Genomic DNA, 57671 nt, shown 5'->3' with positions numbered 1-57671 from the left:
TCTCTGCGCTGCATGGCGATGTCCCTATATCACGTTTCTCAAGCCCAAATCTCCGGGATACGGCTGCAAATAAGCCTGTTTTTCAATATACGGATTGGGATGATTATTGAAATGATGCTTCAACAATGTCACTGGCACAATCAGTGGTAAAAGAGCGCGACGGTATTGATCGATGATATCGGCCAACTCATGTTTTTCGGCGGGGCTCAGGTTTTTTTTCAGATATCCCTGCAAGTGCATCAGCACATTAGCATGGGTTTTTCTTGAGGCCAGTTTCGACAGGCTGGCCATCAAACTTGAAAAATAGCGTGCACCAATCAAATTGATTTCATGCTTGCCTGCTTGCGCCACCATACGGCCAAGTGCCGCATAATCAGCAGGAGAATGTGCCATCAGACAGTATTTATAGCTGGCATGAAACTCCACCAGTTTGTGATGCGTCATGCCGCCTTTCTGAAGCTGTTGCCAATTATGATATGCAAATACACGAGTAATAAAGTTCTCTCTCAGCAAAGGATCGCTGAGCCTGCCCGATTCCTCTACCGGTAACAGTGGATGCGCCTTGATGAAGGCTTCGGCATAAATACCTCGACCACCTGCCGGGTCAGGGTAGCCACTTTCCTGATAGACCTTGACCCTGTACACACCGCAGCTGGGGGAGTTTTTCATGAAAATGTAACCACACAAATCCTGATGCTGTGCGGCCTTTTGCCTGCCATAATCTCGTAAGGCATCAGTGTATTCAATAGAAGCATCATGAACTGCCACGGCACGCGGACTGTCGACATCGCCTACCAGTCGGATCGGTTTACGCGGAATACCCATGCCAATACCAACTTCCGGACACTCGGCAACAAAGTCGAAATAACGAGCCAGACTGTCTGTGCACAAACGTAAATGTTTATGCCCACCATCAAACCTTACTTGTTGTCCCAGCAAGCAACTACTGATTCCCACCTTTATTTTGGCCACGCACGTCATCCTCAGTGATTAACAGTGACACAGTAGACTGATTTTATTGTCGCAATGTTCTGTTGCATACAAACTTTATTGAAATCATGCTTTCTATTACCTAATAACTTTGTGGGAGACCCGTATGCATTACCTCATGACCGGTGGCACCGGTCTAATCGGCCGCGAAATTTGTCGACAATTGCTTAGCGAAGGTCATCACATCACGCTATGGACCCGTGATGTGAAAAAAGCACATCAGCACTGCGGAGAGCAAATCAAAGCGGTGACTGCACTGGAAATGATTCCGGCCAACGAAACATTTGATGCGGTGATCAACCTGGCAGGCGAACCCATCGCCGATGGTCGCTGGACATCCTCAAAAAAACAGAAAATCGAACAGAGTCGAATTGGGCTGACCCAGCAATTGGTCGCCTGGCTGGCTCAGCATCCACAAAAACCACAATGTCTGATTAGCGGTTCTGCAGTTGGCTGGTATGGCAATCAGGGTGATCGTCTTGTGACCGAACAATCTGACTTCCATGATGAATACAGTCATCAACTGTGCGCGCAATGGGAGGCAGCCGCAGAATCAGCCAAAACTCAGGTATCCGCGTGGTCATTGTGCGCACGGGACTGGTCGTGGCTGCTGAGGGTGGGTTTCTGGGCAAGATGTTGTTGCCATTCAAATTAGGCCTGGGTGGCCGTATCAGTCATGGTCAACAATACATGCCATGGATTCATCTGCACGATATCGCAAGACTGTTCATCTTTTTGTCGCAGCATGAATCAGCTCAGGGTGTGTTTAACGGCACCGCACCGAATCCAGTGACCAATCAGCAATTTACCAAAGCTCTGGGCACTGCACTGAACCGTCCGGCAATTTTTCCTGTACCAGCAGTGGTTTTGAAAGCCGCTTTCGGCGAAATGTCTGAATTGCTGCTAGGCGGGCAGAAGGCTGTGCCAGAAAAAGCACAGGCACTCGGCTTTGAGTTTTTTTATACTGACCTCCAGACAACTCTTAATTCGGTAGTTTGATTTATGACACAACGCGCAGTACTACTCGCAAATCTCGGCTCACCTGATAAACCTGAAACCGCAGAGGTTCGTCGCTATCTCAATCAGTTCTTGATGGATCCGTATGTGATTCAGCTGCCATGGCCGCTAAGGCGAATGATCGTCAGTCTGTTTGTGCTACCAACACGCCCGAAAGCCTCTGCCGAGGCTTATCAGAGTATCTGGTGGCCTGAAGGCTCGCCATTAGTGGTGTTATCTCAACAACTGCGTGATGCTGTTCAAGCCAAGACCGATGTGCCCGTCGCCATGGCGATGCGCTATGGTCAACCAAGTATCGAACAACAACTACTCAAACTCTGTGAGAATCCGGCGATTACTGAAGTTTTGTTTATGCCGATGTATCCGCACTTTGCCGACAGCACCGTCGAAACATCTATTCAGGAAGCCAGGCGCGTCATCAAGGCGCATGATTTGAACATCACTTTGCAGGTAGTTCAGCCCTTTTACGATGATCCAGACTACATCAATGCCCTGGTCGAGAGCGCTAGTCCGCATCTGAACGAACCCTATGATCATCTGATCTTCAGCTATCACGGTCTGCCAGAGTCGCACATTCTCAAACGTGATGAATCAGGGAGTCATTGCCTGAAACAGGCTGAATGTTGCGCCACACCTCACCCAGCACATGCAACCTGTTATCGACATCAAGTCATGCGGACTACCGCTGCTTTTGCTGCAAAAGCAGGGCTTGAGGCTTCACGATATTCCGTTGCTTTTCAATCTCGACTCGGCAGACAAAAATGGCTGGGGCCAAATACCGAAGACCGAATCCGTGAACTGGCCGCTTCTGGAGCACGCAAACTGTTGGTGATCTGTCCGGCATTTGTCACGGATTGTCTGGAAACACTGGAAGAGATCCAGATTCGCGGGCAGGAAGTGTTCGAAGAAGCAGGTGGCGAACAATTGACGCTCATCCCCTGCCTCAACACCCACCCAGCCTGGGTAGATGTATTAAGCCAATGGTGTGCGTCAGACCCGACCGATTAGTGGCTGACGCACCACTTGGCTGGTGTACTCGCCGCCGGGACCGTAAGCGTCACTGTCAGGCTCTCTGCCTCTTAAAATACTCATGGCACGCTGAAGGTATTGACGATTGACGTTGACGATACCGCCATTGATTTGATTGTGCTCATGGCAACTTCTGGCGAGCTGCTTGAGTTCGCCGGTTAATTGAGTGAGCTGACGGGCGACTGACGCGTCCTGATTGTCGATAAAGGCTTCAAGACCCGATTTACCGGGAGGGAAACCGACGTTTTTGAGTAATTGGTTACGCTGTCTGCCCGACTGTTCCAGCTGTACCAACAGAGGTTGTTTTTTTCGTGAAACTTCATCAATGACCGCAGTATTTGAGTTGGTCAGCGCTTCGCGCTCTTCCAGTAGCATGGCATTGAGTTGTTTGGCAGCCTGAAGTTCAGACTTGAGGAGAGACAGTAATTGTTGGGCAGCTTGAATTGTCATGACGAGCAACTCCGAAGTTATAATTGACCCTCCAGATCAATCATATTTCGTGCCAGTTTTTCAGAGTCCACCTGATAACTGCCGTCGGCAATCGCCGCGCGAAGTGCTTCGACACGCTGCACATCTACTTGAGGCAGGTCAGCCACTGATCTTTGCAAGCTTTGCAATTGACTGGCCGTGTCGGTCAGGCTGACCTTGTCAGCATTTGAATTGCTCTGCTCAGTTGTGCTGGTAGCCATGCCGCGATTGTTATCCGCATTAGGATTACGCGTTGCAATCAGGCTGGGCTGACCACTGCTTTTAATGTTATTGATTTCAGACATACGTCTGCTTCCCTTTATACCGTCTGACTATTCTATCGGACATGGGTCAGAAAACTTTAACAAAATAATCATTGGCCGCTACATCGACACTCGGACGCGTCCAGGCCCGTCAACAATACCTTCAACAATACGCTCCGAAGAACTGTTTCTGACGCGTAGCCGCTCTCCTTCCATCGCATCGGCCATCGCTGTGCCCTGCATGCGTACTTCCATTTTACCGACCGTGGCAATCAACTGAATGAACTCGCCGCGTTTGATAGTCGCCTGTTGTCTGAAGTTATTGTTGCTTAATACGGTGCCTGCAGCTATCGGATGACGCAGCGTCTGCCCCAGCACCAAATCACTATGACCAATAACTCCCTGACGCAAATTGCCAATATCGACCATCTCTGTTCGAATATCTTCACTGGTCAGCACATGATTGGCAGATAAAGGCCTTGCTGCTACCACCGCAGCCTGCATCACTCTGATTCTGGTGGGTACATAAATTGTCCAGCTCACTGGCCCTCGGCAACGAACGCCAATAGTTTGACTGCCTGCTGATGACACATCCCGATTGGCAAAGGCTTCCATACCTCGCTCGCAAGGATGCAGTCTGAGCCTGGGATCCAGACTGTCAACGATGACCTGGGGATTGTCATAACGCATCCGCGCCTGCTGCATCGCAAACACATACGCCGTCTGTTCAATTTCAGAAATTGATTGCAAGCTGTTTGCCTGAAGCGGCGGTGGGGTCAAAAACATGACACTGAAAACCGCAAAAACAAGACTTGATAGTGTTTTCATTGCTATGCTCTCCGATGAGTCATCTGGCTATTGCTATTCATATCTTGAGTTGAGCAAAAATCATGCCTCATAAATCTGAGCAAGCTGCTGGCGCTGATTCAAGGCTGTCCAAGAACTGCCGATAAATAAAGAAGAACTACGAGGAGCACAGACTGTGGCGGGAATAATGGATGGTGTTGATCAACGAACACAACTGGCTGGGCATAACCGCCTGGAACTGCTTTTGTTTCGTCTGGAAGGTCAACAGCTCTACGGAATCAATGTATTCAAGGTACGTGAAGCGGTCCCTTGTCCAGCCTTGACCAAATTGCCTAACGCTCATCCGGTTATTTGCGGTATATCCAACGTTCGGGGTAAGACAGTCAGTATTTACGATCTGTCAAAAGGCATCGGCGGGCGCGCCGTCAAAGAACCACAACAATGCTTTGTGATCATTACCGAATACAACCGCTCGGTTCAGGGTTTCTTGATTCGAAGTGTTGATCGCATCGTAAATACCAGTTGGTCAGAGATCATGCCCCCACCAGCTGCATCCGGCAAAAAACACTACGTCACCGCCATTACTGAAATTGATAATCAACTGATTGAAATCATTGATGTTGAAAAAGTACTGGCCGAGGTAGTTGGCATCAACGATACCGTTTCACAATCCATCGTCGAACAGTTCACTTCGCTTAATCACAACAAACAATTTCACATTCTAGTGGCGGATGATTCCAGTGTTGCTCGTAACCAGATCCGTCGAACCATGGAACAGCTGGGGATCAAGGTCACCATTGTCAATGATGGTTTGAAGGCACTCCGGCAATTGCAAGCCTGGGCGGCAGAGGGTCTTGATGTCACCCAGCATATTGATTTGCTGATTTCTGATATAGAAATGCCTGAAATGGATGGCTACACCCTGACCACTGAAATCAGAAAAGATCCTGCTATCAAGGATGTTCGCATCTTGCTGCACACCTCCATGAGTGGTGCTTTCAATAATGCCCTGGTGGAAAAGGTAGGCGCAGACAAGTTCATTCCAAAATTCTCTCCTGATGACCTGGCGCTGACGGTACAGGAGTTACTCACCAGCTGGCACGGTAGAAGTTAACTGCCTTAAAAAACAAACAAGGCTCCCGCAGGAGCCTTGTTTTATGATGCAGATCGCCTTTAACGCATCATCATCGGATCAACCGGCATCGGAATAGTACGTGATGCCTCAGTGACAATATCACTGCGGGCACGCATCAGATTCGTGCCGGTGAAGCCACCCAGCCGATATACCCAAGCAGAGAGGTTTTCATTAATCCAGTCTGCCTCTTCCTGGACTTGCTCTGGTGTTTTCAGCACTTCCATTTCGACAATATCACTGGGTGCAGCTGTAATGCTTGCCGGATCATATTGGGCTGAAAAAGTACTGAAATAAAAACCATCGTTGAAAGACGTTTCAGATGTCACTACCAGACCATCAAAAGTTGTAAATTCTGCCGTTACCACTTCGGCATCGCCGCGAGAAAACTGCTCTGCCGGTTGTACATCCTGCATGCGCAACTGATGCAAGGAGCCAGCAATGTCATAGCCTAATTGTTCATAGACAAATACCGTTGCCTCTCTATCCTCGGGGGTTCCGAAGCGGTTACGTTGGCCAAGGTTGACCAAAGTAGCAGATGAACCGTCAGGTTGTGTGATGGTCACCTTTGCGATCCGCTCACGTTCAATATCAACGATCTGGGTACGCACCCAGTTCATCATGACTGGACTCAGATTCAGATAGCCTTCAACCAGCCAGCTTCTGTCTTCACCACCTCGGCGCGCATAGTGCTGTGTCGGGCCATCCCAACGAGCGGTATCACGGGTACGTCCCAAGACCAACTGCGCTACGGTCTCATCTTGATCAAGCATAGTGATCTGCACTGATTCTCCACCGTCTTCGATACCTTCAACGCCAAGTAACAGATAGTGTTCCGGGTTATCAGTTTTGCGTTCGAGGATTCGTGATTCGGCAATATCCACCAGCATTCGGCGGACCTGACGACCATCGGCCATATAATCAAAGTGTTCGCTAATGAACCACTCGCCACCCTGACGATACAGCGTAAAGTCACCCTGACGACTATTGAATCGAACGGTATTGATCGAGTTCAACTCAGACAGCATTTCAGGAAACAAGGGCGCAAAATCCTCGTCATCGCCCACTGCCTTGAAAATCGTCACAGCCATCAGCAATACCATGATGATGGTCAATATTAGTAAAACGTTAAATGCATTTAATTTTTTTGTCATTTTCTCAACCTGTCCTAAATAAGGGGCCACACAGCAATTAGTGCTGGAACCGGCCTTGTCTGCGTTTACGCAGACGCAACCAGCCGGAAAGAATTGCCAATAAAATGACAATCATGGGCACCAGACCGATGTTGAAAAACTTGAGTTGCGTATCCAAACGCTCAATATCCTGACGCAGGTTAACTCGCACGCGGCGCAGTTCCTGCTCGGCTTGATTGGCCATCTGACGCAGCTCGGCGATTTCCTGCTCCTGTTCAGGTGTCAGCAATTGTTCACCTGCACCGGCTGATTGCATTCGAGCAATCGCCTGTTGAGTTTCCTGAACAGTTCTTTGCAACTCACGTTCCTGAGTTCTGAAACGGCGCTCAGCCTCACGTTGAATCGCTTGAACACGAGTGAAGGGACGTGAAAAACCAGTACGCGAACGCACACTGATTAAGCCTTCTGTACCCGTGATATCTTCAATTGCGTTAGTCAGAAAATCAACATTGTTCGATGTGGTGAAGTTAATGGTTTCACCAAAGAACTCTTGCTGTTGAACCCAGAAACGAGGGTTGAGCATGTCAACATCTGCAATAGCAATCACATCGATCGGCCCATCAGAACTATCACGATGGTTCGGCATTTTTTGTACCTGACCTGTAGCATCACGTGCGCCTTCCGGGAATGCAGTCTGCACTTCACCACGCACCCTGATTGCCATCGGATAGCTAATTGTTCCCGGTTCATAACGGGTCAGTAATGCCACAGGATCGTTACGGAATTGCACGACACGTCGATCCACCAGCATCGCTTCACTCGAAGAAGACAGTAACGGTGTGATTTCGGTGCTGGCATCCTCCAGCAGAACAAAATGCCCTGGAGTCGCCACGTTGATGCGACGCAGGTTGGCAGTAATGCGCTCTTCCTGATTCATATTGTCAGGTGTGAGTGCCTGCCAGAGTACGTAGTCAATCGGTTGATGATTGGTACGCGCACCAAAGTCAACACGTGTTGCAGTGACTCGGTCGGCCACCACATCCGTTGGCGAGCGCTGAAAGCCCCAAGCCTGGAACAGCTTGTCCATGTTCGAGGCACGCGAGGCCATCATGGCTGACATCGGATTATCAGGATCGCGTGGTGGCTGATCGATTTCCGCATGCGGATCGACAAAAGTCACCAGTCGACCACCACTGAGCACGTATTGCTCAATGGCATACAAGGTTGCATCCGTCAGCTCTTTGGGATGTACCACAACCAGGGCATCGAGACTGGAAGGGATACGGCGAACATCCGCTGGCAGTACTGAAACGTTGAACAGATCCCGTAGCTCGCCCATGATTGGCCATGGCGGACTGCCACCTTCTTCCAGACGGCCACTCAGTGGATCAAAATCTTCACCATCAATTGGCAAAGCGCTCAGTACCGCAATATTTCTGCGTTGAGCTTCAGAGAGCGTCTGCACCAGTCGGGTCAGATCGTATTCCAAGGTGTCTTCATTGACCGTTTGGAAAAAACGAATGACTTCAAGACCATCCAGCTCATTGGTGGCTGCCAGACCGAAAAACAATGGATCATCCTCACCATCGATGGGAATACCCAACAGGCCGTATTGCTCCGCCCGTTGTTCATGGTCTGTAAACGGCCGTGGATCAATGACCAACAATCTGATCATGCCATTTGAGGCTCGCTCATACTCACGCAGCAGCTCCTGAACCCGCTGCGCATGAGCACGGATGCCAGGCAATGCCTGAGCGACTCGTTCTGAGTAGTAAAAGCGCAGAGTAATGGGTTGCTGAACACTCTGGATGATATTCAGCGAACCATTGGACAAGGTGTATAACCTGTCTTCAGTCAAATCGATTCTGGCAGAGGTCAGATTATTGTTCACCACAATAATAAAAGAAACGAACAGGATGATCGCCAGAACCAATCCCGCCGGAGATAATAATTGCTTATTCATAAGTGCTTTGTTCCCCTAATCAGCTTTGCGGGCATTCACGATCAGCGCATTGGCAAACAGCCAGATGGCGATCAGTGAAGCAAAGTAGAGCATGTCACGCATATCAATGACGCCTTTGGAAATAGCATCGTAATGCGTCAGGAAGCTGAACGAACTGATCACGTCCACCAATACCCTTGGTGCCCAACTGCTAAAGAAATCCAGAACAATGCCGTAGCCTGCCAGTACAAAAATCAGACTGACCACCACACTGACAACAAAGGCAATTACCTGATTCTTGGTCGTTGCAGAGATGCAGGCACCAATTGCCAGGAAGCCACCCGCCATCAGCAAGCTGCCAAGGAAGCTGGCAAAGATAACGCCGTTATCTGGTGAGCCCAGGTAATTAACAGTGATCCATAACGGGAAATTAAGGAGTAATGCCAGACCCGTGAACGCCCAGGCGGCAAGAAACTTACCAATAACCGCTTCGAACACCGACACCGGCAATGTCATCAGCAGTTCAATAGAGCCGCTTTTACGTTCCTCTGCCCATAAACGCATCGAGATGGCCGGAATCAGTAAGATGTACAGCCAGGGATGCATGGAAAAGAAAGGATATAAATCGGCTTCGCCGCGATCAAAGAAGTTGCCGACAAAGAATGTGGAAAAACCTGCCAGCAGTAGAAATATAACGATAAAAACGTAAGCTACCGGTGTGGCGAAATAGCCATTGAACTCACGCTTCATAATGAACCAGATATTGTGCATATTCATCAGGCAGCATCTCCAGGACGAGTAGTCAGGGTGCGGAATACTTCATCAAGTCTTCCGTTTTCGACATAGAGAGACTCAATTTGCCAGCCATTGCTGCGAATTCTCTCTGATAATTCCAGGGTGATTTGCTTGCCACCTTTCGGGAAGATGCGAATGCCATTATTGAAGTTAAGCGGTTCAGTGCCAGCCACATCATCAAGCGACTCTACAAAACGTGACAAGGCGTCTGTTTCCACACCACCTACCGAGACACAGACCGCATTGTGATAACGCGACAATGCCTCAAGCTCATGCGGCGTACCATCAAATTCAATCTTGCCGTTGGCAATCAGTACGTTGCGATTACACATCGCGTGCACTTCTTCGAGAATGTGGGTGGAAATGATAATGGCTTTGTCTTCGGCCATTTCGTTGATCAGCGTACGCACTTCGTATTTTTGATTCGGGTCAAGACCATCGGTTGGCTCGTCCATGATCAATACCGGCGGATTATGCAAAATCGCCTGTGCCAGACCTACCCGACGTTTGTAACCTTTTGACAAGGTTTCGATGGGTTGAAACATGACGTGTGTGATTCGCGCCTTTTCAGCGGCAGAGGCAACAGCACGTTTTTTCTCAGCGCCACGCAATCCACGAACATCGGCAATGAATTTAAGAAAACCCTCCGGCGTCATGTCCGCATAGGCGGGTGCGCCTTCAGGCAGATAACCAATGCTGGCCTTGACGGATATCGGGTCAGTCAGTACATCGTAACCACATACCCTGACCGTACCTCGGGTCGGCGTCAAAAACCCGGTAATCATCTTCATGGTAGTGGACTTGCCAGCACCATTGGGCCCCAAAAACCCCAGGACTTCTCCCTTACTGACTGAGAAAGTCACACCATCTACAGCTTTTATCTCACCAAAGTGTTTGGCAAGGTCTTCAATCTCGATTCTGAGCGTCATTGAAAAAACGACCTCCGTTTTTATATTTATAGTAATTACGTAATGTTAAGTCGCAAACCATCCATTATTCTGAGCCTATCAGCAGCAAGTCAAGTCAGATTTCGTCTTGAACTGACGATGGTTGTCATCAGAGGATTGAGAGAATAAGCTGTCATAAGCCTTCTGAATCTCTGATGAGCCAGCCATGCAAATCTCACAAAGCCTGCAAACATTCAAGTTCCGCGCTCAACAACTGTTCAACAAAATTCGCCTGCCTGCCGATCCAAAATCGCTGGCAAAGCCTCTGGCAGCCGCAGGGCTGACGTTTTTATTGCTGATTTTGTTGTTCATGTGGTGGTGGAGTCGTATACCTTCACTGTTCGACCCTGCCATGATTGCCCAGACACAGGCTGACACTTATCAACATGAAATGGTGCCAGGTTATGTCTCAACCGTAACCCTCAAACAACTCGGTGAGACTTTACTGAACAAATCCGGCGGCTATCTGCGTAATGACGTACTGCCACCTTCCGTGTGGATGGACAATATGCCCTCATGGGAGTTCGGTGTACTGACACAAATCAGAGATTTTACATCGGCCATGCAACAAGATTTCAGCCGCTCACTGCCGCAATTTGAAGATGATCCGGATCTCAAACAAGCTGCTGAACGTTTTGCGTTTGACTCAAATTCCTGGATGTTTCCGTCAAGTGAGCGGGAATACCGCCGCGCCATTAGATCACTTGCCTCCTACCAATCCCGACTGGGCACACAGGACGAAGATGTCGCCAGTTTCACGATTACGACTCAAGCGCTGGATAGCTGGCTGAATACTGTCGCAGAAAGACTGCAAGACCGCCTGGAAAAACTCAGCGCCAGCCATCGTCCATTACAAAAAGCTATCAACCAGGAGCACACGCCTCGCTATCAGATAGACAATGTGTTCTTTGAAACCCGAGGGCAGCTGTGGGCGCTCAAACATCTCCTTGAAGCCGTTCAGGTAGACTTTGCCGAAGTATTGTCCAGCAATGCAAACGAGTTGTTATCCCAAATGGTGATGGAACTTGAAGTGAGCCTGCGCTCGCTATGCAGCCCAATTATTCTCAATCGTCACGGTTTTGGGCTGCTCTCCAATCATTCACTGACGCTGGCGTTTTTTGTGCAACGGTTGCAGACGGATCTGGCATTGCTTCGACAGGAGCTTGCACAATGATGGTCAGCAATGAGGCTGTCAAAGCCAGTCTGAAAATCAGGCTACATAGAGACGATCTGGTTGCTATCGGTCCTGGCAAAGCAGATTTACTGCAAGCCATCATTGAGCAGGGTTCGATTTCAGCGGCGGCCCGTTCCATGAACATGTCCTACAAACGCGCCTGGGATCTGGTCAACGTAATGAATGAAAGCTTTCAACAGCCTCTGGTCAGCACGGTCACCGGCGGCAGTCATGGTGGCGGCGCTCAGGTCACTGAGTTTGGCAAACAGATTCTGCAGCAGTATCAGGCGATACAACAAAAAGCCAATGCTGCAGTGGCTGATGATCTGGCCATGCTTGGCGCGCAGCTTCGTTAACACCCTGTTCGATGTTCGCCGGTTTCGTGTTTACAATCATCGTTATACATGATGGAATACATCGATAATTTAGCCGAGACAAAATAGTCATGAAAAAAGCGCTGTTACTGTTCTGCATACTTGCGCCGGTAGCACACGGTCAATCCTTCCTGAAACTGTCAACGACCACCAGTACTGACAATAGCGGCTTGCTGTCAGTCATCAACAACGCTTTTACTGAACAGACCAGCATCAGAGTGGCGGTCATTGCAGTCGGCACCGGTCAGGCTCTGAAGCTGGGCGCCAATGGCGATGTGGATCTGGCGCTGGTACATGCTCCGGAAGCAGAACTCAGCTTTATCGAATCCGGTGATTTTGTAGACCGTCGCTACGTGATGTTTAACGACTTTGTGCTGGTTGGCCCGGCCAATGATCCGGCCAAGTGCGCACCGCCAGTTCAATCATCGAGGCCATGCAGAAAATCGCAGCCAGTGGCGAGCGATTTATCTCGCGAGGTGATGATTCCGGCACCCATAAAAAAGAAATGCAGTTATGGCACAAAGCGGGAGTTGACCCCGCAGGTCGCTGGTATGTGCAGGCCGGCCAGGGCATGGGCGCGGTGCTGAAAATCGGCGATGAAATGCAGGGCTATGTACTGACCGACCGTGGCACCCAGATTGCCTTCAGCAACAATATGTCCTTGCAACTGCTGTTCGAAGGCGGTGCCGAGCTCAGCAATCCCTATCACATCATGGCCGTCAATCCGGTGCGTCACCCACATGTTGATCGAGCAAGTGCCGGTCTCTACATGGATTTCATCACCAGTGACGCCGGCCGCGAGCTGATTGACAACTTTACCATCGATGGTCAGCCACTGTTTTTTGCCAAACCGGTGCCCACCGAATAGTTCAATTTTTCTGGCGCAGCGGTTTTTTTTCGGCACCCGTTATATTTTTACAAATACATTGAACTATTTTTTTGAGGAAATATCCCATGTCTCCATCGATAAAACCGCTATCTATATTGGTAGCTGCTCTGGCATCCACACCAGTGGCACAAGCCACTGGCAGCTTTGAACTGGGTCGAATTGAAGTCACTGCAGCGCAGGAATTGCCCGCACTGGGCACCACTCGCATTGATGCCGACCTGATGCGCGATGAAAACCGTGAAACCCTCACCGAAGCATTGGACCGAGTGCCCGGTGTAGCGGTTGGCAATATCGGCATGCGTAATGAACAGGTTGCTTATATTCGGGGTTTTAACATGCGTCAGGTGCCGGTCTTGGTGGATGGCATGCCGGTCTATATTTCCTACGATGGCACGGTGGATCTCGGGCGTTTTACCACCTTTGATATTGCCGAGGTGAATGTTTCCAAAGGCTTTAGCTCGGTACTCTATGGCCCCAACACCCTGGGGGGAGCCATCAACCTGATTTCGCGTCGGCCCAGTGAAAAATTTGAAGGCGAGGTAGGTGCAGGCTATCAGGTTGGCGATACCCGAGGCAGTGATGGTTCGCGTGTCTGGGGTAATTTTGGCAGTAATCAGGGACAGTGGTATGTGCAAACCGGTGTCAGCTATGTGGATCAAAACGCCTTCTCGCTGTCCAACATGTTCAGTCCCAATGACGAACAGGGCCGAGGCCTTCGCAAAAACGCCGAATACCGTGATAAAAAAATCAGCCTGAAACTGGGCTGGACACCCAATGAAACCGATGAATACGCCATCAGCTACGTCAAACAGGACGGTAAAAAGAATGTGCCCACCTATGCAGGCACCGCAGACGAAACGCCACGCTATCGCCGCTGGCCGTTCTGGGACAGAGAAAGTATTTATTTTCTCAGCAACACGGCACTCGATGACGTCAGTTATCTGAAAACCCGTCTTTACTACGATCAGTTCGATAATCAGTTTGACTGGTACAACGACCGCGAATACACCGATTTATCACGGGAGAGTATTTACGATGATTACAGCTATGGCGGCAGTCTGGAATACGGTCGGCACATCGCCAATCATCTGGTCAAAGTCGCTGCCCATTATAAATTTGATGAGCATGTCGATTATGTGATTGGCGATCCAGACAGAGACAAATATCAGGACAAAACCTATTCGTTTGCCATCGAAGACACTATCACCCTGACGGAGCGGCAGTTTATTGTTGCCGGTGTCAGCTATGACCGCCGTGACAGCGTTAAAAGTGGCGAGTTTGATAACAACAGTACCGATGGCTGGAATCCTCAGATTGGCTATTTATTTGCACCGGATAATGCCAATGAAGGCCGCATCACCCTGTCACGCAAAACCCGGGTGCCGACCATGAGTGACCGCTATTCCACCAGCAATGGTCGTGCGTTGCCTGCCCCGGATCTTAAACCGGAAAAAGCCACCACCGCCGAAATAGGCTGGGTACATCGCATTGGCACTGTGGCAAGGCTTGAAGCGGCCATTTTCCACAGTAATATTCGCGATCTGATTCAACGGGTCGATATCGAACCTGTGGGCCCTGCTCGCTCGCAAAACCAGAATGTCGACAAAGTGCGTTCGCGCGGTGTTGAGCTTGGCGGTGAATTCTGGCTAGGTGAAAACTGGTTGCTGGGTACCCAATACAGTTACCTGGACCGTAAAAATCGCAGTTCGGATCTGCAACTGACCGACGCACCGGAACATACCCTGTTTGCTTATGCCACCTGGCAGGCGACACCGGCATTATCACTCTCGGCCAGCGCCCAGTATGAAAGCAAGCGCTTCAGCTCTACCGATCGTGAGCGTGTCGCCAGTTCCTTTACCGTCGCCAATTTCCGTGGCAGTTATCAGTTTGGTCAGGGCTTTACCGCCCGCTTTGGCGTCGAAAACTTTCTGGATCGCAACTATGCCTACACCGAAGGCTGGCCGGAGCCGGGCCGTACTTACTACGCCAACCTGAGTTACCGGTTCTGATCATGCGCCGCTATTTGTTATCACTGTTATTGTGTTGCCTGCCGCTCACGGCAGGCGCCAGCAGTCTGACGCTGCTGAGCAGCTATCCGCAAACCATGTTAAGTCACTTCATTGAAGCTTTTGAGGCTGAACATCCCGATATTCGTATCGATCTGCTGTGGCGACGGCCGCAAGATGCCCTGCAATGGCTGGATGAAAACAATGGCGCTGGCACAGATGTTGTCTGGCTGCCCTCCTGGCGTGCCTTTCAACAACTCAAACAACAGGACTTTTTACAGCCGTTAAGTCTGCATCATGATGTGTTGCCCGCCTCACTGGGCGACTTCCCGTTACACGACAGCGACAATGCCTTTATCGCATCGGAAATGGCCGGTTATGGTCTGTTTTTCGTGCCAGATGATCTTGAAAGATTGAATCTGAAAGCCCCTGAACGCTGGCAGGAACTCACTGACTTTGCCTGGTATCAACACATCGCCATGCCAGTGCCCTCTCAGGTTGGCTACGCCCCGATGCTGATTGATCAATTACTGCAAGCCGAGGGCTGGCAAGCAGGCTGGTCGCAGTGGCTGGCCATCGCCGCCAATAGCCGATTGATAGGACGTGGTTCAGACTTTGTCACTGACCAGGTTTTACAACAACGCGCCAGTATTGGCCTGACACTGGATTTCTTTGCTGAGTCAACCATCGCATCGGGTGGCAATGGCCAGTTTGTTTATCCCAAGCAAACTGCATTTAACCCAGCACCGATAGGCATCCTGAAACGTGCCGGCAATGTTGAGGCTGCCGAATTGTTTGTGCAGTTTGTCATTTCACACCCCGGGCAGACGCTGTTGTTGCACCCGGATATTCGAAAAAAACCGGTGAACCCGCAGGTCTACGCAGGACGGTCTCTGGCCAATCCTTTTGCTCTGGAGTTACAGACCGCTTACAACATCGATCAAGGTTTACATCGTCGTGAGTTCAACTCAGCGCTGTTTGATGCGGCCATTACCGACAACCACCAGTTGCTGACAACTGTCTGGCAAGCCATCCATGCCTTGCCAGCATCACAACACCCACCACTGCGTCAGCAACTGCTGAATTGGCCGGTCAACGAGCCAGATAACAACGATGCAAACCTCCAAGCCTGTCAGCAACGCCACGACAATAATGAGGCTGAACAGCAATGTCAGGCATTTCAGCAGCATTGGCAGCAGCGTTTTCAGGCTCACTATCAGCAACTGCTGGACCATATTCAATCCCGATGATTCGTCTGTTTATATTGTTGCTGGCGCTGATTCCAGCAGGCGGATTCGCTGATACAGATATCAGTAGCGATGAACGTTCACGCCGCGCATTGGCCCTGCCCATGCCGGCGATGCCCGATGCGTTGATAAGCCAGTTCAACGATGGCCGTAGCCTGTTCAATCAGATGTGGGTGATAGCCCCCTCGACAACACCTGATATTGATGGCTTAGGGCCTTTGTTCAACAGCTTGTCCTGTCTGGAATGTCATCCCGGCAACGGACGCGGTCGTGCACCGGATTCACCCGGCGAGCCCATGCGTTCAATGCTGGTTCGGCTGAGTGTCACTGACGACGAGGGCAATGTCTGGCCACATCCGGTTTATGGCGAACAGTTACAGGAACGGGCCATTCCGGGCGTGCCGGCAGAAGGTCAGGCGCGGGTGCATTATGAGTCTGTCAGTGTGACGCTGGCTGATGGTGTCGAAATCGAGCTGCGTCGCCCGACGATTTCACTAAGCCATCCCGGCTATGGTGAATTTGGTGATGTATTAGTGTCGGGCCGCATCGGACCTCCGCTGATTGGCATGGGATTAATTGACGCTATCAGTGATGACACCATTCTGCAGTGGGTCGATTATCAGTCCAGCCTGCCTGAGGGTATTGTCGGACGTCCGCATTGGCTGCAAGCCGCTGCAGATCAACCACCACGTATTGGCCGGTTTGGTGTCAAAGCCGGTATTGCAACACTGGAGCGACAAATCGCCCAGGCTTTTCATGAAGATCTGGGCATTACCTCCGCTGCGTTTCCCAGAGAAAACTGCACCGCTGGCCAAACTGCGTGTCTGGCAGCACCCAGTGGCGGAGATCCGGAACTGACTGAACAACAATTGGCGGCGGTCAATCTATATCTGAGTTTACTGGCTATACCTGAGCCAGCAGTAGAAACCGAGCAGATTAGGTTCGGCCGACAGCAATTTGCAGCCGCCGCCTGTATCCATTGTCATCGACCCGCCATGACTACGGCAAAGGACGCTGTCCCGGCATTACTGGCAAACCGACAAGTCGATTTGTACAGTGATTTACTGCTGCATGATATGGGGCCGGATCTGGCGGATCATCGACCCGAAGCGGATGCCTCTGGAAGTGAGTGGCGCACCGCCCCCTTATGGGGGCTGGGACTTGCCGAACAGGTCGCAGACCGGGTCGGTTATCTGCATGATGGTCGGGCGCGCACGGTGCTTGAGGCTATTCTCTGGCATGGCGGCGCTGCCCAGGCAAGTCGTGACGCCGTTATCGAGATGAGCACGGCAGAGCGAGAAGCGCTGCTGGCATTTCTGCAATCCCTCTAGGCAATACGCATCATGTTCAAAGGCCGACGATGTTTACTGCAACTGCTGTTGGCTATGATTGCTGTGTCACCAGCTATTTTTGCCGAGGATAACGTGATTAGCTTGTTTGCAGCGGGTAGCCTGACGACTGTGATTGATGAAATTGCCGAGGCTTATCAACAACAGCATCCGATTCAGATCAAACGACACTATGGCCCGAGCGGACTGTTGAGACAGCAACTGGAAGCGGGTGCCGATGCCGATATTTTTCTGTCTGCCAATCTGCAGCATCCCGCAGCGCTCAAGGCTCAGGGTTGGGGTGATAAAGTCCATCCATTTGCCCGTAATTCACTGTGCGCCATCGCACAACCGGGCATTGATGTTGATAGTGATTCCTTACTGACCGTACTGCTGGAGCCGCAGATTCGCCTCGGTATCTCCACGCCGGTCAGTGACCCCAGCGGTGATTATGCACTGCAGATGTTTGCCAGAGCAGAACAGCTGCTAGCCGGCAGTGAGCAACAGCTTAAAGACAAAGCACTGTTGCTGACCGGCGGACCAGACAGCCCCGCTGCACCTGCCGGCCACAATCCCTATGCCTGGCTGATGCAACAGCGGCAAGCCGATATATTTCTCAGCTACTGCACCAACGCACAACTGGCTCGGCAGCAGTATCGTCAACTGCAGATCATCAAATTACCGGCCAGCTTGGAAGTCGCTGCTGAATACGCTGCAATTGTCAGAGATCAGGCCAGCCAGGACACACACAACTTTCTGGAATTTCTGCTCAAGGCCCCGGGACAATCCTTACTGCAAAGCCATGGTTTTGACTAGAAGGCCCACTGACTGCGCACCAGAAATACCCGAGGTTTCTGGCCGTCATTCGGGCCGTCTTTGACTTTTATCACGTCAATGTAGTTGGCCGAAAAGCGCAACATTGGCACCGGAAACCAGTTCACACCCACATTGAACAGATCCATTTCACCACCAATGATGTCGCGATCACTGAGATCCAGACTACTGTAACGCAGGGTCAACTCCCAGGCACCGATACCGCCCTGCCCCACTTGGTGTTTGGGCGTGACAGCGCCAAACTCACCACGCTCGTAGACGCGCGCATCGTTGGTCAGGAAATAGCCGGCTTGAAGGTGCCAGCCATCAAAGCCAAGATTACTGGCGCTGCTGCGACTGACGGCGGTATAGACATACTCGGCCTGCGCCGAGAATGGACCACGAATCACCGCGGTTTCCGCGCCATAACGAGTAAAGCTGCGACTGTTCGAGATATCGCCGGTATCCACAATGGGACGTCCCGCCACTCGAGCTTCAGGTTGTTCGCTAAAACGGACCACTCGCTGCTGGCCACTGGCATCTTTATCGACATTGCGATACATCACCGCTGTGCCAAAATGCAACAGTCGTCCATCACTGTTAATAGGCGCAACCGTCAGGCGACTGCCAAGTCCCCAGCCTTCATCGTTGATCGGGTTTTTCCGGGTCGCGGTATCACCAAACGCACCAGCAGCAAAACTCCAATGCTGTTTCTTGATATCGCCCATCACACCGATGTAACGGTCACCACCAAACGCACCCAGCAAGCTGCGTTCGATCAATTGCGAGTTGCTGGAGCTGGTGCGGTATTGCAGTTGGAACGGGATTTCCATCAAGCCGGTGCGTAACCGGATATCCTCAAAACCTTCATAGGAAACAAACGAGTCACGCAGTTTGCCGCCATCGGCAAAATCATAATCAAGCTGGAAGCTCCAGTCGTGAAAGATCCGCCCGGTCCAGGCCAGCCGCGCACGGCGAATTTCGGTGCCATCGCCCAGATCTGGATTGCCATTATGCGCTGCGGCATCCACCATCAAACGACCACGCAAGCGGGTTTCAAATTCACCATCGGTAGTACGCACTCGGATACCGCCACGGGTGGTCACTTCGACTTCAGGTGGTTTGGTAGCCTCGTCCAGCCTGGCCTCCATCACTTGCCTGGCTTCAAGTTCTTGCTGTTTTTCTGTTTCAGTCGCTTGCTTGTTCTGATTCAATTCAGCAATCAAACGACCGTATTGTTCATCGCTGACCATGCCGTTTTCGTGCAGCATATTGATCAGCAATTCGAGCTCCGAAGCCTGCGTGACAGGAGTTAGTGCCAACAAACTGGTGGCAAGCAGAATAGGAATAAACTTTGATTGGCGCATGGCGGCGTTCCTTGGCAAGGTTTCTGTGGCGGTGATCGCGTTGCGATCGTACGCCGAATATAGGAATTTTTCCTATATTTTATTCGCCGCTTTGTTAATTGAAACTTAACTTTTTTAGCGCTGCCAATGACCCGATTTACCGCCTGCTTTTTCCAATAGCCGAATATTGGTCATGGTCATACCGCGATCAACAGCTTTGCACATATCGTAGATTGTTAACAGCGCCACCTGGACAGCAGTGAGTGCCTCCATTTCAACACCTGTCTGACCACTGGTTGCAACGGTTGCCTGACAATACACATGATTGTCAGCAGGATCAGTTTGAAACGCTATGCTGACTTTAGTCAGTGCCAGTGGGTGACATAGCGGAATCAAGTCAGCGGTCTTTTTGGCCGCCATAATTCCGGCGATGCGAGCGATACCAAGCACATCCCCCTTTTTATGCCCGCCCTGCTCTATTAATCTGAGTGTCTCAGGCAACATATGGATAAAACCTTCGGCCACCGCCAGTCGCTGTGTCACCTGCTTGTCACCAACATCGACCATGTGTGCTTCACCGGCCGGGTTAAAATGGGTTAATTCCGCCATGGCTAATGGTATCCTTGTGTTTCATTTCAAAAACGATGCTGTCGATGTCTATTGAAGTCAAATTTTTTGCCAGTCTGCGTGAAAAAACCGGCATAGCCGAGACCACGCTGGAACATGCCCAAACCGCAGCCGATGCCTGGTATCAGGCCACAGGCGGCATGCCGAAACCTGAAAAGGTATTAGTCGCCATCAACCTTGAATACGCTGATTTTGATGCCAAGATCACGGCTGGCGATGAAGTCGCATTCTTTCCACCGGTGACGGGAGGCTGAAATGAGCAGTCAGATCATTGATTGCCATTTTGAGCCCTATCAACTGTTGAACGAACATCAACAAACGCTGCAGGCAGGCAGCTTTGGCGCTTGCGCCTGTTTTGTCGGCAGCATGCGTGATTTTAACGACAATGCCAGTGTTTCGGGAATGCAACTGGAACATTACCCGCAAATGACCGCTCATTATCTGGACAAACTGGAACAGCAGGCACGCCAGCAGTGGCCGCTGCTTGACTGTCTGATTGTGCATCGGGTTGGCGCTATTGCACCAAATGATCCAATCGTTCTGATCGGCTGCTGGTCAGCACATCGCCGCGCTGCACTGGAAGCTTGCGCCTGGTTGATTGAAGAACTGAAGCAGCGAGCTCCTTTCTGGAAAAAAGAAACGCGACCTGATGGCGAACGCTGGGTAGAGAGCAATACCGATGGTCACTAAATAGTAGGAGTCAATGATGCTCACTGCTTTATATGCAAGTCTGTGCGCATTACTGCTGGTCAAATTGTCTTTGGCAGTGATCGCTTTACGCCGAAAACATCAGGTCAGTTTAGGAGATGGCGGCATTAACGAACTACAAGCCGCCATTCGCACTCAAGCCAACGCCGTCGAATACATTCCCATCAGCCTGCTGCTGATTTTGCTGCTTGAGCTGATGCATGCCTCCCCCTGGCTGATTCACCTGGCCGGCGTTAGCTTACTGACGGGTCGCTTGTTACATGCCAGCGCATTGAAAAATAACGATGTCAGAAAGCGTGTGCTGGGCATGCAAATCACCTTTTTCCTGATCATTGCCCTGGCTGTTTTGAACATCGTCTATCTGGTGCTAGGTTATTTCAGCAGCTAGTCGGATTCAGGAGCCAGTCCCAGCTCAGACCACATAGCATCGATACGCGCTACCACCGCCGGATCTTTTTCAATTGGCCGGCCCCATTCACGATCGGTTTCACCCGGTAGTTTGTTGGTGGCATCCATGCCCATTTTCGAGCCCAGCCCCGACACCGGCGAAGCAAAATCCAGATAATCAATCGGCGTATTTTCCACCAGCACGGTATCCCGGGCCGGATCCATACGCGTGGTAATGGCCCAGATCACATCCTGCCAATCGCGCACATTGACATCATCATCGACGACAATCACGAATTTTGTGTACATAAACTGCCGTAGAAATGACCAGACACCCATCATCACCCGCTTGGCATGGCCGGCATATTGTTTTTTCATGCTGACCACAGCCATCCGGTAGGAACAGCCTTCGGGCGGCAGATAAAAATCGACAATTTCCGGAAATTGCTTTTGCAAAATTGGCACAAACACTTCGTTCAAGGCCACGCCTAAAATCGCAGGTTCATCCGGTGGTCGGCCGGTGTAAGTGCTGTGATAAATCGGATTTTTGCGCTGAGTGATGCGCTCAATGGTAAACACCGGGAAACTGTCGACTTCATTGTAATAGCCGGTGTGATCGCCATACGGCCCTTCCGGTGCCATATCATCCGGGTAAATAAAACCTTCCAACACAATTTCAGCGTGCGCAGGCACCTGCAAATCACTGCCAATACATTTGACCAGCTCGGTTTTGCTGCCACGCAACAAACCGGCAAATGCATATTCAGATAAGGTATCCGGCACCGGAGTCACCGCACCCAGAATCGTTGCCGGGTCGCAACCCAGCACCACCGCAATTGGAAACGGTTCACCAGGATGAGTCTGCTGCCATTCCTTAAAGTCGAGCGCGCCGCCACGATGTGACAACCAACGCATGATCACCCGGTTCTTGCCAATCACCTGTTGACGGTAAATGCCAAGATTCTGCCGGGTTTTATGCGGACCACGGGTGACCACCAGTCCCCAGGTAATCAACGGTGCGGCATCTTCCGGCCAGCAATGCTGAATCGGATACTGACTCAAATCAATGGCATCACCTTCAATCACCTGTTGCTGACACGGCGCATTGCGGACCATTTTGGGTCCCATATTCAAAACCTGGCGGAAGATCGGCAATTTGTCCCAAGCATCTTTCATGCCTTTGGGTGGTTCTGGCTCTTTCAGAAATGCCAGTAATTTGCCGACTTCACGCAGCGCCTCTACAGAATCCTCACCCATGCCCATCGCCACCCGTTTAGGTGTGCCAAACAGGTTGGCCAAGACAGGCACACTGCTGCCTTTGGGATTTTCAAACAGAATCGCCGGCCCCCCCGCCCGTAACACCCTGTCGCAGATCTCGGTCATTTCCAGATGCGGGTCCACCTCGGTGGTGATGCGCTTGAGTTCGCCCTGTTTCTCCAGGTTGGTGATGAAGTCTCTTAGGTCGGTGTATTTCATGGATGTGGGGATTAATTGTTTGATTGGTAGTTAGCTTAGCAGCTTCGACCTGATTTTTTGATGAGAGTGCTTGAGAACAGACAATTTATACTGATTTTGAAACACTACTACATTCGCGGGTAGCGATCAGGTTAGGGATTTGTTGGGCTTCACAAACTCAGCGCCAACCTATGGCAAAGAAGCCCCCCAACGCCCTTATGCGAAGCCGAGCATCGCAGAGCTGGTCGGATCAGCATAACGGTTGTTTGAGTGCAGCGAGTTTCCGTCATGCCCGACCATATCGAGAAGCACAGGGAACCCGCAGGGCAAGCATGGGCTGCCCTTTTCTTTGGTTCGTTTTTTTGATTCGAGGCATCCATGCCTCTCACCCTTCGGGCGCTTCCGGCGTCCAAATTTGTTCCAGACAAATTTGTGGGCACGCAAAAGAAATGAACGCCCGCGGCAGCGTTCCAATCCATGAGGCCAATAAATTTGTTGAGATCTCACACCCAATTACTGGGTTTCGCGGGCTCAACCGCAACCTACCAAAATGAATAGCTCCACCGCCAAAAACTTGAACAACTTATTGTACAAGTCTCCCAATCCACCTATACTTGTACAACTAATTGTACAAAGGTGCCGATATGAAAATCGTCTCATTTTCAGAAGCTAGAAACAGCTTAAAAACCATTCTCGATGGTGTGGTGAACGATGCCGATACCACCATCATCACCCGCCGGGATGCAGAAGATGCGGTGGTGATGTCATTGGACTACTTCAACGGTCTGATGGAAACCGTGCACTTACTGCGCTCACCCGAGAACGTCAAACATCTGAATAAATCAATTGAACAATTCAAGGCTGGTAAAGCCAAACCACGAGAGCTGATGGATGACTAAACGCTTATTGTCATGGACTGACGAGGCTTGGAAAGATTATCTCTATTGGCAAGGTCAGGATAAAAAAACACTTCGCCGCATCAACAAATTGATCATCGATGTTCAACGCAATCCATTTGAAGGGATCGGCAAACCGGAAGCTTTAAAAGAAAACCTGTCCGGCTTCTGGTCCCGGCGAATTGATGACACCAACCGCTTGGTTTATGCCGTTGAGGATTCAGCGATTACGATTATCTCTTGTCGGTATCATTATTAAACGGCAACAAATCATAGTGACTTTATTTGCGGACTGAAGCCTGCTGTTCATTTTTTGTATGACCAAAAAACAAATCCAAAAGGTCAGCTAATGATCACCCTGCGGGTTCGCGCCCCCCCCCTTTTTTTATCGAGGAGCCGCAGGCCAACACAAAACCGTCATTCCTCCGCATGCGATAATCTCGTCAAACGTTGGGCTTCGCAAGCTCAGCGCCAACCTACCGACCATATTTAACCCCCGTCTATTGCCGCCAAAAATTGGCTTTGTTTTATGGGTTAAGTGGTCGAGTGTCTGAGCGCAGCGAGTTTTCGACCACGCCATAAAACAAAGTTAATTTTTGGAAACAAGGCAATGTCGGGTGCCCTTTTCTTTGGTTCGTTTCTTTTGGGCAAACAAAAGAAATGAACGCCCAGCGGCAGCGTTCCAAACCATGAGGCCAATAAATTTGTTGAGATTTCTCAACCAATTGTTGGGGTTCGCAAGCTCAATCAAAGCCAGCCTTGGAGTAAACGGAGTAGCCATCAGCTTGCGTTTTAATGCACTCAACCCAATATGGATCTAATATGTTCTATTAAAGCTGTGAAGTCAGTCAGTTGGAGGTTGTCATGGCTGGAGGATGGTCCCGAGACGGGGCAGTACAAGACCAAATAGATGCCAGTGTCGAAGATGCGATTAATCAAGCACGCGCTCGTTTACCTAAAGGTGAGAGCCTGACGCATTGTGAAGAATGTGATGCAATCATTCCGCAGGCGCGACGTGAGGCGATTCCCGGTGTTCGGCTTTGCGTCAAATGTCAGGAAGTTATCGACAGAGAAAACAAAGCATCACATCTGTTCAATCGACGTGGCAGCAAGGACAGTCAGTTACGATGATGTTGTTCGGCGGCGTCCATCAAAACTTATCAGCGACATCGCTGTCATTTCACTGTAATCAAACTGTCATAATTTATGCATAGTTTGTTTTGATGGCTAAAACACTTGCACATCTGTAAATGCTAAGGAGTTCTGCATGGCACAGTCGGACAAACTTCTAACCCCTGCTCAAGTTACCAAATGCAAAAAAATTGCCGCAACGAATAGCAAATTCAGCAGTCGTGCGGCTGTACTGCTTAGCCTGCATGGAGGAGCAACGCAAGCTGAAGCGGCAAGTGCGGCAGACTTGACCTTGTATCAAGTCAAATACTGGCTGAACAAATTCCGGCAGCTGGGCATGGCAGCTTTCCCGCCAGTGGAAGAGCAGACGGCGGCCACTGAAACTCCTGACGCGAAAAAACCAGCCAAAGACAAGTCGACGGATAAAGCCAAAAAATCCAAAACCAAGACAAAAACCAAAAAAGACAGCGCCAGCAAGGATAAAAAGCAAAAGAAAAAAGACAAGGATGGCAAAAACAAAAAATCTGACAAAAAAGCTAAAAAAGCCAAAGACAAGAAAAAGTCTGGAAAAAAATCTAAAAAATAAGTCACTACTGGAAACAAAAAAAGGGGCACATCACTGTGCCCCTTTTTTTATGCGGCAATGCCTGAGTGTCTTAACAAGGCATCAATCTGTGGCTCACGGCCTCGGAACTCGATAAACAATTCCATCGGCTCACGGCTGCCGCCCTGTTCCAGAATCGCTTCCAGAAATTCAACGCCGGTCTGCCGATCAAAGATGCCGTTTTCCTCAAATTTGGAAAAGGCGTCTGCCGACAGCACTTCTGCCCATTTGTAGCTGTAATAGCCCGCGGCATAGCCACCGGCAAAAATATGAGCAAAGCTGTGGGCAAAGCGGTTGAACTTGGGAGGCTTGACCACTGAAACTTCACTACGCACCTGTTCCAGAATCTGTTCCACCTGATTGCTTTGAGCGGGGTCAAACTCCAGATGCAGACGGAAATCGAATAACGAAAATTCCAGCTGCCGCAACATCATCATTGCCGACTGGAAGTTACGGGCGGCAATCATTTTTTCGTACAGCGCATCCGGCAGTTTTTCACCGGTTTGATAATGACCGGCAATCAGATCCAATGCTTCGCGTTCCCAGCACCAGTTTTCCATAAACTGGCTGGGCAGTTCGACCGCATCCCAAGCCACACCATTGATGCCAGACACACCAGCATAGTCAATTTTGGTGAGCATATGGTGCAGGCCATGACCAAACTCATGAAACAGCGTGGTCACTTCATCGTGGGTAAACAACGCCGGTTTGTCGCCGACCGGCTCGGAGAAGTTGCAGGTGAGAAACGCTACCGGGATCTGAATACCATCACGGGTTTTGCGTCTGACCATGCATTCATCCATCCAGGCTCCACCGCGCTTGTGCTGGCGAGCGTAGAGATCCAGGTAAAACTGGGCGCGGACTTCACCCTGTTCGCCAACAATTTCAAAAAATCGTACATCTTGATGCCAGACATCGACATTTTTATTTTCACGAATTTCCAGACCGTAAAGGCGGTTAACCACCGCAAACAGACCGTTGACCACTTTGTCTTCAGGAAAGTAGGGCTTCAGCTCTTCCTGTGAGATGGCATAGCGCTGCTGGCGCAGTTTTTCGGCCCAGTAGGTCACATCCCAGGCTTCCAGTGTTTCTAATCCTGATTCCGCTTTGGCAAAGGCAGATAACTCCGCATATTCCTGCTCGGCAATCGGTTTGGATCGTGCCGCCAGATCCTGCAGAAAATCCAGCACTTGTTGTGGATCTTTGGCCATTTTAGTCGCCAGCGAGCGTTCGGCATGGTTAGCAAAGCCGAGAATTTGCGCCGATTCGTGCCGCAGTTTCAGAATATCCTGCATGACTTCTGTATTGTCCCACTGACCGGCATTGGGCCCTTGATCCGAGGCTTTGGTCGCAAAGGCGGTGTACATTTCCTCGCGGAGATCACGACTGTCGGCATAAGACATCACCGGCATATACGACGGGAAATCCAGCGTGAACAGCCAGCCTTCCAGATTCTGTCGCTGCGCCATCATGGCCGCCATCTCCCGTGTTGATTCGGGCAGGCCGGACAGCAGATTTTCATCGGTAATATGCTTGCTCCAGGCATGGGTGGCATCAAGCAGGTTTTCCTCAAATTTGGCACTGCGTTCGGTCAGCTGCTGCGACAATTTTTTGAACTGTTCACGTTCAGCCTGTGGCAGTTCCACACCGGACAAACGGAAATCACGTACCGCATTGTCGATGACTTTTTTCTGCGCCGTATCCAGTTTCTGGTATTCCGGGCCATCCTGAATTTTCTTATAGGCCTGATACAAGGCTTCGTTCTGTCCCAGCTCGGTGGCAAATTCACTCAGTTTGGGCAGACAGGCATTGTAGGCCTTGCGCAGATCTTCGGAATTCACCACTGAATTCATATGGCTGACCGGCGACCAGACCCGATCAATGGTCACGTCCAGCTCTTCCATCGGCACCACCAGTGTTTCCCAGGTAGGCTCAGTCAAGCTTTGCAGCAAGGCGTCAATCTTTGAGCGAGCATCGGCAATCACCTTGTCGATGGCAGGCTCCACATGTTCAGGACGAATCTCACTGAACGGGGGCAACACATAGGGCTCTAACAGCGGGTTATTCATAAAAAATTCCTGATAATAAATCGGTTGAAAGCTGTCTCGTCACATTCTCGAAACAAAAGCTTCATCAGCTTGCAATATTAATTGGTTAGTGTGCGCTCAGGATAATAAGACAAGAGCGCACGATGCAAACACAAATAAGTCACAAACATAAGTTGAAAGTTCGTACCGTCTGGATCTCGGATATACACTTGGGCTTCCGCGGATGCAGTGCTGACATGCTGTTGAATTTTCTGCATCAGGTTGAATGTGACTATCTGTATCTGGTCGGCGATATCATTGACGTCTGGGAAATGAAAAAACGCATGTTCTGGCCGCAGGAACACAACAATGTGATTCGCACTATTCTGGGCAAGGCCAAACACAATACCAAAGTGGTTTACGTTCCGGGCAATCATGATGAAGTACTCAGAGATTTTGATGGTGCCGTGTTCGGCAATGTCAGCATCCGTAATGAAATCATTCACACCACCGCAGACCAGCGTAAATTGCTGATCCTGCACGGAGATCAATTTGATAGCGTTGTGAAGTGCTCGCCCTTGCTGGCGAAAATCGGTGGACGATTGTACGACCTGCTGCTTCGAGCCAACCGGACCGTCAATCTGGTTCGGCGCAAGATGGGATTTTCTTACTGGTCACTGGCCGCCTTCCTCAAGCACAAAGTCAAAAACGCTGTGCAATACATCAGTAATTTCGAAGAAGCCGTTGCTCATGAAGCCGCTAGACAAGGTGTTGATGGTGTTGTCTGCGGCCATATTCACCGCGCCGAAATTACTCGTCTGCACGACATCGACTACTACAACTGTGGTGATTGGGTTGAAAGTTGTACCGCCCTGGTAGAACGTCAGGACGGCCGAATGGAAATCATCAACTGGGCAGAATACCTGCAACATACCCCCGCAATCGCCAAGGCTGCCTGATGAATCTTGTGATCGTCACCGATGCCTGGGAGCCCCAGGTCAATGGCGTTGTTCGCACCCTTAAACATACCCGCTCCCAGCTAGAACGCATGGGCTATCAAGTATCGATGTTAACGCCTGAGGGCTTTCGTACCCTGCCATGCCCCGGTTATAAGAGTATCCCGCTGGCAATATTCCCCTATCGCAAAGTGTCTAAAACGCTGTCGTCACTCAATCCCGATGCCATTCATATCGCAACCGAAGGTCCGCTGGGCATCGCGGCAAGACGCTGGTGCCTGAAAAACAAGCGTCTGTTCACCAGTTCCTATCACACGCAATTTCCGGAATATCTGAAATTAAGACTGCCTATCCCGCTCTGGTTAAGTTATGCATGGTTCAGGCATTTCCATCGTCCGGCAGTGCGAACACTGGTACCCACCGCATCGCAACAACAACGGCTGGAGCAACACGGCTTCAAAGATGTTGTCGTCTGGGGTCGCGGTGTGGATATGGCGATATTCAAGCCAGGTAATCCTGTCACCCTGGACTTGCCTCGACCAATTTTTGTCAACATGGGACGAGTGGCGGTTGAGAAAAATATCGAAGCATTTCTGGAGTTGAAATTGCCCGGCAGCAAACTCGTGATTGGTGATGGCCCTGATCTGCACATGCTGCAAAAAAAATATCCCAACGTACAGTTTGTCGGCGCCAAGTTCGGTACTGAACTGGCGCGTTGGTTAAACGCTTGCGACGTTTTTGTATTTCCAAGTCAGACCGATACTTTTGGTCTGGTCCTGCTCGAAGCCATGGCCTGCGGCTTGCCGATTGCCGCCTATCCTGTCACCGGGCCTGCGGATATTGTGCAGCACGGTGTGACCGGTATGCTCAATCACGATCTGCACACCGCAGCATTGCAGGCGCTGGATATCAACCGACAGAATTGTATTGACTATGCCAGTCAGCAAAGCTGGGAAAATTGCAGTGAAGTTTTTGCCGCTTACATGCACGACAACAACAACGCCAGTGAACTCCCGAACGCCCTAGGAACGCCGTAGTTTTTCAACTGAAGTTGTTGCATATATACAACGGATTGAGACCTGTTTGGCATAGTTACCACACAACACTTGATCATCATTGAGTTTGCGTGAGATTATTGCTCTCTAATAATACTAACAGGACACAGTCTCATGTCACGCTTGATCAACCTTGCCAGAGTTGGGCTGGTTGCTTCCGCCATGCTTGTCAGCGGTTGCGCCACCACCAGCGAAAACGGCGTCAATGACCCTTTTGAAGGCTACAACAGGGCCATGTTCAAATTCAATGATGTGGTTGATCGCGCTGTGGTCAGACCAGTAGCCAAAGGCTACGACACCGTAGTTCCTGAGCCTATCAGCTGGGGTATCAGCAACTTTTTCAGCAACCTGAACGATATCACCGTTGCCATTAACAGTCTGCTGCAAGGCAAATTCCGCCAAGCGGGTCAGGATGCGGGCCGTTTTATTCTTAACAGTACCGTCGGTGTCGCCGGTATTTTTGATGTTGCCACACCCGCGGGCTACACCAAAAATAACGAAGACTTCGGTCAAACCCTTGGTGTTTGGGGTTTTGATACCGGCCCATATATCGTTTTGCCATTCCTCGGCCCCAGCACCGGCCGTGATGCGTTAGGCAGAATTCCTGATTGGTACACTGATCCTGTCATGCACATTGACCACACCGAAACACGTTATGCCGTTATTGGTACTCGTGTCATTGACACCCGTGCCAACCTGCTAAAAGCAGAAAGCGTGATGCGCCAAGCGGCCACCGACGAATATACCTATGTTCGCGATGCTTACCTGCAACGTCGTCTGTTCCTGGTTCATGATGGCAACCCGCCACAAGACGACTATGACATTTTTGATGACGACATCGACTGATTATCGTCAGCACAGCACAAAAAAAGAGCCGGGAAACCGGCTCTTTTTTTATCTTTTGTCAGCAGAAACTGTTTGATAACGCCACTAAAGTCTCCGCCGCTTATGTCAAAGCCACCATCCTGCGTTATAGTAGCTCATCGTTTTTACAAGAGATTCATGGAACAGTTGTGATGACTGGACACAGCACTGATCTGAAATCCCTGGGACTGGCAGTCATCGAGACTGAGTTGGCAGCGGTAGCCGCCTTAAAACAACGTATTGATGATCGCTTTGTCAGCGCCTGTGATCATTTACTGCGCTGTCAGGGTCGCATCATTGTCATTGGCATGGGCAAATCTGGACACATTGGTGGCAAGATTGCCGCTACATTTGCCAGCACTGGCAGTCCTGCTTTTTTTGTTCACCCAGGCGAGGCAAGTCATGGTGATATGGGCATGATTACTGACAAAGATGTCGTGGTAGCGTTGTCCAACTCCGGTGAAACCAGTGAGATTATGACGATCCTGCCGTTGATTAAACGACTCAATGTGCCATTAATCGCCATGACCGGTAGACCGACTTCAACCCTGGCTCAATGTGCTACCGTTCATCTGGATGTCAGCGTTGATAAAGAAGCATGTCCTCTCGGTCTGGCACCGACGTCAAGTACCACGGTGACGCTGGTGATGGGCGATGCCCTGGCGGTTGCCTTGCTGGAAAGTCGCGGTTTTACCGCCGAAGATTTTGCCAGATCGCATCCTGGGGGCAATCTTGGTCGACGCCTGCTGTTGCGAGTCAGTGATATCATGCACACCGGCACTGCCATTCCAAAAGTCGGCGTGAATGCCACACTCAGTGAAGCACTGGTTGAAATGAGCCACAAAGGACTCGGCATGACGGCTGTGATTGATGAAAAATCACGACTTGCCGGCATCTTCACTGATGGTGATTTGCGCAGACTGCTGTCACAAAACATTGATATCCGTCAGGGTCAGCTCGATGAATTTATGACGGTTCAATGCAAAACCGGACGCAGTGAAATGCTGGCGGCGGAAGCACTGGAGCTGATGCAGCGGCATAAAATCAATGCCTTGTTAATTACTGATGAACACCAGCAACTGGTCGGCGCCATCAACATGCACGATCTGCTGCGCGCAGGTGTTGTCTGAATCACGGAACAAACATGCAGGATATTCTGGAAAGAGCAAAACAAATCAAACTGGTGATTTTTGATGTCGATGGTGTATTGACCGATGGCAGCATTATCATCGGCGATGACGGTGAGGAGTACAAAGCCTTTAACTCCCGTGATGGTCATGGCATGAAACTGCTGCAATACACAGGTGTCGAAATTGCAATCATCACTGGCAGAACATCAAAAGTGGTCGAGCATCGCATGCAGAGCCTTGGCATCAGTCATGTTTATCAAGGCCAGCGAGTCAAACTCCCCGCCTTTCAGGAGCTGATTAGTCAGCTTCAGCTCAAGCCGGAACAATGTGCCTATGTCGGCGATGACTGGGTGGATTTATCCATCATGACACGTGTCGGTCTGGCAATTGCTGTTCAGGATGCGGCCGAACTGGTCAAAAAACACGCGCACTGGACCACCCCTTCGGGTGGCGGTAAAGGTGCGGCGCGTGAAGTCTGCGAATTGATAATGGAAGGACAGGGTACCCTGCAAGATCAAATTGAACGCCATTTCTAACATTCCGTTTTTCGTCAAACTGACGCTGGTTGTGGTTGCATTGGTGACCGCTTGGTTATTTCTTGACCGACCCGCCCAGGAACCCATCGAACGTCGTGGTCATCGAACAACGGATTACACGATGAGCAATTTCACCATGACGGTCATGAATGAGTACGGTAAACCATCGCGCGTCATTCGTGGTGAGGAAATGGCCCACTACCCAGACGATGACAGCACCGAGATATTGGTCCAAACCACCGACTTTCTTCAGGAAGGCAAAGACACCTGGATAGTCAGCTCAGACCGCGCAGACACCACCGGTGAGGGTGAAATTATCATTCTGACCGGTAATGTGGTGATTACCAACGAGCAACAACCTGAAACACAATTGCTGACAGAAATTCTACATCTGGATACTGTTGAAAACACTGCTTATACTGATCAGCCTGTCAGTATGAAATCTCTGCACGGTTACACCGACTCCGTCGGCCTGCATGCCATACTCAATGAACGAACAATCAATCTGCACTCGCGTGTAAGAGGACAATACGATGCGCCACCTCAAAACTAAGCTGGCAATTTCACTGATGCTGCTGATGCCCGCGATGAGCTGGGCCTTACCCAGTGATCGCGAGCAGCCAATCAACATCGAAGCCGACCATGCGCAAATGGATGACCAGCGAGGTGTTACTCAATACAAAGGACGTGCCATTCTGACCCAAGGCACACTGCGCATTGAAGGTGATGTCATTACGTTCTTCTACGATGCAGAAAGAAACCTTGAAAAAGCCATTGCTGAGGGCGACCTCGCTTACTACGAACAAGTCCACAAAGAGGGCGAAACGCCAGTCAAGGCCAAAGCCCTGCAAATGGAATATCACGCTGGCAAACAGATGATCTACCTCATCGGCAAGGGTCACGTCTGGCAGAACAATGACGAGTTTACCGGTAACTATATCGAATACGATATCGAACGCGATTTGGTCATTGCTAACGCACGTCCTGTGGTCATTGGCGACACAGAGCAACCAAGTACCGGTCGTGTTCACATCACCATTCAGCCGCCAGGTCGCAAACCCAGCACGACCGCCCCTACCACGGCGCCGACCACTCCAGCCCCTGCACCATTAGTGCCGGCACCTGAGCAATCCGGCGAGCAAAGCTACCCAACAGGCACAACGAATACAACGCTTAACGTTCGAACCGGTCCGGGCACTCAGTACAACCGTATTGCCGCCTTTGCTCCCAATACCCAGGTGGTGATAATCACGCGTCAGGGGGATTGGCTGCAGGTTCGTGGTATCGCCAATGAGCAGGTCGTGATTGGCTGGGTCAGCAGCCGATATATCGACGCTCAAAACTGAGTGTTGGTCGTTATTGATGAGTTTGTTATCCGCCCAACATCTGGCTAAGTCCTTTGCTGACAGGCAGGTGGTCAAAAACATATCACTGGAAGTCAACAGTGGAGAAATTGTTGGTTTGCTGGGTCCCAACGGAGCGGGCAAAACGACCAGCTTCTATATGATTGTCGGTTTGATTCCGGTTGATCAGGGCACCATTTTTCTGGATCAGCAGGAAATTACCCATGATCCCATTCATCAACGTGCCCAGTTAGGCATTGGCTATTTGCCGCAAGAAGCGTCGGTATTTCGCAAGCTGAGCGTAGAAGACAACCTGTTCGCGATTATTGAACTACGCGACGATCTGGATGATGACTGAAAAACGTGACTTGCTGGAACGTTTGCTCAACGACTTTCACATCGGCCACATTCGTAAAAGCATGGGCATGGCACTGTCGGGTGGTGAGCGTCGCCGTGTTGAGATTGCTCGGGCATTGGCGATGGACCCCCAGTTTATTCTGCTCGACGAACCTTTTGCCGGGGTTGATCCAATTTCTGTGCTGGATATACAAGGCATTATCAAACAACTGTCAGAACGTGGTATCGGCATTTTAATCACCGATCACAACGTCAGAGAAACCTTGAGCGTCTGTGAACGCGCCTATATTTTCAACGAAGGCGAGGTGATTGCCAAAGGCACACCTGAGGATATCCTCAAGGACAAGCGTGTGCTCAGTGTCTATCTGGGACGTGAATTCCGGCTTTAACCCCTCTTCCTCTATTCAACACCCCCTAGTCATTCGACACACCGCTGGGCTAAGATGGAATGGAATTTCAGGCAGAGGGAACGGCATGATTCGTCTCTTACAAAGTGCACTTGCAGTCGGTTTCATCCTCATTGCCTCGCACGCACAGGCCGAACACAACGGTTCACATGTCAACCTCACACTGCCAGTCCCTGTCACCCTGCAATCAACGATCATCGTCTTAAGTCTGCTGATCATTATCGGCATTGTCAGTTATCTGAGCGTTAAGGCGGCTCGACTCTGGTTACAACATCGACTAGATCAACATGCCCGGCCTCTTCAACAGGAATTGAGCAGGCAAGATGAGCATTTACAGCGTGCAAGACGTGAAAATCTCCGTCAACGTGCGCTGCTGGATCATACCGTTGAAGGGGTGATCACCATCAACCAGGACAGTATCATCGACAGTTTCAATCAGGCTGCCGTAAGGATGTTCGGATACCAGCCTGAAGAAGTGATTGGCCATCACATCAGCATGCTGATGCCGGAAAAACACCGTGCCGGCCATTATCACGGCATACAACGTTTTCTCAGCACCGAATCCCCCACATTAATAGGCAAAGCGGTTGAAATCGAAGGCTTACACAAGTCTGGCAACATCATTCCGATTGAGCTGACCTTAAGCGCGTTTAAATGGGAGGGTCAGTATTATTTTACTGGCGTGGCGAGAGATATCAGCGAGCAAAAAGCAGAACACCAGGCATTGCTTTTAGCCAAAGAGGACGCCGAAAAAGCCAATCAGGCAAAGTCCGAATTTCTGTCCGCAATGAGTCATGAGCTGAGAACCCCGTTGAATGCCATATTGGGCTTTGCTCAACTATTGCTTCATGACAAGGTCCGACCGCTCAGCGCCGATCAACAGGACAGCTTGCAACAAATTCTGCACAGCGGTGAACATCTTCTCAAGCTGATTAACGATGTACTGGAACTGTCCAAAATTGAAACCGGTGCCATGGAAGTCACTCTAGAACCGGTCAGTCTTTCCGCCGTCCTGGATGAATGTTTGCCTTTGTTACTCAACCAGGCCGCTGACAAGCAAATCAGCATTCAGACCACTGATATCGGCAGCATTCTGCTTGATGCTGACTTCACCAAGCTAAAACAAGTACTCCTAAATCTGATGAGTAATGCCATCAAATACAATCGCATTGGTGGTGAAATCAGACTGGAACATGAACTACAACCCCACCACCGGCTTCGCCTGAACATTCGGGATACCGGCATCGGCATTGCCGAAAGTAAGCAGGATCAGCTATTCCGCGCCTTTGAACGACTCGGTCAGGAACAATCCAATATTGAAGGTACCGGGGTTGGTCTGCTGGTCACCAAACGACTGATCGAAGCTATGCAGGGATCGATAGGTTTTACCAGCAGTGCAGGTGAAGGCAGTTGTTTCTGGATTGAATTACCATTGTCAGTCACCGCCAATCTCTCAAAAGCAAGTCACAACGCTGATCACAAAGCCACCCGGCAACTATTGGATATCAGCAGCCCCAAACAACTGCTTTACATCGAAGACAACCCCGCTAACCTCAAGCTGATGCAGGCATACTTCAACAGGTTCGACAATCTCACGCTGCATTGTTGCAAAAGTGCTGAAGCAGGCCTCGATTTACTGGAAGTTCTGCAACCGGATTTAATCCTGATGGATATTCACCTGCCCGGCATGGACGGGCTTGAGGCAACACGAATTATTCAGGATATGCCACTGTTGAAATCGATACCGGTAGTGGCTATTACCGCGGCGGCAATGAAGCATCACCGACAACAGGCGGGAGATTTGTTTGTAGCCTATCTGACCAAGCCGGTTGATTTTGAAGAATTGGCAAGAGAAATCGCCCGACACCTTTAGCAAATGTGATCAGGACTGTTTGGGCCGGCTTGATATGACCTGACAGTGCAGCTCGCCCCGACTCAGTCGGATATCCAGCCTGTCACCGGAATTCACTTCAGCAGCATCAGTAATCACACGCTGACTGCCGGCATCCTGAGTAATGCTGTAGCCACGCTCCAGCGTGTTCAATGGACTGACTGCCGCCAGTGTTCTCATTTGTTGAATCAAACGCTGCTCACGCTGTTTCAGGCTGAGCACAAAACCAGAATGCAATTGCTTGCCCAGCTGATTGCAATGTTGTTTGTGTAATTCAAGCTCGTTAACTGGCAGGCATCGTTGCAGGCGCTGTGAAAGCTGTCCGCTATTGCGCTGGTGCTGTTGAATTAGCCAGTGAACCTGTGATTGCAAGCGGCTCTGACAGTGTTTGAGCCGTTGCTGTTGCAGCGCCAACATTGAGCGGGGATGTTTGAGTCTGGCTGACTGGAAATCCAGTTGCTGCTGGCGCTGCTGCAACTGATTACGCCAGGCATTTTGCAACTGCTGTTTAAGACGATGCAGTTCTTTGTGGTGTTGTTGCAATCGGCTCGCCGGTTTCGGTAGTCGTGCTTTCAAAAAGCTCAGCTGACGATGCTGCTGTTGCAGGGTTTGCAATAAATATCGATGCATGCGACTGACAGAAGCCTGCACTGTCTGCAGCAACTGTCGTGTCTCTGGCGCAGCTAGCTCAGCTGCCGCAGAAGGTGTCGGCGCTCTCACATCTGCGACAAAATCAGCGATGCTGTAATCAATTTCATGCCCAACGGCACTGATGATTGGAATTTGACAGGCAAAAATAGCTCTTGCTACCAGCTCTTCATTAAAGCTCCACAAATCTTCCAATGAGCCACCACCTCGACCGACAATCAAGACATCACATTCCTGACGCGCATCAGCGGTTTGTATCGCCTGTGCGATCTGCGCGGCAGCCCCCTGCCCCTGCACGGCCACTGGATAGATAATCAAGTGGATAGATGGTGCGCGACGGCGAAACACGCTGACAATATCGTGCACCGCCGCACCATCCGGCGAAGACACAATACCCACTGTTTGCGGGAAGGCAGGCAAAGGCTTTTTATGTGCGGCATCAAACAAGCCTTCAAGTCCCAGTCGTTGCTTTAATGCTTCATAGGCACGCTGCAGGGCACCGCTGCCTGCCTCTTCCATGTGTTCTACGACAAGCTGAAACTCGCCTCGCCCCTCATAGAGCGTAACTCGAACGCGTAATAACACCTGCATGCCATTTTCTGGTGTAAAGCGAAGATGCTGATTACGATTACGAAACATTGCGCAGCGCACCTGTGCAGCGGCATCTTTAAGGGTGAAATAGATGTGCCCGGAGCCCGGCATTGCGAGGTTGGAAACCTCACCTTCCACCCACAGCAGAGGGAATGAGCCTTCCAGTAAAACCCGTGCTTCGCGTACCAGACGTGATACCGGATAGACGTCTTTTACTGATCGACTGGCTAATGTTTGGCGGTCAGATGGTGTGACAAGTGATGCCATAAAGCCCGAACTTCCTGATATAATTACGCGATCATATTACAGCAAATTCAGGAACACACCCCATGAGAATCGCGCAAGAAGCTCTGACATTTGATGACGTGCTGCTGTTACCTGCCTACTCAAATGTCCTGCCGCGTGATGTCAGTCTGACCACCCAACTGACCCGCGACATTTCCATCAACATCCCCTTGCTCTCTGCAGCGATGGATACCGTGACCGAAAGCCGCCTGGCGATTACCATGGCACAAGAAGGTGGTCTGGGTATTCTGCACAAAAACATGACCATCGAACAACAAGCCGATGAAGTCCGCAAAGTCAAAAAGTTTGAAAGCGGTGTGGTGCGCGATCCGATTACTGTCGGGCCCGAAACGACCATAGGTGAAGTCGTTGAGTTAACCCGTGCGCACAATATCTCTGGCGTTCCTGTGGTCGATGGCGATGATCTGGTTGGCATTGTCACCAGTCGCGATTTACGTTTTGAAACGCACTACGATGCCCCAGTTTCATCCATCATGACCAGCAAAGAAAAACTGGTCACTGTCGGTGAAGATGCCAGCCGTGAAGAAGTCCTGCACCTGCTGCACAGCAACCGTATCGAAAAAGTGCTGGTCGTTGATGAGGCATTCCGCTTGCAGGGCATGATTACCGTTAAAGACATTCAGAAACAGACTGATAATCCACTGGCATCTAAAGATGCGCAGGAAAGACTTCGTGTTGGCGCTGCGGTAGGTATCGGTGCTGAGAGTCAGGCACGAGTTGAAGCACTGGTCGCTGCAGGCGTAGACGTCATTGTTGTCGACACGGCACATGGTCACTCGCAAGGTGTGCTTGACCAGGTTCGCTGGGTCAAACAACGTTTCCCCGAAGTACAGGTCATTGGCGGCAATATCGCCACCGCCTCAGCAGCAAAAGCATTGGCTGAAGCCGGTGCTGATGCGGTAAAAGTCGGTATTGGTCCGGGTTCGATCTGTACCACTCGCATCATTGCAGGAGTCGGTGTTCCGCAAATCAGTGCCATCAGCAATGTGGCCAACGCACTTCAAGGCACAGGCATTCCTGTGATTGCCGATGGCGGTATCCGTTATTCCGGCGATATCGCAAAAGCATTAGTAGCCGGTGCACATGCCGTGATGATTGGTGGCATGTTTGCGGGTACTGAAGAAGCACCCGGTGAAGTTGAATTATTCCAAGGCCGTGCCTACAAATCCTATCGTGGCATGGGCTCTCTGGGTGCCATGCAGCAAAAGCAAGGCTCCAGTGACCGTTACTTCCAGGAATCCAGCGAAGCAGACAAACTGGTGCCAGAAGGTATTGAAGGTCGCGTGCCATTCAAAGGCAGCCTGAGCCCGGTGATCCATCAGTTAATGGGCGGTGTCCGTGCCAGCATGGGCTACACCGGTAGCAGCACTATTGAAGAAATGCGCACCAAACCTGAGTTTGTCCGTGTCACTTCAGCCGGTATGAATGAAAGCCATGTGCATGATGTCACCATCACCAAAGAAGCGCCTAATTACCGACTCAACTGATCCACTGTCTATGGCCCGTCAGTCAACTGCTGACGGGCATTTTTCTTTTTGCATGTCGAGACTTTCATGAGCAGCCACATTCACGACCACCGCATCCTGATCCTTGATTTTGGTTCCCAATACACACAACTGATCGCCCGCCGAATCCGTGAGGCAGGTGTTTATTGCGAACTGCGTAACCCGGATATCAGCGAAGCCGAGATCCGTGAATTTGCCCCCAAAGGCATTATTCTCTCTGGTGGCCCTGACTCAACCATCGGTGAAGCAGCTCCGGCTGCGCCGCAGTGTATCTTTGAACTCAAACTGCCGGTATTGGGCATTTGCTACGGCATGCAGACCATGGCAACACAATTGGGTGGCAAGGTTGAATCCTCAGAGCATCGTGAGTTTGGCTATGCACAAATTCGCGCGCGAGGTCACTCGGCTTTGTTGCGTGATATTGAAGATCACACCACCGAAGAAGGCTTTGGCATGCTGGATGTCTGGATGAGCCACGGTGACAAGGTCACCGAAATGCCATCAGGCTTCAAACTGATTGCCAGCACTGACAGTGCGCCCATCGCTGGTATGGCTGATGAAGAACGTGGCTTTTATGGCCTGCAGTTCCATCCGGAAGTGACACACACTGCACAAGGTCAGCGCATGATTGAGCGCTTTTTGACTGAAATTTGTGGCTGTGAAACCTTATGGAATTCCGCCAATATCATCGAAGACAGCATCGAGGCAGTTCGTCAGCAAGTGGGCGATGATGAAGTCTTATTGGGCTTATCCGGCGGTGTTGACTCCTCCGTGGTTGCTGCGCTTTTACATCGCGCCATTGGCGATCAACTCACCTGCGTATTTGTTGATAATGGTCTGTTGCGGTTGCAGGAAGGCGACCAGGTCATGGCCATGTTCGCCAAACATATGGGTATCAAGGTTATCCGTGTCGATGCTGAACAGCGCTTTTTGGATGCATTGGCAGGCGAAACCGACCCCGAAGCCAAGCGTAAAATTATCGGCCGGGTCTTTATTGAAGTGTTTGACGAAGAAGCCGCCAAACTCAAGAACGTTAAATGGCTGGCTCAGGGCACTATTTACCCTGATGTTATTGAATCTGCGGCAGCCAAGACCGGCAAAGCCCATGTCATCAAAACGCATCACAATGTTGGTGGCCTGCCAGAACACATGACGCTGAAGCTGATTGAGCCACTGCGCGAACTGTTCAAGGACGAAGTACGTAAACTTGGCGTTGAACTCGGCCTGCCGCGCGATATGGTTTATCGTCACCCGTTCCCTGGGCCGGGCCTAGGCGTACGCATTCTGGCAGAAGTCAAAAAAGAATATGCCGATCTGTTACGCAAGGCTGATCACATCTTCATCGAAGAACTGCGTAAGCACGATCTGTACGACAAAACCAGTCAGGCCTTTGCCGTGTTTCTGCCGGTCAAATCCGTGGGTGTGATGGGTGATGGTCGTCGTTACGACTATGTTGTTGCGCTGCGTGCTGTCGAAACCATTGACTTCATGACCGCTCGTTGGGCACACCTGCCCTACGAATTTCTGGACACCGTATCGCGCCGCATCATTAACGAAGTGGCCGGTATCTCACGGGTTGTCTACGATATTTCTGGCAAACCACCTGCCACTATTGAGTGGGAATAGCAGTGTTCAAAGACACGCTGACAGGGATTGCGCGCCTCATTCAGCTTGTCTGAAAATCCCGCAAGGTGCCCATTTTCGGATGCAGGCACAAGTCAACCTGAATATTGATTGCTAAGATTCGCAATCCGTCGGTCTCACGACCGCGATTGTCGATCATGGGAGTGATCAATTTATGGGTTATCAAGTTAAACAAATGGTGAGCAGATCGCTGGCAATCGCTCAGGATGCAGGATTGATTGTGGTAGCCATTGCCACGCTGGTTGCGATCGGCATCGAAATAGATTTCATGATTCAAAACGGCACTGTGTTGTTGACCGATTTATTGTTGCTGTTTATTTACCTTGAAGTGCTGACCATGGTGGCCGTGTATTACCAATCTGGTGAGCTGCCAATCAAAATCCCATTGTATATTGGCATTGTCGCTCTGGCTCGATATCTGATTCTGGATATGAAAAACATCGATACCTGGCGCATACTGGGTATCGCACTGGCTATTCTGCTGCTGGGCTTATCGATCATTGTGATCCACTACTGTAAGTCCAACTTGCTGGACAAGAAGCAATCTTCCTGAGCTAAACCGATTTCAATGATGGAAAAGCAACAATACCACCTGCTGGTCGAAGGACGTGTGCAAGGCGTAGGCTTTCGGGCTGCTACACAACGAGTCGCTCACGAACTGAACCTGAGCGGCTGGGTGAGAAACCTTGCTGACGGTCGCGTTGAAATAATGGCTGAAGGCACCGTCGAAGCACTTGAATCGCTATTACAGTGGGCAAAGCAAGGGCCGAGGTTTGCCAAAGTCAGTGACATCAGTCTGCAAAGCTCGGCGGCAACCCACCAGTTCACTGGCTTTGAGATTAATGCTGACAGCGATTGAGCCTTAAGCTTGCCGTGAAGTCCTCTCCGGGGAAAAACTGCTGATACGACGCTCGGCCTTGCCAAGCAACTGACGCAAAAACTGCTTGTCCTGCGGTTCCAGACGGGTTTTCTGAGCATATTGCAGATAAAAGCGCAGCCGCTGCGTTGCCCGTAATTTATACTTCGCCACCCGGTCCAGCGCTTTGAAGTCTTTAAATCTCCGGCGTAAAAATATTGGTTTGGGCCAAAAGGCCCCGAGCGGACAATCGATCAGATATACCCGGTCCTTGTCATCAACCAGCAGATTTCGCCACTTGTAATCATTGTGCACAAACTGCCGCTGATGCATTTGTCTTAACGCATCGGCGATCTGTTGACTGATTGCCTTGGCCCAATCTCCCCGCCCAAGCCGAGCATCATTGTTGCGGGCAAGTTCGGCCAAGTCCTGTGTTTGTGCTATCTCCTCAGTCACCAAAGCGCCCCGTTTGAAGATGCCCAGTGCTCTGCATTCACCATAGGCGACCACAGGTGCGGTTGGGATACCCAGTTTGGTAAACAGCAGCAGGTTCAGCCATTCTGACTTGATGCGTGAACGCCCCAGGAATTGCTTTAAACCCTTGCCAGCTCGATGGTAGCGCTTGACATAAAAGCGTCGCCCGTCCACTTCAACACAGATAACTTCGGAGAGTTTATCTTGAGTAACAATCTCGCCTTTCAGCTCAAAGACATTATCAAGGCTGCCAAAAACAGCGTTGAATTTTTCAAAATCAGGCATTAATTGCCAGGCATGGGCATGTGACATGAACGGCATTCTAAACAAAATGCGGCTCGGATTCACTTCTCCAGTGGCCCGCAGTCGATTCAAGCCCTGCAAACATCTCAGGTAATTGCTGTTTCAACTGCTGACTTCGGCTGATCAGCTGCTGTTGTCGGTTGACTTGTTCGGCTTCTGATAGCAAGCCTTGCTGCAGATGCTGTTGGATATAAGCATCGTGAATATCACCGAGACACTGTTGTAACTGCTTGAGCTGTTCAACAAAAATCTCATTCTGTCGCTTGGGCAGATGATCAGTGAAAAAATCGGTTGCATAGCGCAACTGTTTACAGCGAATGCGCAGCCGATGCAGCTTGTGATCATCAGCAATCACCTGGGCCGTCATTAGTTTTTGCACTTTTGCCCAGCGCTGTTCCAGCAGTGTTTTCATAAATTGATTGACGCTGGGCAATGGCAGTGATTGCTTGAAATAACGGTGACCGTCACCTTGCCTTAATTGCTTATGCATCGACTTCAGCCATGATCGCCACTTGCGGCTGTTAAGCGCCTTTTTTGCCTGACGCTGAGCTTTTTGTCTCTGTCTTTTTAAGGCTTTGTTGGGTTGATCGTTGCGGTCTGCGTGCTGCTCAAGATACACATCCCAATCTCGTGCGGCATCCAGTTTTCGGGACATTCGCCGCAGCCGTTTGAGAGTCTGTTGCTGCCACTTTGATTTCAACAGTGGCTCAAACAAGGACACGATGGTTCTCATCTGCCTCAAACTGACTCGCACCTGATGCAGTGCCTGTGGATCAGTGCCTCGCATTGCAGGCTTGCGCCAATAGCGCTGCGTGTCTATTTGCTGTTGCAGAAATTGTGCAAATTGCCCGGTTATTTCGCTGGGTGAGGTCTTATTAGCTACCATGGTTCAACCTGCATACTGCATCATATCGCTAGATAGTTACAGGCTCTAGCGACTTGGATGAAATCTGCGCAGCAGCATTAACGGCTGCGACATTAACGCTTTCCAGCGAGTACTCACTTCCAGCTCAATCAATGTTCCCGCGTCAATCGGAGCATGTGACTGGCCAGTCAACAGGCTGAGCAACTGCTCAAGTCCGGGGTTATGCCCTACCAGCAGCAGTGTATTGACTGTGTCTGCTTGCTTGCTAATCACATTGAGTAAATCTTCAACACTGGCATCATAAATCGCATCTTCGTAATGCAGCAGTTCATGATCAAAGGGCGGTTGTAATTGCTCACATAAAAGCGCGGCTGTCAGGCGGGTTCGAAGCGCTGGAGAGCAGACGACCAAATCGACTGTCAGTGCCTGCTGGTTCATCCACTCAGCCACCGCCGCAATATCGGTTTTGCCTCGCTCGGTCAGTCCTCGATCAAAATCTTCAACCGGTTTATCCCAGGCTGACTCTCCGTGGCGAAGCAACAGTAACTTATGCGCTTGGTTCATCTATGACTCCACGGGCCACATTAATTTCATGATAGCCGGACTGAAAATCAAAACACAACCGCCAATAAATACACTAGCTCGGCAACGATTAAACATGGTTTGACAGCATAACAACTGCAATACTGAAGTAGATCAGAATGCCAACAATATCTGCCATGGAAGTAATCAATGGGGCACTGGCTGTGGCTGGATCGATACGCATTTTACTGAGAATAAAAGGCAGACTCATGCCCATCAGACTACCCACAACCACCACCGCGATCATTGATAATCCCACTACCGCAGCCAACGGCCAACCGCCTTGCCAATAGCCAATAAATGAAATGGCAAGCCCCATGGTGAGACCCAAAGCTGCCGCCACCGAAACTTCCTTGAGCAACAGACGACCCCAGTCTTTCATTCGTACATCCCCTGTGGCCAATGAACGTACCATCAGAGTAGAAGCCTGGGCACCGGCGTTACCGCTACTGCCAATAATCAATGGCAGGAAGAACACCAAGGCAACCACCGCCGCAATCATGTCTTCAAAACTTGCAATGGCGATGCCGGCAAAAATATTCACAAACACCAGCAGCAGCAACCAGCCAATGCGTTTGCGGTATAGCAGCATTGTTCCGGCCTCACCGATATTCAAATTGATAACCCCTACAGATCCCATTTTGTGGAAATCTTCCGTGGTCTCGGCTTCGGCAACATCAAAAATATCATCGACGGTCACCATGCCCAGCATCACACCGTCGTTATCCACAACCGGTAAGGCATCAAGGTCATAGTGTTGCATCATGCTGACCGCCTTTTCACGATCTTCCTGAGCATGAATATAAACCACGCGATGGTCCATCAAATCACTGACGCGAGTGGTTGGCTCAGCCAATGCCAGCTTGCGAATGTGCAAGGCATCGCTCAATTTGTTGCTGTCATCAACAACATAAAGATTATTGAGCAGGGAGGTATCCTGATGCAGGCCCCGCAAATAATCCAATGCCTCAGTGGCGGTCCAGCTTTGATGAATCGTGACAAAGTCCGGTTGCATCAACCGGCCAACACTCTCTGCCGGATAGCCCAGCAATAATTGCACTTCACGCAATTTTTCACGGGGCAGTCGATGACTCAATGCCTGAACAACCTCAGCAGGCAACTCATCCAGAAAAGCGGCCCGGTCATCTGCATCCAGATGCTGAATAAGTTCCAGTGCATCCTCGTGGGTCAGTGAACTCAGTAAGTCTTCACTTGCACTCTGTGGCAGATAAGAAAACACGGCAGTTGCCAGTGTTTTTGGCAGAATTCGGAAAAACAAGATTTGCTTCTGTGCTGGCAAATCTCGCAGTAATGCGGCGATATCCTGAACTTCAATCTTTGATACACACTGGCGTAGCAACTCAAAGTGCATTTCGTCCAGTAGTTGCTGCAACTCCGACAGTCTGGTCTGGTGAATTTCCGGATCATGTCCCGGATCGTACTGCCATGGATCAGTTGCATGCATAAGTCAGTTCCTGATAGAAATTTGCTGCGAATTATCACCCATTTTAATGACGCATGGATGACGGCTGGGGCAGATCAAGTGCAAAAAAAAAGGACGGCAACGCCGTCCTTCACAACAATCAAACTGTCGCATCAGACATCATACTGAGAGGCAGATACATCACCACCCCGCCCGGTCCAATTAGTATGAAAAAACTCGCCACGCGGCCGGTCAAGTCGCTCATAGGTATGGGCACCAAAGTAATCTCGCTGCGCTTGCAGTAAATTAGCCGGTAAGCGCTCGCTGCGATAGCCATCATAAAACGACAAGGCGCTGCTGAACGTTGGCACCGGAATGCCGAGCGTGATGGCTGCGGTGACCGCCTTGCGCCAACCTGGCAAAGCCTGCGCAATGGCTGTTTTGAAAAAACCATCCAAAAGCAGATTCTTTAACTCTGGATTGGCCAGATAAGCATCGCGAATCTTGCCCAGAAAACGGCTGCGAATAATACAGCCGCCCCGCCACATCATCGCAATACCACCATAATTCAACTGCCAGCCATAGGTATTGGCTGCTTCACGCATCAGCATATAGCCTTGTGCGTAAGAGATGATCTTGGACGCATACAGCGCGTCACGGATAGCATTGACCATTTCTTGCTTGTCACCATCAAAACGAGCGGCTGAAGCAGGTAACTGCTGCGCCGCCTCAACACGTTCATCTTTGAGCGCTGACAAACACCTTGCAAATACTGCTTCGCCAATCAAGGTCAGCGGAATACCCAACTCCAGTGCATTGATGCCGGTCCATTTGCCCGTGCCTTTTTGCCCGGCAGTATCCAGAATCTTGTCAATCAACAATTGACCATCAGTGTCCTTTACGCCCAGGATATCTCTTGTTATTTCAATAAGATATGAATCCAGTTCGCCTTCATTCCATTCGGCAAACACCTGCTGAATCTGGTCACCCGTCATGCCCAGGCCTTCACGCATCATCTGATAGGCCTCGCAAATAAGTTGCATATCGCCATACTCAATGCCGTTATGAACCATCTTCACATAGTGACCGGCGCCATCATTACCGACCCAGTCACAGCAAGGTTCCCCCTCGACCTGTGCAGAAATGGCCTGAAAAATAGGTTTGATGGCAGGCCAGGCGGCATGATTACCACCGGGCATCAATGATGGTCCGTGTCTGGCTCCCTCTTCTCCGCCGGATACGCCACTGCCAATAAACAAAATGCCTTTCTGATGCAGTTCGTGAGTACGTCGGTCACTATCCTGATAAAGCGAGTTGCCGCCATCAATGATGATGTCGCCTTTTTCCAGATAAGGCACCAGCTCATTAATGATTTGATCCACGACGGGGCCGGCCTTGACCATCAGCATAACTCGCCTTGGTACTTTCAGCGCAGCAACAAAGCGCTTGAGATCGTGAAACCCCATAATCCGGGTATCTTTGGCGGGTCCATCAAGGAATGCATCTACTTTACTGGTGGTACGATTGTAGACAGCGACAGAAAAGCCCTTGTCATTCATATTCAAGACCAGATTCTGGCCCATCACAGCGAGGCCAATCAGCCCAATATCTGCCATTGTTTGTTCTGTTACGGTCATGATGATTTACATACCTTTATATATTCGCCCGTGGCCTCTCGTGTAGAGCCCACGACAATTCGACAGGTGCCCGAGGCAGCACATTCCACCGCGCCACGTACCTCAATGACTTCACCAACAACGGCCTGTCCAACATAGGTATGCGTGAAACAGACCACTTCTGGTGTCAGTGCATTATCAATTCGATATCGCGCCGGAAAATCAAAACTCTGGCTGTCATCAAGCACTCTGGCTTTAAGCGTGCGAGTACCCTGTTTTCGGTAATGTCTGTGGTCTGTTTCCAACTCTGTTGAGAGGCTGACCATGCCGATATCGAATTTGCTGCCTCGATGGCTGCTTTATTGAATTTGCGTGCTTCGTGCCAGGAAAATTCTTCAAAACTCAGCTCACAAGCCCGACGCTCAAAATTGTCCCACATCAATTGCTCACTCAGCTTGTCTATCAGTCCGGCATTCACCGCGTCCTGGACTGCGAGTCGAGTGCGCTTGAATGTATCGCGGCCATACACCGCCAAATCAATATCCGAGTCAGGACGGTGCTGGTTTATCAACATTGATCCGGTCAAACCCAGCTTGTTAATTTCGACTTCACGTGCACGGAAAATATCCAGCAAATTTCGCAGTTTCTGATCCAGTGCATCAACAGGTGGATGGAGTAAACGCTGCTGCAAAATCACTTCGGGTTGATAGTGGTGGATGATTTTTTCAGGATTGACCGCATGAAAATCAGCATCGAACTGTCGAGATCGATACAGATATTGGGGATGGTGTCTTTGCAACAGTCGATTGGCCTGTAAGGTATCAACCTTCTGCCAGCCATGGTCTGTTTTCACATAGCGCAAAAAGCAGCCTACCTTGCCAAGATGTTCATGATAGCTAATCACGGCAAATATCAGGCCTTCTTCAGTTTCGATGAAATCTTTAGGTAAATATGGAAAAGCGCTGGATCTCAAAGTCACTCCTGGATTGATACAAAACACTTAGGGTCGGTTCAAGCTCCACCGCCACAATGACAACAGGGCCAACACGGTCATCAACAGCCATAATAAATCCGCAAACCAGACCCCGAGCCAGACCGTTAATCTGCCACGTTGCAAATCGCTCAATAATTGCCTTAGAGAAATCCCCTGACCGACGAAATACAGCCGATATTCCTCATAAACACTGTCGGGCATGGCATAGGTCTGACTCCAACTGACCCCGGCAAGATCAATCTTTTCCCAGTCATCCAGTAAAAAATTGCTGCGCCACATGCCGCTTCGGGTTTGCAGCACTGGCTCACCATAGGCAAGGCCAATATTCTGAATTTCAGGAGGCACGCGGTCTGCCGCGCCCAAGCGAGCCAGAAAATCCCCTTCTGCAGTCAACAAGATCAGCGAATCATCGGTCGCCAGTACCATGACTTCATCCATCATCACCCCGCCTACCAGGGGACGGACTTCACTGATTACAGCTTGTGTGTCGGCATAGATCACATGATCAATCTGTGCAATCACCTTACGGCCAAGCAAATAAGCGCGATCAATCTCAAACTCTGCAATTTGATAATGCTGCATCAAACGCTTGCCAGTCAGCGACAGATCATCCAGGCCCAGCCGCTCGGCATGGTTCAGCATCAATGCAATGCTTGCCCAACTAATGAACAGCAGTGATAACAACAAAGAGACAAATAACTTCAGGTAGAGCAAACCATGACTCCGTGGATGGTGAATACCATTCTTTTATATCATGACTGGTTGCTTGTCATCGGCTGAGTACGCTTTTGACAACAAAAAAGGGGCGCAAGCGCCCCTTTCAAGTCTGAATACTAGCTAAATTTTACTTGCTCATTAAAGCAAAAGGCGCATTAAAATTCTCGCGCCTTTTGATATGAGCAATTAGAAGCGGTAGTCCAAACCCACTTCAAAGGAGCGCTCCGCGCCACGGTAAATGCCTTGACGCAAACCGCTGATATAACGTTTGTCTGTCAGGTTTTTAACTGCGCCACGTACTTTGAAGTCCTCAGTAAACGAGTATTGAACAAACAGATCATAGACCGTGTACGAAGGCATCAGACCGCCCCAGATTCCTACAGCCGCATTAGCAGGAATTTCTTTGAGGTTAGTGGGATCACCATACTGCTCACCGCGATGATGGACTGCCAAGGTGCTGGAGAACTTACCTTGATCATAGTTCAAAGCCAGATTGGCCAAGTACTTGGGCGCATATGGCAAACGGTTGCCACGATTATCACCACTTCGGAACTTGGAATAAGGCACCCAGGTTGCATTTGCATCCACACTGAAGCCTGCTCCAAGCTCAATACCAACCGCTGCTTCCAAACCATAATGACGGGTTTCGCCAGCATTTGATTGAGTCAGATTTGGATCACTGTTGCCAGTGACCACCTGATTTCTGAAATCCATGTAGAAGCCCGTTAAGTCATAACTGAACCGACCTGCAGCACCCCGCATACCGAGCTCATAATTCACAGCACGTTCACCGTCCAGCTTCTGATCACTGGTACCATCCAGCGCTGCACCGTTAGATGCAGGTGAGAATGCGCGATAAACTCCACCGTAAATCTGCGCTTCGGGAATCAACTGATAGGTCGCGCCAATACCTGGCAACACTTCTGTATTAGTTGTTTTCGCTGAACCGATGTTACTCGGACTTAAATCGTCTTTGTGAACAATGCGCTTTTGTTCATAAGATTCAACACGTAGCCCGGGAGTGACCGCAAAACGCTCGGTAATGATAAAACGATTTTGCACGTAAGCCGCGATACTCTCAGCCTTATCGACCTGATAGCGATCCGTATTCCCAGCACGATCTGATTCACGAGTAGCTCTGACACGTTTGTCATCAGATTCTTCTTTCATGAATCTGAGACCAAACTCAGCCTCATTACTGATACCAAACAGGTTGTGATCCAGTGCCAATCTGGACTCAATACCATAGCGCTCCCAGCTTCGGTTGTTACCCGTCAGTGCGTCTGTGTAAACCCATCGCCCAGCCGCATTAGAATCACCGGTGTTCACAGAGTAACGCCAATAATCTCGAGTCAGTTCACTCCAATACATGAGGGTAGTCAGTGTTGCACGATCATTGATATGCCACTCATGGTTGACATCAAAAGCCTTGCGGTCGGTCAGGTAGTAATCATCGGGTGCCGGGTTGTAGGTTTTTCCACGGCGGTAATCTTCAAGTAACAGACCACGATATGAAATGTTGGCTTCGTTCTCATGAAACGAATACTTCATACCGACACTGTGATTTTCGTTAAATTTAACACCCGCTTTAAGCATGATGTCATTCATTTGATAGCCTTGGCCCATAAAGCCATCACTGATCGCCCGGGTGGCCACCAGGCCGGCAAAGGCATCGCCTGACTCAGTACGACCACCGGCTTCCAGTGTCGCTTCACGCGTGCTGAATGAACCTACTCTGGTAGAGATAGCAACGCCATCATCAGGCGTCTTGGTTTTGTAGTTAATTACGCCACCAATGGTTGAAGGCCCGTAACGCAGAGACGATGACCCCTTAAGAATTTCAACACCCTGCATGCGCTGGATGCGCGGGTTAAAGTATCGTTCATTACCGATAAAGAGACCTGGCGCGACGGGTACACCATCCTCAAGAATCAGTGTTTTTTGCTCGCTTGCCGACAATCCTCGCAGGCCAATATTACTGACGACTGCGGTCGGATCCTCTGAGTTAACGTTAATTCCGGGAACGCCACGAAGCACATCTTGGGTAGAGGTTGGCTGAATACGTTCAATCTGTTCACGGTCGATAATAACGACTGCACCGATCTGTCGTTCAATACTGTCTTCTTGCGTGCCGACCACTTCCAGGGCTGGCATATTAAAGCGGCTTGCTGTCAGCTGTTGTGGTTCCTGGTTGGTGTTTTCCGCAACAGCCGCTGATGACATCAGCACAGCCGAAACCAGTAGAACACTCCGTTTCTTGATTAGCATGATCACTCCTGATTGTTAAGATAAGTTAAGTTTCATGCTAATGATAATACTTCGCATTTAGATACACAAACATTTTATTATCTCTTTTAACTTGTCGTGATTTAATCAGGATTTGCATGGCAATCTGCGTCTCGCCATCTGTTGCTCCACCTGGGGGCCATGTAAAAGAGAGCGTCGGGAACACCAAACAAAAACGCCCTCCTGAATTCACAGGAAGGCGTTAGCACAGCTAGTTGGTCTGGTTGTTAAGTGCGCAGGGACAAATAATTCACTTCGGTACTCAACTGGCAATCTTCAATCTGTCTCTATCCACCAAGTCCTCTGCCAGTTTGTTGAGTCGGTTGAGTAGTTCAAAGAAGTCATGATTGTTAAGGTTGGTGTGGCAAGCGACCTGATGCTGAATATTAGCAACCGCTGGCTCAATCGCTTTGGCATGCTGGGTCAAGTGGACATGTACCATGCGTTCATCGACTTCACTGCGCTTACGCACGATAAAACCATTCTTTTCCAGTCGTTTAATCAGCGGAGACAGGGTGCCTGTATCCAGCTTCAGCCTTTCAGACAGCGTTTTCACCGGAACACCATCCTGCTGCCACAATACCAGCAAGACCAGGTATTGCGGATAGGTCAGGTCATAGTCCTTGAGCAACTCACGGTATAAACGCGTGATCGCATTGGTAGCACTGTAAAGGGCAAAACATAATTGATTATCAAGTTTCAGATTATTGAATTCTGACATCGCACTTAACTCCCAAAGTCAAAAATTTCACAACTCCATGTTGTGCACAACATTGATTATTAAAATAAAATTGCCTTATATAATTTATTATTATTACAAATAAAGCGCTCGAATCAAATCCATTTTGAAAATATAGGAGTAATTCCCTACTCCTCATACACCGTAAACATTGGAACAACTTGTTGTTTTGCTCACATCAACATTCTTGATGGCACCGATTGCTCTCGCTGACGCATACTGAACAGCCCTTTGCTGACATCAATGGCAAAATTGGCAAAGTGCTGCTCTGACATGCGAACAGTGATCGATCCCATATTCAGATGAATCATTCCGCAATCGGGGCAATACTGAATATCGCAGGTCTTCGAATTTAAAATTGTTTCCGGTTGGCAGGATGAGCTGGCCATAAATTATCCTTTTGTGGTTGAAGCCGAGATTCAAAAAATTTCCTGGATCACCCAGCGAGATTGGCGACCACGATGACACTGGTAACTCAACAGCCATCGTTGTGAAAGCGCTCGCCAATACTGTTTTTTCAATGGGTGTTCGTCCTGAGTCAGCAACAATCGATAATTACGCGCGATTTGCAGCGCTAGACAGGGGCTGGCATGTTGACGATACAGCGCTTCCAGATGCTGAGTTGCAGACAGGATCAGGGCTTCATTGCCATCATGGTTGATCTGTAGCTGGTTCATACAGCGCGTATGTTACTGGCTGCGGTGCTAAGTAATACGCCCCAGACGGTTTGCTTGGATTGTCTATCCAGGCAACTGAAGTCATCGGCATGTAGTTTTCCCTGTTTGATTAGGGATTCAAGTCTCTGCCTGTCAATAGCAAGGTGGACTGACTTGCCTTTGTTTCTTTGGTTTGGCATCGCGCATTCCCTCATAACTGATGCTGATGGAATGCAGTATAGTCCCAAGAAAACTTAAATGCAAATGATTTTCATTTAGATTGGAAATATTTTCTATCCTTACGGTGAATAAGAACCGGTTCCGTAATAGCCATATCCCAGGAAAGGTGCATCATGCTTGGGATTGTATGGATGTTGTCTATCACCATAGTTATCTGGCCAGACATGCACCTGTTGTAGTTCGATAACCGGCTGTTGAAGGGTTCGCTCGCCCACGGTAACACTTCGAAGATCTGACACGGTTCCCAACACTGTCACTAGGGCGCCAGAATGATAAATCAGTGGATCCAGAAACTGATCTGTACGAACAATAAAACGCCCATCACTCTGTAAGGTTGCCACCGGTTTGCCAATCCGGTTCAGTGGGAACTGAACCAGAGTCAGCTCAGCAAAATCGGACTGGTTGTTAACCTCGACAACGGCACCGCCCCATCGAATCACTTGATTCTGAGCAGCATTCACATTGCTGAGCACCTGAGTCAATTGCAGATCATTTGCAGGTGCACGATGAATGGAAGGCGAACTGGCACACCCAGCCATAGCGACTGCAACGAATAACAGTAAAAATTTTTTCATAGCGCCTCCCATGAAGAGATGAACATTCTTATTAATAAACCGACTGCTGATCACAAGCTTTGGTTCTATCTGCGTTTGCTCTTTTGTTTTCGTTCAGCTTTTTTTGCAGCCTTTGCCTCACGCAGCAGCTCAACCGCTTCAAGTTCACGCAACATCATCTCTGGTGTTTCAAGTGTCAGCTCACCCAGTTGACCACTACGAAGCTCACTGACCAGAATTTTACTGACTCTGGGCAAGTCAATATGCCCACCGGCTCTCAGGCAACCACGTTTGGCGGCTATCTGTTCAAGCGTCAGCAGTGCTGAATCGGTTAATTGGTCCAGTTGATAACGGTCGAGCAGTCGCTGAGGATACGCCTGACTGAGATATTCGACGGCAAAAAGTGCAATATCGTCATTCTCAAAGGCTGTTTCCTTGATAGACCCCGTCACTGCCAGACGATAGGCGCTCGGTTGGTTTTCGAGATTGGGCCAGAGCACACCCGGCGTATCATGCAAGACAATCGATTCATCCAGCTTGATTCGTTGCTGACCTTTGGTGATAGCAGGTTCATTGCCTGTTTTTGCAATCTGCCGGCCCGCCAGCGTGTTGATCAGCGTTGATTTACCAACATTGGGAATGCCCATGATCATGGCCTGAATTTTCTTGGCGCTATCCAGCTTGTTCGGCAGCAGCTTCAAGCACAGTTGAATAAGATCAGAGCGACGATTATCGTTAGTCGCTGTCATCGTCAGGGTTTTCACACCCTGTTGTGATTCAAGATACTGCTGCCACTGTTCGGTCAGTTCAGGATCGGCCAGATCAGCCTTATTCAGCACCTTGATGCAAGGCTTGTCGCCACGCAGCTTTTCCAGCATTGGATTGGCAGAGCTGAACGGAATCCTGGCGTCCAAGATCTCAATGATCAAATCCACCTGCGGCAGAACCTTTTGCATTTCCAGCCGGGCTTTGTGCATATGACCAGGAAACCACTGAATTGCCATAACCGATACAGTCTCTTGAAAACTAAAGCTGGATTATACGCCTACCTATGATTGGACTTTGTCATTGAGAAAAATATTGATTGATATCGACCTCATCGATCTGTTCTTCGGGCAGGAAACGTTGGGCATAATGCAGATAAATGCCTGAGCGCAGAAATAACTCAAATACATCTCGATCAACATGCTGGTTTTCAACCATTGAATGCAGTATGTCGATAGCCACACTGACAGGTTTGGCGCGTTTATAGGGGCGATCTGCCGCGGTCAGTGCTTCAAAAATATCAGCCAGTACCATGATACGTTCCGGGATAGAGAGATCCTCTGCCTTCAAGCCTCGGGGATAGCCACTGCCTGTGAGCGTTTCGTGATGTGTTGATGCATAGCGCGGTACACGCGCCAGTTCAGGAGGGAAAGGCAGGCTGTCGAGCATCTTGATAGTACTAATCATGTGTTCATTTATTTTGAAACGATCTTCCGGGGTTAAGGTGCCGCGATAAATTGAAAGATTGTGTATTTCTCCCAGGTTATATAAGTGTTCTGGCACTTTCATGTTAATACCAAGGCGTGGATCAAAGCTCACCTCGTACTGACGCTTGATAATGTGCTCGGCCTTGTCTGCAAGCAGATACTCGGTTGTTGGCAGTTTGATGTCCGTTGAAACATATCGAGCTTCTTCAACAGGTGATAGACCCAATCGGTCATCAAAATGCCGCTGCCAGGTGATTTCTGCCAACTGTTCAAGTCGCTTTAAATCCTCCTCGGTGACCGATTCTCCGCCGATATTCAGGCCAGCAATAAACTCGAAATCTGCTTGAAGTTGCTGTTGCTGACGCTCAAGCGCTTGGAGATGTTCTGTCTTTTTCTCAGGCGATTGAGATTGCTTGTTCCAATACTGTATTTCAGCATCACGCCATAACACCTCAAATCGCATGCGTACTTCATGAATTCGGTTATAGATCGCTTCCAGCTTGGTGCCTTTGTCAATGATATGCTCCGGCGTGGTGATCTTGCCGCAGTCATGTAGCCAGGCACCAATCCGAAATTCACGCCATTGCTGCTCATTTTCGAAGCGAAAATCTCTAAAGGCTGATACATCAGATTCAATCGCTTTTTCGGCCAGCATAAATGCCAGCTCAGGCACGCGAGCACAGTGGCCTGCGGTGTAGGGTGATTTATCATCAATGGCTTGGGCGATCAGCTCTATGAAAGATTCCATCAGCGCCACCTGCTCAGCTTCATGGCGTTGTATTGATTCAGACATGGAAATCATAGAACTGGCCAAGTCCCGTATTTCCGTAATTCGGCTATCCACCTGACTGACTTGCGCATAAGCGCGTTGCTTTATTTTTTCACTATCAGCCAGCAATGCTCTTATCTGTTTGATTAGGGGTGAAGCGAACAACCAGATAAATGGCAGCAATATCAATAAGGCCAGAATAGTCAGTGCAATCGACGTTTTGAGTCGCGACAGTACTGGTGCCATTACCAGACTGGCTGGTGTCAAAATAGCAAAATATTCCTGGTGACTATGCTGCCCACCTATTGGGGTGAGATAGACAAAATATGTTTCCCCTGCGATGTCGATCATTCGCAAATCATCATGCTGCTGCAACACATCGGGATGCATGAGTTCGGCATAGGGCACAACGCCATGGTAGTGCCTGGCCTGCATCTCTGGCTGTAACCATTTTTGCTGCAGCTTCTGCCAGAACGACGCTGGAATAGCACTTATTGCCTGATTAAAAACATCTGTCAGAGGCGATTTATCTCGAGCAACCAGAAAGTGCAGACTGGTGGGCAAGGCCGCCGCGCCAGGATCCAGCGGTTGGTGCAATTGAATATCTTCCAGAAAGAACTGTTGTCGGGTATGCGCCAGTACGATAGCGCTATCTACGCCTGCATAGGCTTCACCTTGACTTACCGCCCGAAACATATCGCTCACACTATCGACTTCCAGAATATCTATCTCTGGAAACAGTCTTTGCAAATTGCCAATCAGTGACCAGCCACGAGGAATCGCGACGATGTGCCCGTTTAATTGAGAAAACTCGCTAATATCTGCGCTGCCCCTTCGAGTTATCGCTCCGTATGGCACCTCAAGAAACGCATCGGTCATTCGACCAAGAATTTGTCGCTCTTCACTAAAAAATACTGGCTGTATGATGTCAAGTTCGTTGGCCAGGAACATCGAAGCCATTTCGGGCCAGCTCAGGCCATTAACGAAACGCAGCTCCACCCCGGTCATTGAAGAAATTGCCTTGAGCACGTCAATGGCATAGCCATATGGTTGGCCAGCCACAGCAAAATTGATCGGCGGCCAATCGACTTCATTGGAAACCAGCAAATAACCTTTGTCGATAAGCTGCTGTTGGCTATTTGTCAGCTCGAGTCGAGGCAGTTCTGGTAAGTCTTCCTCCACCGGCAGTTGATTGGAAGCTATCACATCACCAGTCGCTTGATAGAGGAATATCTCGCTGGTTTCGCTCAACTCTTGTGATTGTAAAAAAGTCTCCAGTGCAGCAAGGGTGATATCCACCGCAATCACTGCATTTTGCTCACTGATACGAGTGGAATAAGTGCGTCCCGGTGTCTGCAAATGCTGTAGCAAGTAGGGATCCGTCTTATGAACACTACCGGGAACGGCCTGAGTAAACCAGCTACGCTTACTAGCGTCATAATCAACCGGGTGCTGTCTGGTATCACGGCGATTAAACTCAGCATCAAAGTATTCAAAACGACGTTGACGTTCACCAGACTGACTGCTGACACTGACAATGGCCCAACGATCTGCTGGTTCAGCTCTTAATTGCTGTCGAATACCATCATGTGCTTCCAGATTGACCAGCTGATAGACATTACCGTTGTTAAAGCCGACATAAATTGCATAGAAGATAGGGTTATCAAGCATCACCTCCGCAAACAAGTCACGAGCTTGTGTACTGATGTTATTGCCGGAAGTAAGCCGAGGATACTGCGATAACAGGCGCGTGACAGATATGGCTTTTTTATCAATATTCTCAAGATAGTCTCGAGTTCCCTTGGCAGTGTGCTGATAGGCAAGCAATGTAGATTCTGTGGCAATCGCACGGTTGAAATAGTACTGCAATCCGGTCACCAGCGTGGCGATCAGTAAGGTTGATAATAAAAATACGCTAATCACCGCTTGTCGAATGGAAATGCGGAAATTTCTTTTTGGCAACATCAAGGGCATTAATAGGTCATCCGGGACAGAATTAAAAAATCGCTAGTTTTAAAAAATGTCCCAAATGGGTGAGACAACATGAGTGAATGAACAAGGCTCGCTAAAAGCCACAACAAAATGATAACTTTTCAAATCCTCGGTGCCTATGTACCAAGGTTCAATCAGAGAGCAACAACAGCTTACCTGAGCCCCTGTTCAGCTATAATTGGCGGTTTTTTTACGGTGGATATCAGCAATGCCAAAAGCCAGTGAATTAAAACGCGGCATGGTCATCGAAATGGATGACGCACCTTTGTTGTGCGCGACATCCAGGTTCGTAACCCCTCTTCTCBGGGTGCCAGTACACTCTACAAAGTGCGTTGAACCACCTGAAAACAGGCCAGAAAAGAGAC

60 protein-coding genes and 2 pseudogenes (1 of these 62 running past the window's edge) are annotated in these 57671 nt (G+C 49.8%); 32 read left to right on the top strand and 30 right to left on the bottom strand.

Annotated features, from left to right (window positions below):
• Both MPL1_RS03400 and MPL1_RS03395 read right to left on the bottom strand, forming a co-directional pair.
• A protein-coding gene (locus tag MPL1_RS03400; protein WP_009725730.1) for a histone deacetylase family protein crosses the window boundary here: on the bottom strand, nt 1–14 show its beginning. 967 nt of this gene lie to the left of the window's left edge; 14 of the gene's 981 nt are visible here — the first part of the coding sequence; the start codon lies at nt 12–14; its stop codon lies off the left edge, out of view.
• Between the two features lie 10 nt (nt 15–24).
• The gene (locus MPL1_RS03395) at nt 25–981 is read right to left on the bottom strand and encodes a YbgA family protein (RefSeq protein WP_040576840.1); all 957 of its coding nucleotides are present in this window, start codon (nt 979–981) and stop codon (nt 25–27) included.
• Nucleotides 982–1096: 115 nt separating this feature from the next.
• Here MPL1_RS03395 and MPL1_RS14040 point away from each other — a divergent pair, with 115 nt between their 5' ends.
• Genes MPL1_RS14040 through hemH form a run of 3 tightly spaced genes read left to right on the top strand, consistent with a single transcriptional unit; the run spans nt 1097 to nt 3015 of the window.
• A complete protein-coding gene (locus tag MPL1_RS14040) occupies nt 1097–1645 on the top strand; it encodes an NAD-dependent epimerase/dehydratase family protein (protein WP_009725728.1) in 549 nt (182 codons plus the stop codon).
• Entirely contained in the window at nt 1594–1989 is a 396-nt protein-coding gene (locus tag MPL1_RS14035) for a DUF1731 domain-containing protein (protein ID WP_235045516.1), read from the top strand. Before MPL1_RS14040 ends, MPL1_RS14035 begins: the two co-directional genes overlap by 52 nt.
• 3 nt (nt 1990–1992) lie before the next feature.
• Nucleotides 1993–3015 (top strand): ferrochelatase, encoded by a 1023-nt coding sequence (gene hemH / locus MPL1_RS03385; RefSeq protein WP_009725726.1) that lies wholly within the window; start codon nt 1993–1995, stop codon nt 3013–3015.
• Here the strand turns inward: hemH and MPL1_RS03380 are convergent.
• The 3 genes from MPL1_RS03380 to flgA form a co-directional block, all read right to left on the bottom strand.
• The gene (locus MPL1_RS03380) at nt 2998–3486 is read right to left on the bottom strand and encodes a flagella synthesis protein FlgN (protein ID WP_009725725.1); all 489 of its coding nucleotides are present in this window, start codon (nt 3484–3486) and stop codon (nt 2998–3000) included. The genes hemH and MPL1_RS03380 overlap by 18 nt on opposite strands.
• Nucleotides 3487–3503: 17 nt before the next feature.
• The gene (flgM, locus tag MPL1_RS03375; RefSeq protein WP_009725724.1) at nt 3504–3809 is read right to left on the bottom strand and encodes a flagellar biosynthesis anti-sigma factor FlgM; all 306 of its coding nucleotides are present in this window, start codon (nt 3807–3809) and stop codon (nt 3504–3506) included.
• A gap of 78 nt (nt 3810–3887) precedes the next feature.
• Nucleotides 3888–4595 (bottom strand): flagellar basal body P-ring formation chaperone FlgA, encoded by a 708-nt coding sequence (flgA, locus tag MPL1_RS03370; RefSeq protein ID WP_009725723.1) that lies wholly within the window; start codon nt 4593–4595, stop codon nt 3888–3890.
• Nucleotides 4596–4749: 154 nt separating this feature from the next.
• Between flgA and MPL1_RS03365 the strand changes: the two genes are divergently transcribed.
• Nucleotides 4750–5688: a chemotaxis protein CheV gene (locus MPL1_RS03365; protein ID WP_040576839.1), complete on the top strand. Its 939-nt coding sequence runs from the start codon at nt 4750–4752 to the stop codon at nt 5686–5688.
• A 59-nt stretch (nt 5689–5747) separates the two neighbouring features.
• Here MPL1_RS03365 and MPL1_RS03360 read toward each other — a convergent pair whose 3' ends face one another.
• The 4 genes from MPL1_RS03360 to MPL1_RS03345 are packed head-to-tail and all read right to left on the bottom strand — an operon-like array spanning nt 5748 to nt 10505.
• Nucleotides 5748–6860, bottom strand: a complete 1113-nt coding sequence (locus MPL1_RS03360) for a DUF4340 domain-containing protein (protein WP_009725721.1) — start codon at nt 6858–6860, stop codon at nt 5748–5750.
• Between the two features lie 37 nt (nt 6861–6897).
• The gene (locus MPL1_RS03355) at nt 6898–8802 is read right to left on the bottom strand and encodes a GldG family protein (RefSeq protein ID WP_009725720.1); all 1905 of its coding nucleotides are present in this window, start codon (nt 8800–8802) and stop codon (nt 6898–6900) included.
• Between the two features lie 15 nt (nt 8803–8817).
• Nucleotides 8818–9558, bottom strand: a complete 741-nt coding sequence (locus tag MPL1_RS03350) for an ABC transporter permease (RefSeq protein ID WP_040576838.1) — start codon at nt 9556–9558, stop codon at nt 8818–8820.
• Complete coding sequence (locus tag MPL1_RS03345; protein ID WP_009725718.1) at nt 9558–10505, bottom strand: ABC transporter ATP-binding protein; 948 nt, start codon at nt 10503–10505, stop codon at nt 9558–9560. The genes MPL1_RS03350 and MPL1_RS03345 overlap by 1 nt, the downstream gene beginning before the upstream one ends.
• 184 nt (nt 10506–10689) lie before the next feature.
• Between MPL1_RS03345 and MPL1_RS03340 the strand changes: the two genes are divergently transcribed.
• From MPL1_RS03340 to MPL1_RS03310, 8 genes and pseudogenes are all read left to right on the top strand, one after another.
• The gene (locus tag MPL1_RS03340) at nt 10690–11697 is read left to right on the top strand and encodes a DUF2333 family protein (protein WP_009725717.1); all 1008 of its coding nucleotides are present in this window, start codon (nt 10690–10692) and stop codon (nt 11695–11697) included.
• A complete protein-coding gene (locus tag MPL1_RS03335; protein WP_009725716.1) occupies nt 11694–12053 on the top strand; it encodes a winged helix-turn-helix domain-containing protein in 360 nt (119 codons plus the stop codon). The genes MPL1_RS03340 and MPL1_RS03335 overlap by 4 nt, the downstream gene beginning before the upstream one ends.
• A gap of 89 nt (nt 12054–12142) precedes the next feature.
• A pseudogene (locus MPL1_RS14360) lies at nt 12143–12415 on the top strand (substrate-binding domain-containing protein); the annotation flags it as partial.
• 89 nt (nt 12416–12504) lie between these two features.
• On the top strand, nt 12505–12939 hold the full coding sequence (locus MPL1_RS14250; protein ID WP_327036632.1) for a substrate-binding domain-containing protein: 435 nt from the start codon (nt 12505–12507) through the stop codon (nt 12937–12939).
• 86 nt (nt 12940–13025) lie between these two features.
• The gene (locus MPL1_RS03325; RefSeq protein WP_009725715.1) at nt 13026–14969 is read left to right on the top strand and encodes a TonB-dependent receptor plug domain-containing protein; all 1944 of its coding nucleotides are present in this window, start codon (nt 13026–13028) and stop codon (nt 14967–14969) included.
• 2 nt (nt 14970–14971) lie between these two features.
• The gene (locus MPL1_RS03320; RefSeq protein WP_009725714.1) at nt 14972–16216 is read left to right on the top strand and encodes an ABC transporter substrate-binding protein; all 1245 of its coding nucleotides are present in this window, start codon (nt 14972–14974) and stop codon (nt 16214–16216) included.
• Nucleotides 16135–17544 carry a di-heme oxidoreductase family protein gene (locus MPL1_RS03315; protein ID WP_083859201.1) on the top strand — a complete coding sequence of 470 codons (1410 nt, stop codon included), beginning with the start codon at nt 16135–16137 and terminating at the stop codon, nt 17542–17544. The genes MPL1_RS03320 and MPL1_RS03315 overlap by 82 nt, the downstream gene beginning before the upstream one ends.
• 12 nt (nt 17545–17556) lie before the next feature.
• Nucleotides 17557–18357, top strand: a complete 801-nt coding sequence (locus tag MPL1_RS03310; RefSeq protein WP_009725712.1) for a molybdate ABC transporter substrate-binding protein — start codon at nt 17557–17559, stop codon at nt 18355–18357.
• Here MPL1_RS03310 and MPL1_RS03305 read toward each other — a convergent pair.
• Together MPL1_RS03305 and moaC are read right to left on the bottom strand one after the other, a co-directional pair.
• Nucleotides 18354–19721: an OprO/OprP family phosphate-selective porin gene (locus MPL1_RS03305; RefSeq protein ID WP_009725711.1), complete on the bottom strand. Its 1368-nt coding sequence runs from the start codon at nt 19719–19721 to the stop codon at nt 18354–18356. The genes MPL1_RS03310 and MPL1_RS03305 overlap by 4 nt on opposite strands.
• A 114-nt stretch (nt 19722–19835) precedes the next feature.
• Nucleotides 19836–20309, bottom strand: coding sequence for a cyclic pyranopterin monophosphate synthase MoaC (gene moaC, locus MPL1_RS03300; protein ID WP_009725710.1), 474 nt, complete (start codon nt 20307–20309; stop codon nt 19836–19838).
• A gap of 44 nt (nt 20310–20353) precedes the next feature.
• Here moaC and moaD point away from each other — a divergent pair, with 44 nt between their 5' ends.
• From moaD to MPL1_RS03285, 3 genes are read left to right on the top strand one after another with little or no spacing between them, the layout of a single operon-like run.
• Nucleotides 20354–20581 carry a molybdopterin converting factor subunit 1 gene (moaD, locus tag MPL1_RS03295; protein WP_009725709.1) on the top strand — a complete coding sequence of 76 codons (228 nt, stop codon included), beginning with the start codon at nt 20354–20356 and terminating at the stop codon, nt 20579–20581.
• 1 nt (nt 20582) lies between these two features.
• A complete protein-coding gene (locus MPL1_RS03290; protein ID WP_009725708.1) occupies nt 20583–21017 on the top strand; it encodes a molybdenum cofactor biosynthesis protein MoaE in 435 nt (144 codons plus the stop codon).
• Nucleotides 21018–21033: 16 nt separating this feature from the next.
• Nucleotides 21034–21423, top strand: coding sequence for an MAPEG family protein (locus MPL1_RS03285; protein WP_009725707.1), 390 nt, complete (start codon nt 21034–21036; stop codon nt 21421–21423).
• On the opposite strand, the gene ubiD is transcribed toward MPL1_RS03285, so the two are convergent.
• A complete protein-coding gene (gene ubiD / locus MPL1_RS03280) occupies nt 21420–22898 on the bottom strand; it encodes a 4-hydroxy-3-polyprenylbenzoate decarboxylase (protein ID WP_009725706.1) in 1479 nt (492 codons plus the stop codon). The two genes, MPL1_RS03285 and ubiD, sit on opposite strands and share 4 nt — an antisense overlap.
• Nucleotides 22899–23521: 623 nt before the next feature.
• On the opposite strand from ubiD, the gene MPL1_RS03275 reads away from it, so the two are divergent.
• From MPL1_RS03275 to MPL1_RS03255, 4 genes are all read left to right on the top strand, one after another.
• Nucleotides 23522–23776, top strand: a complete 255-nt coding sequence (locus MPL1_RS03275) for a type II toxin-antitoxin system Phd/YefM family antitoxin (protein ID WP_009725705.1) — start codon at nt 23522–23524, stop codon at nt 23774–23776.
• The gene (locus MPL1_RS03270) at nt 23769–24032 is read left to right on the top strand and encodes a Txe/YoeB family addiction module toxin (RefSeq protein WP_009725704.1); all 264 of its coding nucleotides are present in this window, start codon (nt 23769–23771) and stop codon (nt 24030–24032) included. Before MPL1_RS03275 ends, MPL1_RS03270 begins: the two co-directional genes overlap by 8 nt.
• Before the next feature lie 605 nt (nt 24033–24637).
• Nucleotides 24638–24904, top strand: a complete 267-nt coding sequence (locus tag MPL1_RS03260; protein WP_009725703.1) for a DksA/TraR family C4-type zinc finger protein — start codon at nt 24638–24640, stop codon at nt 24902–24904.
• Nucleotides 24905–25040: 136 nt separating this feature from the next.
• Nucleotides 25041–25490, top strand: coding sequence for a hypothetical protein (locus MPL1_RS03255; RefSeq protein ID WP_009725702.1), 450 nt, complete (start codon nt 25041–25043; stop codon nt 25488–25490).
• A 47-nt stretch (nt 25491–25537) separates the two neighbouring features.
• Here MPL1_RS03255 and prlC read toward each other — a convergent pair whose 3' ends face one another.
• Entirely contained in the window at nt 25538–27577 is a 2040-nt protein-coding gene (gene prlC, locus MPL1_RS03250; protein WP_009725701.1) for an oligopeptidase A, read from the bottom strand.
• 122 nt (nt 27578–27699) lie between these two features.
• Between prlC and MPL1_RS03245 the strand changes: the two genes are divergently transcribed.
• The 9 genes and pseudogenes from MPL1_RS03245 (at nt 27700) to MPL1_RS03205 (ending at nt 36056) form a co-directional block, all read left to right on the top strand.
• Complete coding sequence (locus tag MPL1_RS03245) at nt 27700–28494, top strand: UDP-2,3-diacylglucosamine diphosphatase (protein ID WP_009725700.1); 795 nt, start codon at nt 27700–27702, stop codon at nt 28492–28494.
• Complete coding sequence (locus tag MPL1_RS03240) at nt 28494–29528, top strand: glycosyltransferase family 4 protein (RefSeq protein ID WP_009725699.1); 1035 nt, start codon at nt 28494–28496, stop codon at nt 29526–29528. Before MPL1_RS03245 ends, MPL1_RS03240 begins: the two co-directional genes overlap by 1 nt.
• 132 nt (nt 29529–29660) lie before the next feature.
• Entirely contained in the window at nt 29661–30392 is a 732-nt protein-coding gene (locus tag MPL1_RS03235) for an MlaA family lipoprotein (RefSeq protein WP_009725698.1), read from the top strand.
• Nucleotides 30393–30562: 170 nt separating this feature from the next.
• Entirely contained in the window at nt 30563–31540 is a 978-nt protein-coding gene (locus MPL1_RS03230; RefSeq protein ID WP_009725697.1) for a KpsF/GutQ family sugar-phosphate isomerase, read from the top strand.
• A gap of 14 nt (nt 31541–31554) precedes the next feature.
• Complete coding sequence (gene kdsC, locus MPL1_RS03225; protein WP_009725696.1) at nt 31555–32076, top strand: 3-deoxy-manno-octulosonate-8-phosphatase KdsC; 522 nt, start codon at nt 31555–31557, stop codon at nt 32074–32076.
• Complete coding sequence (gene lptC, locus MPL1_RS03220) at nt 32060–32629, top strand: LPS export ABC transporter periplasmic protein LptC (protein WP_009725695.1); 570 nt, start codon at nt 32060–32062, stop codon at nt 32627–32629. Before kdsC ends, lptC begins: the two co-directional genes overlap by 17 nt.
• Entirely contained in the window at nt 32610–33422 is an 813-nt protein-coding gene (gene lptA / locus MPL1_RS03215; RefSeq protein ID WP_009725694.1) for a lipopolysaccharide transport periplasmic protein LptA, read from the top strand. Before lptC ends, lptA begins: the two co-directional genes overlap by 20 nt.
• A gap of 16 nt (nt 33423–33438) precedes the next feature.
• A pseudogene (gene lptB / locus MPL1_RS03210) lies at nt 33439–34165 on the top strand (LPS export ABC transporter ATP-binding protein).
• 85 nt (nt 34166–34250) lie between these two features.
• Nucleotides 34251–36056: a PAS domain-containing hybrid sensor histidine kinase/response regulator gene (locus tag MPL1_RS03205; RefSeq protein WP_009725693.1), complete on the top strand. Its 1806-nt coding sequence runs from the start codon at nt 34251–34253 to the stop codon at nt 36054–36056.
• Nucleotides 36057–36065: 9 nt separating this feature from the next.
• On the opposite strand, the gene xseA is transcribed toward MPL1_RS03205, so the two are convergent.
• Entirely contained in the window at nt 36066–37580 is a 1515-nt protein-coding gene (gene xseA / locus MPL1_RS03200) for an exodeoxyribonuclease VII large subunit (protein ID WP_009725692.1), read from the bottom strand.
• A 62-nt stretch (nt 37581–37642) separates the two neighbouring features.
• Between xseA and guaB the strand changes: the two genes are divergently transcribed.
• From guaB to yccX, 4 genes are all read left to right on the top strand, one after another.
• Nucleotides 37643–39106: an IMP dehydrogenase gene (gene guaB, locus MPL1_RS03195; protein ID WP_009725691.1), complete on the top strand. Its 1464-nt coding sequence runs from the start codon at nt 37643–37645 to the stop codon at nt 39104–39106.
• Nucleotides 39107–39172: 66 nt separating this feature from the next.
• Entirely contained in the window at nt 39173–40750 is a 1578-nt protein-coding gene (guaA, locus tag MPL1_RS03190) for a glutamine-hydrolyzing GMP synthase (protein WP_009725690.1), read from the top strand.
• A gap of 172 nt (nt 40751–40922) precedes the next feature.
• A complete protein-coding gene (locus MPL1_RS03185; protein WP_009725689.1) occupies nt 40923–41321 on the top strand; it encodes a phosphate-starvation-inducible PsiE family protein in 399 nt (132 codons plus the stop codon).
• Nucleotides 41322–41336: 15 nt separating this feature from the next.
• Nucleotides 41337–41627: an acylphosphatase gene (yccX, locus tag MPL1_RS03180; protein ID WP_009725688.1), complete on the top strand. Its 291-nt coding sequence runs from the start codon at nt 41337–41339 to the stop codon at nt 41625–41627.
• Nucleotides 41628–41630: 3 nt separating this feature from the next.
• Here the strand turns inward: yccX and MPL1_RS03175 are convergent, their stop codons facing one another.
• The 16 genes from MPL1_RS03175 to MPL1_RS14355 all read right to left on the bottom strand — a co-directional run.
• Nucleotides 41631–42410 carry a lipopolysaccharide kinase InaA family protein gene (locus tag MPL1_RS03175; protein ID WP_009725687.1) on the bottom strand — a complete coding sequence of 260 codons (780 nt, stop codon included), beginning with the start codon at nt 42408–42410 and terminating at the stop codon, nt 41631–41633.
• 10 nt (nt 42411–42420) lie between these two features.
• A complete protein-coding gene (locus MPL1_RS03170) occupies nt 42421–43287 on the bottom strand; it encodes a CHAD domain-containing protein (protein WP_009725686.1) in 867 nt (288 codons plus the stop codon).
• Nucleotides 43288–43332: 45 nt separating this feature from the next.
• Nucleotides 43333–43830, bottom strand: coding sequence for a SixA phosphatase family protein (locus tag MPL1_RS03165; RefSeq protein WP_009725685.1), 498 nt, complete (start codon nt 43828–43830; stop codon nt 43333–43335).
• An 88-nt stretch (nt 43831–43918) separates the two neighbouring features.
• Nucleotides 43919–45313, bottom strand: coding sequence for a magnesium transporter (mgtE, locus tag MPL1_RS03160; protein ID WP_009725684.1), 1395 nt, complete (start codon nt 45311–45313; stop codon nt 43919–43921).
• A gap of 131 nt (nt 45314–45444) precedes the next feature.
• Nucleotides 45445–46908 (bottom strand): decarboxylating NADP(+)-dependent phosphogluconate dehydrogenase, encoded by a 1464-nt coding sequence (gene gnd, locus MPL1_RS03155; RefSeq protein ID WP_009725683.1) that lies wholly within the window; start codon nt 46906–46908, stop codon nt 45445–45447.
• 166 nt (nt 46909–47074) lie between these two features.
• A complete protein-coding gene (locus MPL1_RS03150; RefSeq protein ID WP_235045514.1) occupies nt 47075–47860 on the bottom strand; it encodes a nucleotidyltransferase domain-containing protein in 786 nt (261 codons plus the stop codon).
• A 27-nt stretch (nt 47861–47887) separates the two neighbouring features.
• Complete coding sequence (locus MPL1_RS03145) at nt 47888–48595, bottom strand: hypothetical protein (RefSeq protein WP_009725682.1); 708 nt, start codon at nt 48593–48595, stop codon at nt 47888–47890.
• A 189-nt stretch (nt 48596–48784) separates the two neighbouring features.
• Nucleotides 48785–50866: a TonB-dependent receptor family protein gene (locus MPL1_RS03140; protein WP_009725681.1), complete on the bottom strand. Its 2082-nt coding sequence runs from the start codon at nt 50864–50866 to the stop codon at nt 48785–48787.
• A gap of 280 nt (nt 50867–51146) precedes the next feature.
• Nucleotides 51147–51605 (bottom strand): MarR family winged helix-turn-helix transcriptional regulator, encoded by a 459-nt coding sequence (locus tag MPL1_RS03135; protein ID WP_009725680.1) that lies wholly within the window; start codon nt 51603–51605, stop codon nt 51147–51149.
• A gap of 191 nt (nt 51606–51796) precedes the next feature.
• Entirely contained in the window at nt 51797–51934 is a 138-nt protein-coding gene (locus MPL1_RS14030) for a hypothetical protein (protein WP_235045513.1), read from the bottom strand.
• A gap of 108 nt (nt 51935–52042) precedes the next feature.
• Nucleotides 52043–52300: a hypothetical protein gene (locus MPL1_RS03125; protein ID WP_009725678.1), complete on the bottom strand. Its 258-nt coding sequence runs from the start codon at nt 52298–52300 to the stop codon at nt 52043–52045.
• Nucleotides 52297–52479 carry a hypothetical protein gene (locus MPL1_RS03120; RefSeq protein WP_009725677.1) on the bottom strand — a complete coding sequence of 61 codons (183 nt, stop codon included), beginning with the start codon at nt 52477–52479 and terminating at the stop codon, nt 52297–52299. The genes MPL1_RS03125 and MPL1_RS03120 overlap by 4 nt, the downstream gene beginning before the upstream one ends.
• 99 nt (nt 52480–52578) lie before the next feature.
• The gene (locus tag MPL1_RS03115; protein ID WP_009725676.1) at nt 52579–53094 is read right to left on the bottom strand and encodes a Slp family lipoprotein; all 516 of its coding nucleotides are present in this window, start codon (nt 53092–53094) and stop codon (nt 52579–52581) included.
• 65 nt (nt 53095–53159) lie between these two features.
• The gene (gene ylqF, locus MPL1_RS03110; RefSeq protein WP_009725675.1) at nt 53160–54077 is read right to left on the bottom strand and encodes a ribosome biogenesis GTPase YlqF; all 918 of its coding nucleotides are present in this window, start codon (nt 54075–54077) and stop codon (nt 53160–53162) included.
• Between the two features lie 61 nt (nt 54078–54138).
• Nucleotides 54139–57288, bottom strand: a complete 3150-nt coding sequence (locus MPL1_RS03105) for an HD domain-containing phosphohydrolase (RefSeq protein ID WP_009725674.1) — start codon at nt 57286–57288, stop codon at nt 54139–54141.
• A gap of 186 nt (nt 57289–57474) precedes the next feature.
• On the bottom strand, nt 57475–57671 hold a 197-nt coding region (locus tag MPL1_RS14355; RefSeq protein ID WP_009725673.1), incomplete at its 5' end, for a hypothetical protein.

This window comes from Methylophaga lonarensis MPL (genome assembly GCF_000349205.1).
Taxonomy (GTDB): domain Bacteria; phylum Pseudomonadota; class Gammaproteobacteria; order Nitrosococcales; family Methylophagaceae; genus Methylophaga; species Methylophaga lonarensis.
This window is presented reverse-complemented; position numbering and strand designations above follow the sequence as displayed.

Bases quoted from the DNA above. Each gene is read 5' to 3' on its own strand.
- MPL1_RS03395 (WP_040576840.1), bottom strand. From the start codon at position 981: ATGACGTGCGTGGCCAAAATAAAGGTGGGAATCAGTAGTTGCTTGCTG.
- MPL1_RS14040 (WP_009725728.1), top strand. From the start codon at position 1,097: ATGCATTACCTCATGACCGGTGGCACCGGTCTAATCGGCCGCGAAATT.
- hemH (WP_009725726.1), top strand. From the start codon at position 1,993: ATGACACAACGCGCAGTACTACTCGCAAATCTCGGCTCACCTGATAAA.
- MPL1_RS03380 (WP_009725725.1), bottom strand. From the start codon at position 3,486: ATGACAATTCAAGCTGCCCAACAATTACTGTCTCTCCTCAAGTCTGAA.
- flgM (WP_009725724.1), bottom strand. From the start codon at position 3,809: ATGTCTGAAATCAATAACATTAAAAGCAGTGGTCAGCCCAGCCTGATT.
- flgA (WP_009725723.1), bottom strand. From the start codon at position 4,595: ATGAAAACACTATCAAGTCTTGTTTTTGCGGTTTTCAGTGTCATGTTT.
- MPL1_RS03360 (WP_009725721.1), bottom strand. From the start codon at position 6,860: ATGACAAAAAAATTAAATGCATTTAACGTTTTACTAATATTGACCATC.
- MPL1_RS03355 (WP_009725720.1), bottom strand. From the start codon at position 8,802: ATGAATAAGCAATTATTATCTCCGGCGGGATTGGTTCTGGCGATCATC.
- MPL1_RS03350 (WP_040576838.1), bottom strand. From the start codon at position 9,558: ATGAATATGCACAATATCTGGTTCATTATGAAGCGTGAGTTCAATGGC.
- MPL1_RS03345 (WP_009725718.1), bottom strand. From the start codon at position 10,505: ATGACGCTCAGAATCGAGATTGAAGACCTTGCCAAACACTTTGGTGAG.
- MPL1_RS03340 (WP_009725717.1), top strand. From the start codon at position 10,690: ATGCAAATCTCACAAAGCCTGCAAACATTCAAGTTCCGCGCTCAACAA.
- MPL1_RS03335 (WP_009725716.1), top strand. From the start codon at position 11,694: ATGATGGTCAGCAATGAGGCTGTCAAAGCCAGTCTGAAAATCAGGCTA.
- MPL1_RS14250 (WP_327036632.1), top strand. From the start codon at position 12,505: ATGCAGAAAATCGCAGCCAGTGGCGAGCGATTTATCTCGCGAGGTGAT.
- MPL1_RS03325 (WP_009725715.1), top strand. From the start codon at position 13,026: ATGTCTCCATCGATAAAACCGCTATCTATATTGGTAGCTGCTCTGGCA.
- MPL1_RS03320 (WP_009725714.1), top strand. From the start codon at position 14,972: ATGCGCCGCTATTTGTTATCACTGTTATTGTGTTGCCTGCCGCTCACG.
- MPL1_RS03315 (WP_083859201.1), top strand. From the start codon at position 16,135: ATGTCAGGCATTTCAGCAGCATTGGCAGCAGCGTTTTCAGGCTCACTA.
- MPL1_RS03310 (WP_009725712.1), top strand. From the start codon at position 17,557: ATGTTCAAAGGCCGACGATGTTTACTGCAACTGCTGTTGGCTATGATT.
- MPL1_RS03305 (WP_009725711.1), bottom strand. From the start codon at position 19,721: ATGCGCCAATCAAAGTTTATTCCTATTCTGCTTGCCACCAGTTTGTTG.
- moaC (WP_009725710.1), bottom strand. From the start codon at position 20,309: ATGGCGGAATTAACCCATTTTAACCCGGCCGGTGAAGCACACATGGTC.
- moaD (WP_009725709.1), top strand. From the start codon at position 20,354: ATGTCTATTGAAGTCAAATTTTTTGCCAGTCTGCGTGAAAAAACCGGC.
- MPL1_RS03290 (WP_009725708.1), top strand. From the start codon at position 20,583: ATGAGCAGTCAGATCATTGATTGCCATTTTGAGCCCTATCAACTGTTG.
- MPL1_RS03285 (WP_009725707.1), top strand. From the start codon at position 21,034: ATGCTCACTGCTTTATATGCAAGTCTGTGCGCATTACTGCTGGTCAAA.
- ubiD (WP_009725706.1), bottom strand. From the start codon at position 22,898: ATGAAATACACCGACCTAAGAGACTTCATCACCAACCTGGAGAAACAG.
- MPL1_RS03275 (WP_009725705.1), top strand. From the start codon at position 23,522: ATGAAAATCGTCTCATTTTCAGAAGCTAGAAACAGCTTAAAAACCATT.
- MPL1_RS03270 (WP_009725704.1), top strand. From the start codon at position 23,769: ATGACTAAACGCTTATTGTCATGGACTGACGAGGCTTGGAAAGATTAT.
- MPL1_RS03260 (WP_009725703.1), top strand. From the start codon at position 24,638: ATGGCTGGAGGATGGTCCCGAGACGGGGCAGTACAAGACCAAATAGAT.
- MPL1_RS03255 (WP_009725702.1), top strand. From the start codon at position 25,041: ATGGCACAGTCGGACAAACTTCTAACCCCTGCTCAAGTTACCAAATGC.
- prlC (WP_009725701.1), bottom strand. From the start codon at position 27,577: ATGAATAACCCGCTGTTAGAGCCCTATGTGTTGCCCCCGTTCAGTGAG.
- MPL1_RS03245 (WP_009725700.1), top strand. From the start codon at position 27,700: ATGCAAACACAAATAAGTCACAAACATAAGTTGAAAGTTCGTACCGTC.
- MPL1_RS03240 (WP_009725699.1), top strand. From the start codon at position 28,494: ATGAATCTTGTGATCGTCACCGATGCCTGGGAGCCCCAGGTCAATGGC.
- MPL1_RS03235 (WP_009725698.1), top strand. From the start codon at position 29,661: ATGTCACGCTTGATCAACCTTGCCAGAGTTGGGCTGGTTGCTTCCGCC.
- MPL1_RS03230 (WP_009725697.1), top strand. From the start codon at position 30,563: ATGACTGGACACAGCACTGATCTGAAATCCCTGGGACTGGCAGTCATC.
- kdsC (WP_009725696.1), top strand. From the start codon at position 31,555: ATGCAGGATATTCTGGAAAGAGCAAAACAAATCAAACTGGTGATTTTT.
- lptA (WP_009725694.1), top strand. From the start codon at position 32,610: ATGCGCCACCTCAAAACTAAGCTGGCAATTTCACTGATGCTGCTGATG.
- MPL1_RS03205 (WP_009725693.1), top strand. From the start codon at position 34,251: ATGATTCGTCTCTTACAAAGTGCACTTGCAGTCGGTTTCATCCTCATT.
- xseA (WP_009725692.1), bottom strand. From the start codon at position 37,580: ATGGCATCACTTGTCACACCATCTGACCGCCAAACATTAGCCAGTCGA.
- guaB (WP_009725691.1), top strand. From the start codon at position 37,643: ATGAGAATCGCGCAAGAAGCTCTGACATTTGATGACGTGCTGCTGTTA.
- guaA (WP_009725690.1), top strand. From the start codon at position 39,173: ATGAGCAGCCACATTCACGACCACCGCATCCTGATCCTTGATTTTGGT.
- MPL1_RS03185 (WP_009725689.1), top strand. From the start codon at position 40,923: ATGGGTTATCAAGTTAAACAAATGGTGAGCAGATCGCTGGCAATCGCT.
- yccX (WP_009725688.1), top strand. From the start codon at position 41,337: ATGATGGAAAAGCAACAATACCACCTGCTGGTCGAAGGACGTGTGCAA.
- MPL1_RS03175 (WP_009725687.1), bottom strand. From the start codon at position 42,410: ATGTCACATGCCCATGCCTGGCAATTAATGCCTGATTTTGAAAAATTC.
- MPL1_RS03170 (WP_009725686.1), bottom strand. From the start codon at position 43,287: ATGGTAGCTAATAAGACCTCACCCAGCGAAATAACCGGGCAATTTGCA.
- MPL1_RS03165 (WP_009725685.1), bottom strand. From the start codon at position 43,830: ATGAACCAAGCGCATAAGTTACTGTTGCTTCGCCACGGAGAGTCAGCC.
- mgtE (WP_009725684.1), bottom strand. From the start codon at position 45,313: ATGCATGCAACTGATCCATGGCAGTACGATCCGGGACATGATCCGGAA.
- gnd (WP_009725683.1), bottom strand. From the start codon at position 46,908: ATGACCGTAACAGAACAAACAATGGCAGATATTGGGCTGATTGGCCTC.
- MPL1_RS03140 (WP_009725681.1), bottom strand. From the start codon at position 50,866: ATGCTAATCAAGAAACGGAGTGTTCTACTGGTTTCGGCTGTGCTGATG.
- MPL1_RS03135 (WP_009725680.1), bottom strand. From the start codon at position 51,605: ATGTCAGAATTCAATAATCTGAAACTTGATAATCAATTATGTTTTGCC.
- MPL1_RS14030 (WP_235045513.1), bottom strand. From the start codon at position 51,934: ATGATTCATCTGAATATGGGATCGATCACTGTTCGCATGTCAGAGCAG.
- MPL1_RS03125 (WP_009725678.1), bottom strand. From the start codon at position 52,300: ATGAACCAGCTACAGATCAACCATGATGGCAATGAAGCCCTGATCCTG.
- MPL1_RS03120 (WP_009725677.1), bottom strand. From the start codon at position 52,479: ATGCCAAACCAAAGAAACAAAGGCAAGTCAGTCCACCTTGCTATTGAC.
- MPL1_RS03115 (WP_009725676.1), bottom strand. From the start codon at position 53,094: ATGAAAAAATTTTTACTGTTATTCGTTGCAGTCGCTATGGCTGGGTGT.
- ylqF (WP_009725675.1), bottom strand. From the start codon at position 54,077: ATGGCAATTCAGTGGTTTCCTGGTCATATGCACAAAGCCCGGCTGGAA.
- MPL1_RS03105 (WP_009725674.1), bottom strand. From the start codon at position 57,288: ATGCCCTTGATGTTGCCAAAAAGAAATTTCCGCATTTCCATTCGACAA.